Source organism: Cupriavidus basilensis, from assembly GCF_029335485.1.
GTDB classification, from domain to species: domain Bacteria; phylum Pseudomonadota; class Gammaproteobacteria; order Burkholderiales; family Burkholderiaceae; genus Cupriavidus; species Cupriavidus basilensis_E.
Genome location: NZ_JARJLM010000163.1, coordinates 1 through 55,206, shown reverse-complemented (window position 1 = coordinate 55,206; position 55,206 = coordinate 1). Strand labels below are relative to the sequence as shown.

56 protein-coding genes and 3 pseudogenes (1 of these 59 only partly in view) are annotated in these 55,206 nt (G+C 62.4%); 25 read left to right on the top strand and 34 right to left on the bottom strand.

The window, feature by feature from the left end; genetic code table 11:
• The 3 genes from P3W85_RS09895 to P3W85_RS09885 all read right to left on the bottom strand — a co-directional run.
• Positions 1–234, bottom strand: the start of a protein-coding gene (locus P3W85_RS09895) for an SDR family NAD(P)-dependent oxidoreductase (RefSeq protein WP_276264652.1). 543 nt of this gene lie to the left of the window's left edge; 234 of the gene's 777 nt are visible here — the first part of the coding sequence; its start codon is at positions 232–234; its stop codon lies off the left edge, out of view.
• Between the two features lie 105 nt (positions 235–339).
• Complete coding sequence (gene wrbA / locus P3W85_RS09890; RefSeq protein WP_276264651.1) at positions 340–939, bottom strand: NAD(P)H:quinone oxidoreductase; 600 nt, start codon at positions 937–939, stop codon at positions 340–342.
• A 114-nt stretch (positions 940–1,053) separates the two neighbouring features.
• The gene (locus P3W85_RS09885) at positions 1,054–1,962 is read right to left on the bottom strand and encodes a LysR family transcriptional regulator (protein ID WP_276264650.1); all 909 of its coding nucleotides are present in this window, start codon (positions 1,960–1,962) and stop codon (positions 1,054–1,056) included.
• 99 nt (positions 1,963–2,061) lie between these two features.
• Here P3W85_RS09885 and P3W85_RS09880 point away from each other — a divergent pair, with 99 nt between their 5' ends.
• Positions 2,062–2,934, top strand: coding sequence for a pirin family protein (locus P3W85_RS09880; RefSeq protein WP_276264649.1), 873 nt, complete (start codon positions 2,062–2,064; stop codon positions 2,932–2,934).
• Positions 2,935–3,094: 160 nt separating this feature from the next.
• On the opposite strand, the gene P3W85_RS09875 is transcribed toward P3W85_RS09880, so the two are convergent.
• Positions 3,095–4,018, bottom strand: coding sequence for an AraC family transcriptional regulator (locus tag P3W85_RS09875; protein ID WP_276264648.1), 924 nt, complete (start codon positions 4,016–4,018; stop codon positions 3,095–3,097).
• Positions 4,019–4,723: 705 nt separating this feature from the next.
• Here P3W85_RS09875 and P3W85_RS09870 point away from each other — a divergent pair.
• From P3W85_RS09870 to P3W85_RS09830, 9 genes and pseudogenes are all read left to right on the top strand, one after another.
• Positions 4,724–5,533 (top strand): carboxymuconolactone decarboxylase family protein, encoded by an 810-nt coding sequence (locus P3W85_RS09870; protein ID WP_276264647.1) that lies wholly within the window; start codon positions 4,724–4,726, stop codon positions 5,531–5,533.
• Between the two features lie 161 nt (positions 5,534–5,694).
• Complete coding sequence (locus P3W85_RS09865; RefSeq protein ID WP_276264646.1) at positions 5,695–6,003, top strand: putative quinol monooxygenase; 309 nt, start codon at positions 5,695–5,697, stop codon at positions 6,001–6,003.
• 127 nt (positions 6,004–6,130) lie between these two features.
• Positions 6,131–6,376, top strand: coding sequence for an Atu4866 domain-containing protein (locus P3W85_RS09860; RefSeq protein WP_276264645.1), 246 nt, complete (start codon positions 6,131–6,133; stop codon positions 6,374–6,376).
• 16 nt (positions 6,377–6,392) lie between these two features.
• Positions 6,393–7,130 carry an SDR family oxidoreductase gene (locus P3W85_RS09855; protein WP_276264644.1) on the top strand — a complete coding sequence of 246 codons (738 nt, stop codon included), beginning with the start codon at positions 6,393–6,395 and terminating at the stop codon, positions 7,128–7,130.
• Positions 7,131–7,164: 34 nt separating this feature from the next.
• Complete coding sequence (locus P3W85_RS09850; RefSeq protein WP_276264643.1) at positions 7,165–7,926, top strand: SDR family NAD(P)-dependent oxidoreductase; 762 nt, start codon at positions 7,165–7,167, stop codon at positions 7,924–7,926.
• A gap of 83 nt (positions 7,927–8,009) precedes the next feature.
• Positions 8,010–8,858: an SDR family oxidoreductase gene (locus P3W85_RS09845; protein ID WP_276264642.1), complete on the top strand. Its 849-nt coding sequence runs from the start codon at positions 8,010–8,012 to the stop codon at positions 8,856–8,858.
• Between the two features lie 79 nt (positions 8,859–8,937).
• Positions 8,938–9,495, top strand: coding sequence for a flavin reductase family protein (locus P3W85_RS09840; protein WP_276264641.1), 558 nt, complete (start codon positions 8,938–8,940; stop codon positions 9,493–9,495).
• Positions 9,496–9,758: 263 nt separating this feature from the next.
• Positions 9,759–10,065, top strand: a pseudogene (locus P3W85_RS09835) (DUF2958 domain-containing protein).
• Positions 10,066–10,178: 113 nt separating this feature from the next.
• Positions 10,179–10,637, top strand: a pseudogene (locus P3W85_RS09830) (SRPBCC domain-containing protein); the annotation flags it as partial.
• A gap of 124 nt (positions 10,638–10,761) precedes the next feature.
• Here the strand turns inward: P3W85_RS09830 and P3W85_RS09825 are convergent.
• Complete coding sequence (locus tag P3W85_RS09825) at positions 10,762–11,706, bottom strand: LysR family transcriptional regulator (RefSeq protein WP_276264639.1); 945 nt, start codon at positions 11,704–11,706, stop codon at positions 10,762–10,764.
• A gap of 115 nt (positions 11,707–11,821) precedes the next feature.
• Here P3W85_RS09825 and P3W85_RS09820 point away from each other — a divergent pair, with 115 nt between their 5' ends.
• The 4 genes from P3W85_RS09820 to rhmD all read left to right on the top strand — a co-directional run bounded on the left by P3W85_RS09820 (position 11,822) and on the right by rhmD (position 16,104).
• The gene (locus P3W85_RS09820) at positions 11,822–12,685 is read left to right on the top strand and encodes a fumarylacetoacetate hydrolase family protein (protein WP_276264638.1); all 864 of its coding nucleotides are present in this window, start codon (positions 11,822–11,824) and stop codon (positions 12,683–12,685) included.
• Positions 12,682–13,434 (top strand): SDR family NAD(P)-dependent oxidoreductase, encoded by a 753-nt coding sequence (locus P3W85_RS09815; RefSeq protein WP_276264637.1) that lies wholly within the window; start codon positions 12,682–12,684, stop codon positions 13,432–13,434. The genes P3W85_RS09820 and P3W85_RS09815 overlap by 4 nt, the downstream gene beginning before the upstream one ends.
• A 102-nt stretch (positions 13,435–13,536) precedes the next feature.
• Complete coding sequence (locus P3W85_RS09810; RefSeq protein ID WP_276264636.1) at positions 13,537–14,853, top strand: MFS transporter; 1,317 nt, start codon at positions 13,537–13,539, stop codon at positions 14,851–14,853.
• A gap of 63 nt (positions 14,854–14,916) precedes the next feature.
• On the top strand, positions 14,917–16,104 hold the full coding sequence (rhmD, locus tag P3W85_RS09805) for an L-rhamnonate dehydratase (RefSeq protein ID WP_276264635.1): 1,188 nt from the start codon (positions 14,917–14,919) through the stop codon (positions 16,102–16,104).
• Between the two features lie 3 nt (positions 16,105–16,107).
• Here rhmD and P3W85_RS09800 read toward each other — a convergent pair whose 3' ends face one another.
• The 5 genes from P3W85_RS09800 to P3W85_RS09780 all read right to left on the bottom strand — a co-directional run bounded on the left by P3W85_RS09800 (position 16,108) and on the right by P3W85_RS09780 (position 19,436).
• Positions 16,108–16,404 (bottom strand): hypothetical protein, encoded by a 297-nt coding sequence (locus P3W85_RS09800; protein WP_276264634.1) that lies wholly within the window; start codon positions 16,402–16,404, stop codon positions 16,108–16,110.
• Positions 16,405–16,449: 45 nt separating this feature from the next.
• A complete protein-coding gene (locus P3W85_RS09795) occupies positions 16,450–16,881 on the bottom strand; it encodes an HU family DNA-binding protein (protein WP_276264633.1) in 432 nt (143 codons plus the stop codon).
• A gap of 129 nt (positions 16,882–17,010) precedes the next feature.
• Positions 17,011–17,931, bottom strand: coding sequence for a tyrosine-type recombinase/integrase (locus P3W85_RS09790; protein WP_276264632.1), 921 nt, complete (start codon positions 17,929–17,931; stop codon positions 17,011–17,013).
• 91 nt (positions 17,932–18,022) lie between these two features.
• Positions 18,023–18,328: a hypothetical protein gene (locus tag P3W85_RS09785; protein WP_276264631.1), complete on the bottom strand. Its 306-nt coding sequence runs from the start codon at positions 18,326–18,328 to the stop codon at positions 18,023–18,025.
• Between the two features lie 184 nt (positions 18,329–18,512).
• Positions 18,513–19,436 carry a LysR family transcriptional regulator gene (locus tag P3W85_RS09780; protein WP_276264630.1) on the bottom strand — a complete coding sequence of 308 codons (924 nt, stop codon included), beginning with the start codon at positions 19,434–19,436 and terminating at the stop codon, positions 18,513–18,515.
• 138 nt (positions 19,437–19,574) lie between these two features.
• On the opposite strand from P3W85_RS09780, the gene P3W85_RS09775 reads away from it, so the two are divergent.
• The 9 genes from P3W85_RS09775 to P3W85_RS09735 are packed head-to-tail and all read left to right on the top strand — an operon-like array spanning position 19,575 to position 29,734.
• Positions 19,575–20,561, top strand: a complete 987-nt coding sequence (locus P3W85_RS09775; RefSeq protein WP_276264629.1) for a Bug family tripartite tricarboxylate transporter substrate binding protein — start codon at positions 19,575–19,577, stop codon at positions 20,559–20,561.
• Positions 20,562–20,600: 39 nt separating this feature from the next.
• Positions 20,601–22,742, top strand: coding sequence for an acetate--CoA ligase family protein (locus P3W85_RS09770; protein ID WP_276264628.1), 2,142 nt, complete (start codon positions 20,601–20,603; stop codon positions 22,740–22,742).
• Entirely contained in the window at positions 22,739–23,899 is a 1,161-nt protein-coding gene (locus P3W85_RS09765; RefSeq protein ID WP_276264627.1) for an acyl-CoA dehydrogenase family protein, read from the top strand. The genes P3W85_RS09770 and P3W85_RS09765 overlap by 4 nt, the downstream gene beginning before the upstream one ends.
• A 14-nt stretch (positions 23,900–23,913) precedes the next feature.
• Entirely contained in the window at positions 23,914–24,795 is an 882-nt protein-coding gene (locus P3W85_RS09760; protein ID WP_276264626.1) for a MaoC/PaaZ C-terminal domain-containing protein, read from the top strand.
• A 24-nt stretch (positions 24,796–24,819) separates the two neighbouring features.
• The gene (locus tag P3W85_RS09755; RefSeq protein ID WP_276264625.1) at positions 24,820–25,569 is read left to right on the top strand and encodes an SDR family NAD(P)-dependent oxidoreductase; all 750 of its coding nucleotides are present in this window, start codon (positions 24,820–24,822) and stop codon (positions 25,567–25,569) included.
• Complete coding sequence (locus P3W85_RS09750; RefSeq protein WP_276264624.1) at positions 25,562–26,389, top strand: enoyl-CoA hydratase/isomerase family protein; 828 nt, start codon at positions 25,562–25,564, stop codon at positions 26,387–26,389. Before P3W85_RS09755 ends, P3W85_RS09750 begins: the two co-directional genes overlap by 8 nt.
• 4 nt (positions 26,390–26,393) lie before the next feature.
• Complete coding sequence (locus P3W85_RS09745; protein WP_276264623.1) at positions 26,394–27,590, top strand: acetyl-CoA C-acetyltransferase; 1,197 nt, start codon at positions 26,394–26,396, stop codon at positions 27,588–27,590.
• A gap of 4 nt (positions 27,591–27,594) precedes the next feature.
• Entirely contained in the window at positions 27,595–28,848 is a 1,254-nt protein-coding gene (locus P3W85_RS09740; protein WP_276264622.1) for a CoA transferase, read from the top strand.
• A gap of 1 nt (position 28,849) precedes the next feature.
• Positions 28,850–29,734, top strand: coding sequence for an FAS1-like dehydratase domain-containing protein (locus P3W85_RS09735; RefSeq protein ID WP_276264621.1), 885 nt, complete (start codon positions 28,850–28,852; stop codon positions 29,732–29,734).
• A gap of 319 nt (positions 29,735–30,053) precedes the next feature.
• On the opposite strand, the gene P3W85_RS09725 is transcribed toward P3W85_RS09735, so the two are convergent.
• The 17 genes and pseudogenes from P3W85_RS09725 to P3W85_RS09650 form a co-directional block, all read right to left on the bottom strand.
• Positions 30,054–31,070, bottom strand: a complete 1,017-nt coding sequence (locus P3W85_RS09725) for a Bug family tripartite tricarboxylate transporter substrate binding protein (protein ID WP_276264620.1) — start codon at positions 31,068–31,070, stop codon at positions 30,054–30,056.
• A 65-nt stretch (positions 31,071–31,135) separates the two neighbouring features.
• Positions 31,136–32,617, bottom strand: a complete 1,482-nt coding sequence (gene tcuA / locus P3W85_RS09720) for an FAD-dependent tricarballylate dehydrogenase TcuA (RefSeq protein WP_276264619.1) — start codon at positions 32,615–32,617, stop codon at positions 31,136–31,138.
• 24 nt (positions 32,618–32,641) lie between these two features.
• A complete protein-coding gene (locus P3W85_RS09715) occupies positions 32,642–34,123 on the bottom strand; it encodes an aldehyde dehydrogenase (RefSeq protein ID WP_276264618.1) in 1,482 nt (493 codons plus the stop codon).
• 595 nt (positions 34,124–34,718) lie between these two features.
• Entirely contained in the window at positions 34,719–35,624 is a 906-nt protein-coding gene (locus P3W85_RS09710; protein ID WP_276264617.1) for a LysR family transcriptional regulator, read from the bottom strand.
• 270 nt (positions 35,625–35,894) lie between these two features.
• The gene (maiA, locus tag P3W85_RS09705; RefSeq protein ID WP_276264616.1) at positions 35,895–36,533 is read right to left on the bottom strand and encodes a maleylacetoacetate isomerase; all 639 of its coding nucleotides are present in this window, start codon (positions 36,531–36,533) and stop codon (positions 35,895–35,897) included.
• Between the two features lie 4 nt (positions 36,534–36,537).
• Positions 36,538–37,257 (bottom strand): ABC transporter ATP-binding protein, encoded by a 720-nt coding sequence (locus P3W85_RS09700; RefSeq protein ID WP_276264615.1) that lies wholly within the window; start codon positions 37,255–37,257, stop codon positions 36,538–36,540.
• A 10-nt stretch (positions 37,258–37,267) separates the two neighbouring features.
• The gene (locus P3W85_RS45475) at positions 37,268–37,345 is read right to left on the bottom strand and encodes a hypothetical protein (protein ID WP_430869522.1); all 78 of its coding nucleotides are present in this window, start codon (positions 37,343–37,345) and stop codon (positions 37,268–37,270) included.
• 204 nt (positions 37,346–37,549) lie between these two features.
• A pseudogene (locus P3W85_RS45470) lies at positions 37,550–37,948 on the bottom strand (ATP-binding cassette domain-containing protein); the annotation flags it as partial.
• A gap of 65 nt (positions 37,949–38,013) precedes the next feature.
• The gene (locus tag P3W85_RS09690; RefSeq protein WP_276264614.1) at positions 38,014–39,021 is read right to left on the bottom strand and encodes a branched-chain amino acid ABC transporter permease; all 1,008 of its coding nucleotides are present in this window, start codon (positions 39,019–39,021) and stop codon (positions 38,014–38,016) included.
• A gap of 10 nt (positions 39,022–39,031) precedes the next feature.
• Entirely contained in the window at positions 39,032–39,952 is a 921-nt protein-coding gene (locus P3W85_RS09685; protein WP_276264613.1) for a branched-chain amino acid ABC transporter permease, read from the bottom strand.
• Between the two features lie 10 nt (positions 39,953–39,962).
• Positions 39,963–41,123, bottom strand: coding sequence for an ABC transporter substrate-binding protein (locus P3W85_RS09680; RefSeq protein WP_276264612.1), 1,161 nt, complete (start codon positions 41,121–41,123; stop codon positions 39,963–39,965).
• Between the two features lie 78 nt (positions 41,124–41,201).
• Positions 41,202–41,519, bottom strand: a complete 318-nt coding sequence (locus P3W85_RS09675) for a non-heme iron oxygenase ferredoxin subunit (protein WP_276264611.1) — start codon at positions 41,517–41,519, stop codon at positions 41,202–41,204.
• A 7-nt stretch (positions 41,520–41,526) separates the two neighbouring features.
• Positions 41,527–42,009 carry an aromatic-ring-hydroxylating dioxygenase subunit beta gene (locus P3W85_RS09670; protein WP_276264610.1) on the bottom strand — a complete coding sequence of 161 codons (483 nt, stop codon included), beginning with the start codon at positions 42,007–42,009 and terminating at the stop codon, positions 41,527–41,529.
• 3 nt (positions 42,010–42,012) lie between these two features.
• Positions 42,013–43,272, bottom strand: coding sequence for an aromatic ring-hydroxylating dioxygenase subunit alpha (locus P3W85_RS09665; protein WP_276264609.1), 1,260 nt, complete (start codon positions 43,270–43,272; stop codon positions 42,013–42,015).
• Between the two features lie 33 nt (positions 43,273–43,305).
• Positions 43,306–44,001: a fumarylacetoacetate hydrolase family protein gene (locus P3W85_RS09660; RefSeq protein WP_276264608.1), complete on the bottom strand. Its 696-nt coding sequence runs from the start codon at positions 43,999–44,001 to the stop codon at positions 43,306–43,308.
• A gap of 22 nt (positions 44,002–44,023) precedes the next feature.
• Positions 44,024–44,995, bottom strand: coding sequence for a gentisate 1,2-dioxygenase (gtdA, locus tag P3W85_RS09655; RefSeq protein WP_430869521.1), 972 nt, complete (start codon positions 44,993–44,995; stop codon positions 44,024–44,026).
• Positions 44,996–45,082: 87 nt separating this feature from the next.
• Entirely contained in the window at positions 45,083–46,069 is a 987-nt protein-coding gene (locus tag P3W85_RS09650; RefSeq protein WP_276264681.1) for a 2Fe-2S iron-sulfur cluster-binding protein, read from the bottom strand.
• Positions 46,070–46,272: 203 nt separating this feature from the next.
• On the opposite strand from P3W85_RS09650, the gene P3W85_RS09645 reads away from it, so the two are divergent.
• Entirely contained in the window at positions 46,273–47,205 is a 933-nt protein-coding gene (locus P3W85_RS09645) for a LysR family transcriptional regulator (protein ID WP_276264606.1), read from the top strand.
• Positions 47,206–47,429: 224 nt separating this feature from the next.
• On the opposite strand, the gene P3W85_RS09640 is transcribed toward P3W85_RS09645, so the two are convergent.
• The 3 genes from P3W85_RS09640 to P3W85_RS09630 all read right to left on the bottom strand — a co-directional run bounded on the left by P3W85_RS09640 (position 47,430) and on the right by P3W85_RS09630 (position 50,819).
• Positions 47,430–48,521, bottom strand: a complete 1,092-nt coding sequence (locus P3W85_RS09640; protein WP_276264605.1) for a porin — start codon at positions 48,519–48,521, stop codon at positions 47,430–47,432.
• Between the two features lie 167 nt (positions 48,522–48,688).
• Positions 48,689–49,648, bottom strand: a complete 960-nt coding sequence (locus P3W85_RS09635) for a PDR/VanB family oxidoreductase (RefSeq protein ID WP_276264604.1) — start codon at positions 49,646–49,648, stop codon at positions 48,689–48,691.
• A 118-nt stretch (positions 49,649–49,766) separates the two neighbouring features.
• Positions 49,767–50,819: an aromatic ring-hydroxylating dioxygenase subunit alpha gene (locus P3W85_RS09630; protein WP_276264603.1), complete on the bottom strand. Its 1,053-nt coding sequence runs from the start codon at positions 50,817–50,819 to the stop codon at positions 49,767–49,769.
• Positions 50,820–50,986: 167 nt separating this feature from the next.
• Here P3W85_RS09630 and P3W85_RS09625 point away from each other — a divergent pair, with 167 nt between their 5' ends.
• Positions 50,987–51,676: a TetR/AcrR family transcriptional regulator gene (locus tag P3W85_RS09625; RefSeq protein WP_276264602.1), complete on the top strand. Its 690-nt coding sequence runs from the start codon at positions 50,987–50,989 to the stop codon at positions 51,674–51,676.
• Positions 51,677–51,730: 54 nt separating this feature from the next.
• Here P3W85_RS09625 and P3W85_RS09620 read toward each other — a convergent pair whose 3' ends face one another.
• From P3W85_RS09620 to P3W85_RS09605, 4 genes are all read right to left on the bottom strand, one after another.
• Positions 51,731–52,513 (bottom strand): transcriptional regulator, encoded by a 783-nt coding sequence (locus P3W85_RS09620; protein ID WP_276264601.1) that lies wholly within the window; start codon positions 52,511–52,513, stop codon positions 51,731–51,733.
• A gap of 270 nt (positions 52,514–52,783) precedes the next feature.
• A complete protein-coding gene (locus P3W85_RS09615; protein WP_276264600.1) occupies positions 52,784–53,602 on the bottom strand; it encodes a transcriptional regulator in 819 nt (272 codons plus the stop codon).
• A gap of 123 nt (positions 53,603–53,725) precedes the next feature.
• A complete protein-coding gene (locus tag P3W85_RS09610; protein ID WP_276264599.1) occupies positions 53,726–54,841 on the bottom strand; it encodes a fimbrial protein in 1,116 nt (371 codons plus the stop codon).
• 8 nt (positions 54,842–54,849) lie between these two features.
• The coding region (locus P3W85_RS09605) for a FimD/PapC C-terminal domain-containing protein (protein ID WP_276264598.1) at positions 54,850–55,206 on the bottom strand (357 nt) is incomplete at its 5' end.

Here is a 55,206-nt window from a genome sequence, read left to right as displayed (position 1 = left end):
GCGCACGATCAGTGCGGCCATCTCGCTTTCGACCGACACATCGACCCGTGCCGCCTGCGCCCTGCCACCGAGTTCGACAATCAGATCCTTGGTTTCGGCCAAGCCATGCGTGCCGACGTCTGCCAAGTAGACCAAGGCGCCCCGATCGGCAAAGACTCGTGCGGCTTCGCGGCCGATGCCGGAGCCAGCCCCCGTGACCAGCACGACCTTGTCAGTGAAATCCTTGATGCTCATGGTGTTCTCCAGAGAAGGGACGAGTGAGCCCCGCCGACGCCGGAGCCTGCGATGAAAGCCCTTGGTGGATGCGGGCGGCCCGGCCTAGCCGCGGCCGGATAGGCCTTAGCCGAACAGCTTGGCGGCGGTCTTGGCGACCAGTTCGCCCTGGTGGCGTGCGCCGGCCAGATCCATTTCCGAGGGTTGGCGCGAACCGTCACCGCCCGCCACGGTGGTCGCACCGTAAGGTGCGCCGCCCACGATCTCGTCCATGCTCATCTGGCCTTGGTGGCTGTACGGCAGGCCAACGATGGTCATGCCAAAGTGCAGCAGATTGGTGATGATCGAGAACAGCGTGGTTTCCTGGCCGCCGTGCTGGGTGGCCGAAGAACTAAATGCGGGCCCGACCTTGCCATTGAGCGTGCCACGCATCCAGAGGCCACCGGCCTGGTCGAGGAAAGCCGCCATCTGGGACGACATGCGGCCGAAGCGCGTGCCGGTGCCGACGATGATGGCGTCGTAGTGTTCCAGTTCGGCCACTGTCGCGACCGGAGCCGCCTGGTCAAGTTTGAAGTGCGCGTTCTTCGCGATTTCCACCGACACGGTTTCAGGCACGCGCTTGATGTCGACCTGGGCGCCGGTGCTGCGGGCGCCTTCAGCGATGGCCTCGGCCACTTTCTCGATGTGGCCGTATGAGGAGTAGTAGAGAACGAGTACCTTGGTCATGAGAGGCTCCCGGAGTGGACAACTTGGCGAGTTGCACGTACCGAAGATTAGGAGCCATTCACCTATAGCGGAAGCCTGTTTATTTCGATGGAATCCATCCGCCAGAACTATGGATCAGGCAGGCGCGTTGGCGGTGAATTGTTGCAGCCGGTCGATGAACCAGCGCCCTGCCGGTCCGGGCGGCGCGTCCTTGCGGTAGACGGCGTACATGGCGATACCCGGTGTTGCCGGCTGATGGATTTCCAGGCGGATGCGGACCAGTCGCCCTGCCTCCAGGTCTGGCTCCACCATCGCCAGCGGCATATGTCCCCAGCCAAAACCAGCCTTGAGGAAGGCATGCTTCGCACCCAGATCGGCAAGGCGCCAGATCAACGGCGAGAACACGCCGAAGTGGCTGCCTGCAGTCAGCGTGGTGCGGTCGGTCAGCACCAATTGCACATGCCGTTCGAGATCTTCGCTGTGCAGGATGCCTTGGCATTGAGCCAGCGGATGGGCTGGAGCTACGACGGTGACCATAGGCACTTCCGGTAGTTTCTCTGCGTCCAGCCCTTCGGGCACCACTGGCATCGAGCCAATCACACCGATGCGGCAGACACCATCCAGCACCGGTCGGACTACCGCGCCGAGCGCCTCGACATACATGCGCAGTGGCGTCGTCGGAAAGGCCAGGCGAAAGGCGCCGACGGCGTCGGTGAGCGCAGCCATCGGGTACATCACATCGACAGCCACCGACAATTCGGGCTCTAGGCCCTCAGACAAAGTGCGTGCCCGCGCCTTGAGTGCATCCATGCCATTCACCACGGTCTTGGCTTCGCCCAGTAGTGCCTTGCCCTCGTCGGTCAGTACTGGGTAGCGTGCGCTACGGTCGAACAGCGATACGCGAAGCTGCGCCTCGAGATTGGCCAGGGTCTGGCTGACCACGGATTGCGCCCGGCGCAGCTTGCGCCCCGCCGCCGAAAAACTGCCTTCCTCCGCTGCCGCGATGAAGGTCCGCAACTGGTCCAAGGACACGCCATCGAGCATCCATCGCTCCTTAGGATGAAATCCATCGAAACATATAGGCTTCTCAGCTGGATGTCCAGTTTCTAAAGTTCCGTTCAACCCATCAGACGGAACTACCCGATGTCCACCTTCACTCTATCGTTGCAACCTGTTAGGCCAATAGCCGAATCCCAGGGTGCCCAACGCCACGTCGTCCAGCAAGCCTCCGGCCGGCGCCACGGCCCCGTGACCCGGGTATTCAGTCCCGGAGACATTGGCAACCAGGTCAAGCCCTTCGTATTCCTGGACTACTTCGACTTCCAGGCCACAGGCAGCGCGATGTTCCCAATGCATCCGCACTCGGGCATTGCCATGACGACCGTAGTGCTATCCGGCTCCATGCGCTACGAAGATACGACAGGGGCCTCGAGCGTGCTGGAGGCCGGCAATGTCGAATGGATGCGGGCGGGCCACGGCGTCTGGCACGACGCCTCTCCGGCCAGCATGGGGCGCTTTCGCGGCTACCAGTTGTGGGTTGCCTTGCCAGCGGCACTGGAGCATGCGCCAGTGCAGAGCCAGTACCTGCCGCCCAAAGCCGTGCCGCAATCAGGCCCGGCTCGCGTAATCCTCGGCCGCCATACAGGCGCGCACAGCCAGGTGGCCGCACCCGAAGATCTGCTGGTGCTGCATGTCCGGCTGCGTGACGGCGAACGCTGGCAGCTGACAACGGAGCCGGGCCACAACGTTGGCTGGCTCCATGTCTCCCAAGGTGCGTTGCACTTGGCCGGCGCGCGTATCGCGAACGAACTCGCTGTGCTGAACGAGAGTAGTGCCGGGATCGACGTAGTCGCTGAAGGCGCGACGGAGTTCATCGTCGGCACCGCGGTCAAGCATCCCCATCCACTGGTGCTCGGGCACTACTCCGTCCATACCAGCCCCGCCGCACCGCAGCGCGGCGAACAGGAAATTGCTCGGCTCGGCGAGCAACTCCGCGCCCGCGGCCGAGTGTGCTGAAGCGCGCGTCAACACCGGGACCCGAGTTTCCACCCCCTTTTTTTTTTTTGACGTTCGACATTTCTGGAACATGTCGGAGGACTTGGACCAAGGCTCGGTCAAAGGTCCAGGTTTTGCGCTGATACCGTGCAAGCAAGCAAATTCAGTGGGCTACAGCAAGCTACGAGATTTGTGCCGCTGGTGACAGCGCGAATGAGGCTCTCATGTCGCGTACTTCCTCGATAGGACTTCGGCCGAAGAAGCGCTTGAATTCGCGACTGAATTGCGATGGGCTTTCATAGCCGACTCGTGCCGAGGCGGACGCTGCGGTCAAGCCGTCACGAATCATCAATAGCCGTGCCTGGTGCAGCCTGGTCGATTTGATGTATTGAATCGGCGAGGTGTGCGTGACCGTCTTGAAGTGGGCGTGAAAGGCCGGAATGCTCATACCCGCCTCGCCTGCGAGATGCGTGACGTCCAGGCTCTGCGCAAAGTCGACATGGATGCGCCTCAGCGCCTTGGCGACCTTGCCGAATTGCCCTTGATGCGCCAACGCCGCGCGCATGGCGCCGCCTTGCTGCCCCACCAGCACCCGAAAACATATCTCCCGCACGATGGCCGGCCCAAGTATCTGGGCTTCGAGCGGAGATGCCAGGGCTTCGAGCAAGCGCAGCGTTGCATTGGCCAACGGACCTCCCAGCGGGGTCGAAACCATGCCTCGTGGCAAATCACTCGTGTGTTGGTCTGAGCGATCGATCGCCAACATCAAATCGGCCACATCGGTCAGGCTCAGGCGTATGGAAACGGCCAACATGGGTTCAGTCTCGCTGGCCTCGGTCTCGGTGGAAAAGGGCAAGGGAACCGACAACACCAAGTAGTGCTGAGCGTCGTAGACATAGACATCGCTGCCAAGGAAGCCGCGCTTGCGGCCCTGGCAAACGATCACGATGCTGGGTTCATACAGCACCGGCGTGCGTCCCAAGGGACGATCCGAGCGCATGAAACGGACGCTGTCGAGCGTCGATAACGTATAGCCCTCGTTTGGCGCCAGTTGCGCCAGGAGTGCCGACATGCGCTGGGAAATAGGCTCATCGATCATCGTCATAGGTCACCGGTCAGGGCAGATTGCGTCGGTGAGGTTCTCCTCGAAGTTCCGGGATTGCCTGCTCCAGGGTAGCGCAGAACGATAGGAATAGGCAAGGAGCGCATAGATGTGGGTATTCGCGCCGCAGGGAGGCATTCCTACCATGAGTCACCGGTGGACTGTCTCTGCCGACTACCTGCAAAAAGGACATTCCATGAGCTCCGACCAAGACAACGCCGCCCGCATTCGCAGCCTCTACGATGATCGAGGCCGCAGACATGCAAATTCGGGGACTGTCCGGGGATGCCGCCGGGCGACTTCGGGCTGAGCTTCAAGATCTTCAGAAGACCAATGCTGCAGCACCTCCCAGAACTCCGGCGCGTGGCGAAGCTCTCCGAATGGAATGTGTGACCCAACAGCGTTCTGCCTTGAATGCGATGAGGCCGCGTGGAGAGATCGAGGGCGACGTATTTCAGACGCTTCAGCGCGAACTTGATTGGCTCCAGCTCGCGCATTCTTCTCACGGTGAAATGAAACTTGAGGAAGGGTAGAGGCCGCAGTTCCACTGTCCATGTGCGCCCGGATGCATCGGTTCGGGCACTGGGCCTTTCCACATGGAGTCCACCAAATTGGCTAGCAGTAGCTACCGCGCATCACACCGAGAGGATCGGTCAAATGAGGCTTGGAAGCCTACGCCTCGAATCACACATCACCGAAGGACGGAAAATGAATGACGCCTCTGCAAGATACCAGACTGGTTTGGACTATCTCGCGATGATCGAGGGCCAACGCCCCCCTTCGCTGGAAGCCAATCTCAAAGACATCGCGCCTGACTTGGCGAGGCTGGCGATCGAGTTCGCCTACGGCGAGGTCTATCCGCGTCGCCACCTCGACCTGCGGCAACGGCAACTCGCCACTGCGGGTGCGTTGGCTGCGCTGGGACATGCCCGGCCGCAACTGAAGTTCCATCTCGGGGGAGCGCTCAACGTAGGCTGCACGCCTGAGGAACTCGTCGAGCTTGCAATCCACATGACCGTCTATGCCGGATTCCCTGCAGCGATCAATACGGCGATGGTTCTGAAGGAATTGTTCGAAGAGAGAGGCATCGCGCTGGTGTGCGACGCGGGCATGACACCTCGGAACCCGGATCAGACGCGATATGAGCAAGGCTGGGAGGGTCTGAAGGACATCGATGGCAATGCCGGCGAGCGCGTGATTTCTGCGTTGCAGGACATTTCGCCGGATCTTGGCCGGTACATCATCGAGTTTGCTTTTGGCGACGTGTACAGCCGCTCGTCCATGGACCTGCCGTCGAGGGAATTGGTGACCGTGGCGGCGCTCACCGCGCTCGGGACGGCTTTCGCTCAGCTAAAGGTTCATATGCACGGTTTCTTGAACGTGGGCGGAACGAAGGATCAACTGATAGAGATCATCACGCACACGGCTGTCTACGCTGGCTTCCCCGCAGCGATCAATGGGGCTTTGGCTGCGAAGGAGGTGATGGCTGAGCGCGAACAGCATCACGCAGTGCCCTGACCGTCTTCGCGGATGCGGTAGCCGACAGCGGCTCGACATTTCTCTCGAAATAGGAATGGGCAAGAACCACATAGGTGCAGGTATTCGCGTAGAGGGGTGTCGTTCCTATCATGAGTTACCGGTTGACGATCTCTTCCGGCAACTCACGCATAGGACATCTCATGACCATTACCAACGTTGCGTTCATCCGCACCAAGCCCGGACAGGGCACGGCATTGGGCGGCTTGCTGGCCGAGTTGGCGCCGATCTCCCGCGAGGAAGCCGGCTGCATTGACTTCGAGCTGCACAGATCAGTAGACAACCCGGATCTCTGGTTCGTCTACGAAAACTGGACATCCCGCGATGACCTGGACCAGCACTTCAAGACGCCGCATCTCCTGAAATTTGCCGAAGCCGCAGCGCCGCTGCTGGACGGCGAAATGGATCTGCGCCTGTTCTCCAAAGTGGCTGTGGTGGGTGCGAAGGGCTGATGTCATGCGAGCCCACCAGAAAATGATCTTGGTCCTTCTATCGGCTACCGCCAGCTCGATCGGCCATGCCCAGCAAGCTCGCGAGACCCCATCAACCCGCGATAGCAGAGCCCAGGAGGCGCGCGCCATGAACCAGAACAAGTACGTCGGCATGTGGGTGACGGCCGATGGCTACATCCGCCACGCGCTGTTGCAGGGAGGCCGCTATGACGAAGCCCGAGGTTCGCGCAAAAGCGCCTATCAAGGCAGCTACCGCATCGAGGGCGACCACATCGACTACCGCGACGACACCGGCTTTACCGCCGGCGGCGATTTCCGTGATGGCGTCCTGTACCACGCCGGCATGGTGCTGTGCCGCGAAACCACCCGCTGAAAAGGAGTTCACCAAAATGTCTGCAACCAAAAAACCGAAAATCATCCTCGTCACCGGCGCCAGCAGCGGTATCGGCGAAGCCACCACGCGGCTTCTTGCCAGCCAGGGACATCATCTCGTCGTCGGCGCGCGTCGTACGGAGCGGCTGGCGGCTTTGGCCGGGGAGATCCAGGCAAGCGGCGGATCGGTGCGTTATCGCGCGCTTGATGTCACGTCGGCAAAGGACGTCAATGACTTTGCCGAGTTTGCGAGAGATGCCTTCGGTCGGATCGACGTCATCGTCAATAACGCGGGCGTCATGCCGCTCTCGCCCTTGTCCTCACTCAAGGTGGACGAGTGGAATCGCATGATCGACGTGAACATCCGCGGCGTTCTGCACGGCATCGCGGCCGTGTTGCCCAGCATGGAGCAGCAGGGCCATGGCCAGGTGGTCAATGTTTCTTCCATCGGCGGGCTGGCTGTATCGCCCACGGCCGCGGTGTACTGCGCAACCAAATTCGCGGTGCGCGCCATCTCCGACGGTTTGCGCCAGGAGTCCGACAAGATCCGTGTGACCGTGATCTGCCCCGGCGTCGTCGAGTCCGAGTTGGCCGACACGATCTCCGATGAGACGGCCCGCAATGCCATGCGCGAATACCGCCGCATCGCACTGGCACCGGATGCCATCGCCCGCGCGATCGCCTACGCGATCGAGCAGCCGGCCGATGTGGATGTGAGCGAAATCGTCGTTCGCCCCACGGCCAACTCCCACTGATTCGACCGACTACGTATTTTCCGAAGGAATGAACATGACATCCAACGCATCCATCGCAACGCCGTTCCAGGACAAGGTCGCGATCGTCACAGGCGCTGCCAGCGGCATCGGACTCGCGACGACGAATCTCCTTCACGCGCAGGGCGCAAAGGTCATCGCCGTGGGAAGGAATTCAAACGTCGAAACGCTGGCCCGTCCCGGCATCGTTCCGCTCGTCGCTGACGTCGCGAACGAAGAGAGCGCGATACGCGCAGTCGCCTTGGCGAAGGAGAAGTTCGGAAGGCTCGACATTCTCGTGAACAACGCCGGCATCATCATCAACAAGCCGGTGGTGGAGATGACGCTCGACGATTGGAACGGAATCCTGGCAGTCAATGTGACAGGCGCTTTCCTGTTCTCCCGTGAGGCCATGCGCGCCATGATCCCCGCCAAGCAAGGCGCGATCGTCAACGTCGGCTCCTATGCGTGCTATCAAGCGTTCCCGAGCATCGCTGCCTACGCAGCGTCCAAGGGTGCTCTTGCGCAGTTGACCCGCGCGCTGGCGCTCGAAGCGATCGAAGACGGAATCCGGGTCAACGCGGTGGGATCGGGCGACGTCGTTACCAACATCACCAACAAGATCCATGCGGACGGTCCCGGGTTCCTCGCCGAGCACGGCAAGAACGCGCCTATCAAGCGCGCGGCACAACCCGAGGAAATTGCCGAAGTCATCGCCTTCCTGGCGTCTGACAAGGCCAGCTATCTCGTCGGCGCGGTGGTCATGGCCGACGGTGGAATGAGCGTCGCGCTCAAGTAGCGGAACGGCGGCGCAGCCGTCTGCCGGCCACCAGTCAACCAATCAATTTGTCTATTCCCCTTAAGGGAAATCAAGGGAACATCATGAAGGCAACACGCAAGACATGGTTCATCACGGGCGCCTCGAAGGGCATCGGCCAAACCTTGGCCCGTCATCTGCTGGCACGCGGCGACCGCGTGGCGGTGACCTCGCGAACCGTTGAGTCACTCGAATCCACTGTGGGCACCGCTTCCGACAGCCTGCTTCCGCTGCAAGTGGACCTGGCTGACGATCGCAGCGTTCAAAGCGCCGTCGACAGGACGATCTCGACCTTTGGCCGTCTTGACGTCGTCGTCAACAATGCGGGCTATGGCCAGCAAGGCACGATCGAGGCGCTGTCCGACAGCGAACTGCGCAGGAACTTCGAGGTGAACGTCTTTGCTCCCTTGAACGTGCTGCGGCATGCCCTGCCACATCTGCGGCGCCAGCGCTCGGGGCACATCATCAATATCGCATCCATCGTTGGTTTCCAGGGCGGCTATGCGGGCTGGGGCAGCTATGTGTCCAGCAAGTTTGCCCTTGCCGGCCTGACCGAGTCCCTGGCAGCCGAAGTTGCCGAACTGGGCATCACGGCGACCGTTCTCTATCCAGGGCCGGTGCGCACCGACTTCCTGTCCAGCGGCTCGTTGGTGATAGCACAGCGCAAGATCGATGACTACACCGAAGCCCAGGCCTCGTTGGACTTGCACCTTGGAACCTTCGCAGGACATCAGGCCGGCGATCCCGACAAGCTTGCCCTGTTGATCATGCAGGCCGCGGACGTCGCCAAGCCGCCGCTTCATCTGTTTGCTGGCCATGTCGCCAATGAACTGGCGCTGCAGAAGATGCAAGGCGTACGCCTGGACATCGAGGCATGGAAGGGGTCGGCAGAGGCCATCGATTTCACCGTTTGACGGAGCGCATGCTGAATATGTTTGATCCGCCAGTGACGGTGTTTGACAACGGGCGCCGTCACACCTTGGAGAATCTACTATGTTCAAAGAAATGCCAGCGTCAAAAGCCTATCGTTTGCTGGAATCCGGCCCCATCGTGATGGTGTCTACGCGGGCGACGAATGGAAGCGATAACCTCATGACCATGGGTTTTCACATGATGGTGCAGCACGAGCCTGCCTTGGTAGGTGCAATCATTGGCCCTTGGGATCACAGCCATGAGGCGCTGCGCCGGACTGGCGAGTGCGTGTTGGCCATTCCGACCGTTGATCTCGCTAGGATCGTCGTTGATGTCGGCAACTGTTCTGGCTCGGAGACTGACAAGTTCAAGCGTTTCGGCCTGACGGCCCTTCCGGCAACTGATGTCCGCGCACCGCTGGTGGGGGAGTGTCTGGCTAACCTCGAATGCCGAGTTGCAGACACCTCCTTGCTTGATCGCTACCGCCTGTTCATCCTGGAGGTCAAAAGGATATGGGTGGATCAGGATCGTAAGGAGCGGCGGCTGATTCATCACGCGGGTGACGGCAAGTTCATTGTGGATGGGGAAACGATCGATTTGGGTGATCGGATGGTGCGCTGGCAGTATCTGATGGATTAGATGGCGTTGATCCCTTGGCGCTTGCGGCTCGGCTTGTTGATCCGAGCCTGCGTGCTGCGCTTGCCGAGAGGCGAGGGTGTGTGGTGGACAGGGTACGGGCGGCTTGCTCTTCCCTTCATCGTGCCACGGCGTTCTCGCCGTCAAGGGCGGTGCGTGCCTTTCACGCTGGCGGCCTATGACCGTCTGCGACCCTTGACTGCTTGCGCTGTGCCGTGACCCGGAGGAGACGGGCAATTCCGCCCGGCGGCCTTCAGGAGTTCACCATGAGCTACGCATTCATCACCGATGAGCAGCGTCTGGTGCTGCTGGCCAATGGCCGCGAATCGTTGCAGAACCCGGACTTCGATCCGCGCACGTGGTCAAGCTGTTCACGCCGGATGCCGGACCCGGCTGCTGACCGAGATTGACCCGGACGAGCATGACCATGCTTTCGGCTTGTGCGACCTGGGCCTGGGGATGCCTGAGCTGGGCTGGATCAGCCTGCAGGAACTGGCGGCCGTGCGCGGACGGCTGGGGTTGCCGATCGAACGCGACTTGCACTCTCGTGCCGGGAAGCGTCTGAGCGCCTAAGCGCGCGATGCTCGGCTGGCGGGGCGGATCGTCATCTGATCGGTTTTTGGGGCGCTTCAATGCGCCCCTTTGTTCTCTTGGTGCTCACCGCTGCTGACTGTGAGAGCAAAGCCATGACCCCTTCGACGGTGCGCCGCGACGCGGCGTCAAGACTCATCAAGGCGTCGCCCGCGGCGATCTACCAGGCTTTCGTGGTGCGCGAGGCTATGGCGAAATGGTCGGCGCCTGAAGGTGCGACTATGGCGATCCAGGTCTTCGAGCCGCGCATCGGCGGGCGGATCCAGATGACATTCACCTTCGCTTCGGCCCCTGGCAAGTCAACGGCCAACGCGGAAGTGGTGGTCGGGAGCTTCGTCGCGCTGGTGCCGCAGCAGCGCATCGTCCAGATGTTCGAGTGTACCTCGACCGATCCGACTTTCGCCGGGATGATGACGATGCCCTGGGTGCTGGAGGTGGCAGCGGGCGGTACGGTCGTCACGGTCGTTGCCGAAAACGTTCCGTCCGGCATTTCTCAGACAGACCATGGGATCGGCATGAATTCGTCCCTTGCCCATCTCGCCGCCTACGTCCAGCGAGTCGTCGCCGTGGCTATTGGATCTGCCAGCATCCGTGGATGTATGGGGACTCTCCCCACCCTTCTACCCCCAGTAACTATTCCTGGTCGCGCGCCGCTTGCTTGATGAGCGTCGCGACCGCTTATGGCCCCGCGGCCGCCTTCGACTTTGCTCTGCCTTGAAGATGCGAGATAAATCTCTGCGCCACTTCCGAGAGCGGCTCATCTTTGCGCGTCAGCACGCCGAATGCCTTCAAGTCCAGCCCGATGACGATCGGCAGCGTTGCCAGCAAACTTGCCCTGACGTGATCCCGCACGACCGATTCCGGCAACATCGCGACGGCGTCACCGGACTGCAAGAGTTGCAAGGTTGCAAAAATCGAAGAGCACTCGATCACGTCTTCCGGAGTGGACACGTGCGCCTGCGCGAACTGCTCTTCCAACATCAAGCGCGCCGGGCTGGTCAGTGTCTGTAGCACCCATGGCCAGCGCACCAACTCTTCCCAATTCAGTTGCTCAAACTGCGCGAGCGGATGTCCATTGCGAACGACGATGCGTAGCGGTTCGTCGGACAGCGCCGAGAAGTCGAACTTGTTGTGGTCTAGCGGCCCGGTGAATCGGCCCACGGCGAGTTCGATCTCGTGCCTCTCCAGCAGAACGTCAATCTGGTCACTGGTATCGCCAAGGATTCGCACGTTCAGGCGTGGCCGTTCGCGCTTGATATCCGCCACCGCCGCGGCGACGAGATCCGGGGCCGCCCCCATGATCGCGCCGAGAACGAGATGGCCATGGCCGCCACGCCGCTTGGTTTCGAGATCCTCCAGAAAGCGAGCCAGGCTAGCCTGCGTTTGCCGCGCGTATGCCACCACCTCCTGCCCCAGCGGCGTCGCCCGCATGCCGCGCGCGTGACGCTCAAAAATGGGGAAACCAAAGGCTTGCTCGATATCCGCCAGCATCTTCGTGGCGGAAGGCTGGGTCACATTGATGAGCGCCGCAGCCTGATTCAACGTGGGTGTGTCGCTCAATGCACTCAAGAGAGCCCAGTGCTTGAGTTTGAGACGGTTCACCAAGCGGGGCGTCAACGGCATTTCCAGTCTCCTTCATATTCCAAAATGGAATTGCTTCTTCGTATCTTTCGATTGGAATGATATAGCGGCTCCACATACAGTTCAACGCATTCCACACCGACAGACAGGAGACACAATGAAGCTGATCCGCTATGGCGCGGCAGGCCAGGAACGGCCAGGGATGGTCGATGAACGGGGCCGCATCCGCGATCTTTCCGCCCACATTCCCGATGTCACGGGCGCCACCATTTCCCCTGAATCGGTGGCACGCCTGGCGGCCATAGATCCGGCGACCCTGCCGCTAGTGGAGGGCTTGCCCCGCGTTGGCCCTTGCGTTGGCGCGGTGGGCAAGATGGTTTGCGTCGGCCTGAACTATTCCGACCATGCGGCGGAATCCAATATGGCGATACCGACCGAGCCGGTGCTGTTCATGAAAGCCACCAGCGCAATCGTGGGCCCCAATGACGACGTCGAAATCCCGCCCCGCGCTGAGAAGGTCGACTGGGAAGTGGAACTCGGAGTGGTGATCGGAAAGACCGCGCGATATGTGTCGAAGGCGGATGCGCTGGACCACGTGGCCGGCTATTGCATCGTCAACGATGTTTCGGAGCGCGCCTACCAACTCGAACGCGGCGGCCAGTGGGACAAGGGCAAGAGCTGCGACACATTTGGCCCGATGGGCCCCTGGCTGGTGACCAGGGACGAAGTCCCCGACGCGCAGGCGCTTGCACTCTGGCTAGAGGTAGACGGCAAGTGCTACCAGAATGGAAACACGAGCACGATGATCTTCGACGTGCCGACGCTGGTCTCCTATATCAGCCATTTCATGAGCCTGCAGCCGGGCGATGTGATCTCCACCGGCACACCTCCGGGCGTGGGCCTCGGCCAGAAGCCCGTTCCAGTCTATCTCGGCGCGGGCCAGGTCATGCGGCTCGGCATCACTGGGCTCGGCGAGCAGCGCCAGCGCACTGTGCCTGCCAATGTGGAGGGCGCACAATGAACCAGCTCGACATGAAAGGCCGCGTGGCCATCGTCACTGGCGGCGCTCAGGGCATCGGATACGCCGTCGCGGAACGCATGCTGAGGTCGGGCGCCGAGGTGGCACTGTGGGATATCAACGAAGTCCAGCTCACCACGGCTCGTAACGCCCTGGCCCAATTCGGCAAGGTCAACACTGAAGTGGTTGAACTGACTGACGAAGCATCTGTCGATGCCGCCACGAAGGCGACTCTAGGCAAGCTCGGCCGCATCGATGCCCTGGTCAACAGCGCTGGGATCACGGGCGGCAACGGCTCGACATGGGAACTGGAACCAGATGTGTGGCGCCGCGTGATCGAGGTGAACCTGATCGGCAGCTACCTGACGTGCCGCGCCGTCGCGCCTCAGATGATCAAACAGGCCTACGGACGCATTGTCAACATCGCATCTGTGGCCGGCAAGGAGGGCAACCCCAACGCCTCACACTACAGCGCTTCCAAGGCTGGCCTGATCGGGCTGACCAAATCACTCGGCAAGGAATTGGCTAAGAGCGGCGTACTGGTTAACGCGGTTACGCCTGCCGCTGCCAAGACGCCGATCTTCAATTCGATGAAAGCCGAACACATCGAGTTCATGCTGTCCAAGATCCCCATGGGGCGCTTCCTTGAAGTTGACGAGGCCGCCTCGATGATCACCTGGCTGACAACCGAAGATTGCGCGTTCAGCACCGGGGCCGTGTTCGACCTCTCTGGCGGGCGCGCCACCTACTGAGCCTGGACGCAGGCCTGCGTCAGTCAGGCCGGGATTCCATGTACCAAACAATAAAAGGCGCGCGCGGGCCTGCAAGGCCGCCGCGCCCAGGAGACGCACATCATGACTGCCCATCGTCCGGCCCTTGAGTCGGTAACCGCCAAGGCGATCGTACGCCTGGTGCCATTTCTACTGCTGATGTACGTGCTTGCCTTTCTGGACCGCGCCAACGTCGGCTTCGCAAAGAAGGCTTTCCAGCTCGACACCGGCATCTCCGATGCAATGTTCGCACTCGGTGCCGGTGTGTTCTTTCTCGGCTACGCGTTACTCGAAGTGCCGAGCAATCTGATCATGCACCGCGTTGGCGCCCGCATCTGGATGTCGCGGATCATGGTGACGTGGGGACTGGTCTCCGCTGCCCTGATGTTTGTCCACAGCGAAACCGGCTTTTATGCGCTGCGCTTCCTGCTAGGGGTTGCGGAGGCGGGATTCTTTCCCGGCGTCATCTACTATTTGACGAAGTGGTTCCCGGCGCGTGCACGCACTCGCGTGATGGGGATGTTCTACTTTGGCGCGCCCCTCGCATTCATCTTCGGCAGCCCCCTCTCTGGCATGCTGCTCGAGCTCGATGGTCTGCTGGGCTTCAAGGGCTGGCAATGGCTTTTCATGGTCGAAGGGCTGCTCGCGACGATTGTGGGCGTGTGGGCGTACTGGTATCTCGACAACACCCCACGTGATGCGAAATGGCTGTCCCCCGCCGAGCGCGATGTCCTCGCTTCGGCCATCGATAGCGAAGAGCAAATCAAATCCTCGCATGGACCGAGCACGGTATTGCGCGCGTTGGGCAACGGCCGGGTGCTGTTCCTATCGCTCATCTACTTCCTGATTCAGGTCAGTGTGTATGGCGTGGTGTTCTACCTGCCGACGCAAGTGGCAGCGCTGCTGGGTAAGAAGGTCGGCTTCGAAGTCGGCCTGGTAACGGCGATCCCCTGGGTCTGTGCGCTCGCGGCGGCCTACTTCCTTCCGCGAATGGCCGAGCGGCACGGACACCATGAGCGCATCGCGCTTGCCACGCTGGCCGTGGCGGCCGCCGGCATCGCGCTCTCCGTCAATGCGGCATCTCCGACAGTCGCGCTGATTGCCCTGTGCTTCGCGGCCGCTGGCTTCATCGGGGTGCAGCCGCTGTTCTGGACCTTCCCGACAAACTACCTGGGTGGGGCCGCGGCTGCTGGCGGCATCGCTCTGATCAATTCGCTCGGCGCACTCGGCGGATTTGTCGCGCCGAATGTCAAGACATGGGCGGAGCAGGCCTTCGCATCGCCGAGTGCCGGGCTCAATCTTCTCGCTATCACCACCGCGATCGGCGCACTGCTGTTCCTGAAACTCCGCAGCCCGAGTGCTGCCACTTCCGTGGCAAATCCCGGAACACACTCGGCTTGAACCCAAGCCGCTCGCCCCGACCACCTCCGACCAAACAACCGAGCATTTTGCAGGAGTTCCCAAATGTCCATGCCTACCATCAAGCACGTTCGCGCTTTCACCCTGCGCGGCGCTGGCGCCGACTATCACGACCAAGGTGACGGTCACTGGATCGACAATCACATTGCCACGCCAATGTCCAAGTACCCCGAGTACCGGCAGAGCCGCCGGAGCTTCGGCCTCAACGTGCTTGGCACGCTGGTGGTGGAGCTCGAAGCGAGCGATGGCACCGTGGGCTTTGCTGTCACGACAGGCGGCGACCTCGGCTGCTGGATTGTCGAGAACCACCTCGCCCGCTTCATCGAGGGCCAGAAGGTGACGGACATCGAGAAAATCTGGGACCAGATGTTCAACGCAACACTTTACTACGGACGCAAGGGCATCGTCCTCAACGCCATCTCGGGTGTGGACTTGGCGCTGTGGGACCTGTTGGCCAAGGTCCGCAAGGAGCCTGTTCACGCGCTGCTTGGCGGTCCGGTGCGTGATGAACTTCAGTTCTATATGACTGGCGCGCGGCCCGACTTCGCCAAACAGCAAGGCTTCATCGGCGGCAAGATGCCGTTGCACCACGGCCCTGCGGAAGGCAAGGAGGGCCTGAGGAAGAATCTGGAATTGCTCGCTGACATGCGTAAAAAATGCGGTCCGGATTTCTGGCTGATGTACGACTGCTGGATGAGCCTGGATGTCGACTATGCTACCCGTCTCGCTCAGTCCGCCTACAACGAGTTCGGGATGAAGTGGATCGAGGAGGCCTTGCCGCCCGACGATTACTGGGGCTACGCCGAGCTACGCCGCAATGTACCGCGCGGCATGCTCGTGAGCACCGGGGAACATGAGGCTACGCGCTGGGGCTTTCGCATGTTGCTGGAAATGGAATGCTGCGACATCCTGCAACCGGATGTCGGCTGGTGCGGCGGCATTACTGAGCTGGTAAAGATCGCGGCATTGGCCGATGCGCATGGAAAGCTGGTTGTCCCTCACGGCTCGTCGGTCTACAGCTATCACTTCGTCATCACGCGGCACAACAGTCCGTTTGCTGAATTCCTGAACATGTCGCCTGGCGCGGACGAGATCGTACCGATGTTCCATCCGCAATTGCTTGACGAACCAGTGCCGGTGAACGGGCGCATAAAGGTCTCTGCACTGGATGCGCCCGGCTTCGGCGTGCGCCTCAACCCTGAGCTGCATTTGCATCGGCCCTTCGGGCGATGAGACTCATCCGAACTCGCTACCGTCGGCTCTGAAGGTGCGATGTGCATACTCGATGCGGTAGCTCATGCCAGTTCTTCCGAATAGGTCAGGCTGCAGGGCGGTTCCGTCCAGCGCGCGCGTCTGGACGTGGAACTGCGCGGGCTGGGCACTTACTTCGGGGTCGTAGTAGTTCCTTGCTGTGAACTGCGCGAACACGCGCCAGGCCGGAGGTGAGGCGAGATCGAACTCGATTCGCCACAGATTCCCGACGGCATCAGCGGGACACTGGAAAACCAGGCTATCTATGTCGACGATGTCCAACTCCTCGAGGAGATAGCCTGCCTTCGTCCGGGAGGTCTGATGCGCCTACAGGGCCGCGTCCTTCAGTTTCTTCAGCGGGCGGACCTTTACCTTCACAGTCGCCGGCTTGGCTGCAAACCACTGGTCGACACCGGTGAATGGGTTCTTGCCGAAACGCTTCTTGGTTGCTGGCACTTGGGTGGCCACCACCTTGAACAGGCCGGGAAGGGTGAACTCGCCTGCGCCCTTCTTGTGCACGGCGCTCAGGACTGTGTTTTCCAGATGAGCCAACACGGTCTTCACGGTCTTGACGTCCAGCTCGGTCTTTGCGACCAAGTGGGCGAGCAGGCTGGACTTGTTGAACTTCTCCGCCAGTGGTTTGGCGACGGGTGCAACTGCTGCTGCGGTCTTCTTGGCCGGTGCCGCCTTCTTGGCCGGTGCTACTTTTTTGGCCACTGGCGTGGCGTTCTTCGCGACAGGTTTAGTTTTGGTTGCCATATGGACGGGTACTCGTTGTCGATTAAGTGAGGCGCCAGCGTGCCGGCGGCATTGGCGCTGAGTGGAGGATAGCAAAATCCAGGCAAACTGTGATCCACCGTCGTGTTTTCAACACTGCTGCAGGTTCGATCATGCGCCGACGCTTATTCGAGTGGCGGCAATTCGGTCGCAGGTCCTTGAGCTGACCAAGCCCATCAACTTGCTGACGTCCTCGCTCGAGCGGCCAGCGAGCAGCTGGCGCCGGCAGAATGTATTGCGCAGGATTCGGGGGCTCATGTCGTCCGCCTCGAAAGCGATGGTTTCCAGCGCGGCGCGCACGATCTTGCCCAGGCTCATCTCCGTAATCGGCGTGCCGCCGGCCTTGAGCGAGAACAAGAGATCGCTGGCGATCGGCAGGGTGGCGCGACGTACGAGCCAGGCCGAAAGGATGGGAACGGCGAACGCGTCCAGATGCACGGTGCGGGCATCAGGCGCGCCGTGCGCGGGAACATGCAGATAGGGCGGCGCGGCCGCGGGCTGCAGGTCGGCCACCTCGGCAGATCGGCCCTCTGCAACCGTGACGCCGGTGCCGAGAAAAAAGGCGACGATGGCCCGGCTGCGGATCGCTGCCAGATCGTCGCCGGCGTGCGGCTGAACATGGGCCTGCAGCTGGCCATCGGCGTCTTCCGGGAGGAAGATCGGCAGGGGATCGTCTTGTGGCCACTGGCCGTCGCGTACCAATTTCTCGGCAGGATTACCCTCGCGCACGCCGATGGCCACCAGGTGGCGGCACAGCCTGTCGAGCAGCTTCAGGTATCGCATGCGGGTCGCAGCGGTGTAGCATTCGGCCTCCGGCGCTTGCCAGAAGGCATCGATGTGGTCGGAGCCGAAGGTGGCCAGGGTGACTCCGGCCGCCAGCAGGTGCCGTCGGAAGCGTTCGAACATCGCCTCGTGCTGGACGATGGACCGTGCGGAGAACGGGCGCCGGTCCACGCCGGCGGCCTCGCGAGCTTGCCAGTCTGCATAGGCAAGAGTGGGATTGGTTAGCCAGAGGCGGTCAAATCTGTCCATGCCAGTATTTATATACTGAAAACCAGGCTGCCCGACACCTTACCGCCTCTGCGAGGCGGCATTGGCTCCCAGGAAGGAGGGGGGGGGAAACTCATCGCATGCGGTGCGTCGACACCCTGTGCCGTGCGTAGCGCGGATAGCGGGCGTCCCGCATGTCCGTTATCGCCTGTGGACGGCACTGGTGTTCGGGCGGGCACTCGAGCAGATGCGTATCTGCGCAGAAATGCAGGATCTCTCGCAGCAACTCGTCGCGCCGCGCGGGCGGGTAATTCAGGTGTCGGGCCTTTGTCCATTGGCGGTAGCCCGCATGCGCGAGTGCCAAGAGGGAACCGGGTGTGCCGTCCAGCGTGGTGGCGAGGGCGTTGGCCTGAAGCTGCAAGGACTTCGTGTTTGTCACCTCGGGGGTCTCCTCAGTCGGCTGTTTGACTGACATCTCCAAGTATCGCCCGCGATGAGACCGCTGCAAGCCGATGCCACCTCCAGTCTCCGTTCGTGGGCTGCCGCGTAGCGACTGGCTCCCGCATCCTCTGGCATGGGCCGGAGGCGTTTGATTCGCGCGGTTCGGTGAAATAGCGTCACCGCTATGCCACTCCAGTTTTGCGCCTTGGTTCCACGTTGGCCCGCATGGCAGATATCTCAAGAAACCGCTGCATGACCGGGCTGTCATTGCGGCTGTGGTGCGCAAGGGCGATGCCTATGCGGGCATCCGCCGGTAGATCGGCGATAGGACGAAACACTGCGCCTGAGGAGCGCTGGTAGGGCGTATTGGCGGCGGGCACCATGGCCACGCCCAGTCCGCTGGCCACGAGTCCCAATGCGGTCTGCACCTGTACGGCTTCCTGGGTGATGCGTGGCGCAACGCCCGCGCGTTGCAGCACCAAATTTACCGCCGAGTGTAAGCCACCCACGGGGGAAGGCGCGTAGCCAATGAAGGGCTGCCCTTCCAGCGCAGCCAGAGGGATGGAGGCCTTCTTGGCGAGGGCATGGCTGCGGGGCAGGGCGAGGCACAGGCAGTCTTCCTCGACCAACTGGAAGCGCAAGTCGGGCGGTCGGCTGGCAGGAACGCGAACAAAGCCAAGATCCAGCGTTCCTGCTTCCACCAATGTGAGCAATTCGAGGTTGGTGCCTTCCCGCAATTCCAGTTTCACGTCTGGATACCGTCGGCTGAAGGTCTGAACGAGACCAGGCAGCAGACGCAATGTCACCGAACCACTGAAGCCGATTCGCAGTGTGCCCAGCTCGCCGGCCGCAGCCAAGCGCGCGGCCTCCTTGATTCCTCCGGCTGAGTTAAGGCAACGCCGGGTGGCTTCGAGTGCGGCTTCCCCAGCTGGCGTGAGCCGCACGCCGCGGGAGCCGCGCAGAAAGAGTGGCGTTTCGATCTCCTCTTCCAACTTGCGGATCGCTACCGATAGCGCCGGCTGAGCCATGAACAGGCGCTGCGCGGCAGCGCTGAAGCTGAGTTCTTCGGCCAGCACAACGAATTGACGCAGTTGTCTAAGCTCCATTCTATATACCCCATATATGGGAGAGTGCATCAAAAGTATTGGATTGAATATACCAATCTTCTTACGATTGGGGTTCAAAAACGGTCGGCGTCACAGGGCGGAGGTTCAGTGGGCAGCCATTCCAATAGGAGACAAAGCATGAATATCAACCTACGCCGCGCGTTGGCAACAACCTGCTTGGGCCTGCTGGCGGTCGCAGCAATCCCGAACGCCGCCCAGGCACAGGCTGCCTACCCATCCAAGACCGTCAAGATCGTCGTACCCTATCCGCCGGGCGGCACCAACGACAGTGTGGCGCGCGTGCTCGCGCAGCGCCTGAGCGACCGGCTGGGCCAGCCCTTCATCGTAGAGAACAAAGCCGGTGCTTCGGGCAATCTGGGCGCAGAGTTCGTGGCGCGCGCACCAGCCGACGGCTATACGCTGCTCCTCGTGACCATGGGGCACACGATCCACCCGTCGCTGTACAAGCACCTGCGCTACGACATCCGAACCGATCTTGTGCCCATCACGTCGCTGACCAGTGGACCGGCGCTGCTGATGGTGAACCCGAAGCTGGGCATCAACAATCTCAAGGACCTGATCGCACGCGCCAAGGCCAAGCCGGGCGAGCTGAACTTCGCCTCGGCCGGCAACGGCTCGTCCACGCACCTGGGCACGGAGTACCTGAGCGAGCGCGCAGGCATCAAGATGACGCACATTCCGTTCAATGGTAGTGCGCCGGCCATGATGGACGTGATCGCCGGCAATTCGCAGGTAGTGATGGACATGATGTTCTCTGCCTCCCCACAGGTGAAGGGCGGCAAGCTTAAGGCCATTGCGCAGACCGGCACCAAGCGCTCGCCCGCGATGCCCGACGTACCCACGGTGGCTGAATCCGGCCTGCCGGGCTTCGAATTGGCGGTATGGAACGGACTGATGGCCCCGGCCGCCACACCCAAGGATGTGATCGCCAAGCTCAACGCCGAGATCAAGCGAGAGCTCGAGAGCGCCGACTTCAAGGAGCGTCTGTCCGTGCAGGGCTACGAGCCCGCATGGTCCACTCCCGAGCAGTTCGGCCAGCGCATCGTCTCCGACATCGACCGCTGGGCCAGGGTGGTCAAGAGCTCCGGCGCCAAAGCCGAGTAAACCACCACGCAATCCAACCCCACGAAGAAGGTCTTGTTCATGCCTGCGAACGACGCGCTCAGCCGCCTGCTGCATCCCCGTTCCGTCGCCGTGATCGGTGCGTCCGACGACGCGCTACGTATCGGCGGGCGGCCCATCTCCTACATGCTGGCCCAGGGCTACCAGGGCCGGCTGCTGCCGGTGAACCCCAATCGGCAGCAGATCCAGGGCCGGCCCGCCTTCGCCAGCGTAGCAGCGCTGCCCGAGACGCCAGATGTCGCCATCGTCGCCGTGGCCGCGCGGCTCGCCCCGCAGGTGGTGGCCGATCTGGGCGCGCGCGGCACGCCGGCGGCCATCGTCTTCTCCGCCGGTTTTGCCGAGATGGGTGAGGAGGGCGCGCGGCTGGAGCAGCAGATGGTGGCGGCGGCGCGCGCCAGTGGCATCCGCCTGCTCGGACCGAACTCGCTGGGCGTACTGAATCCGCGCATCGGCTTCTACGGCAGCTTCACCTCGGTGGTGGAAATGGGGTTCCCGCAGCCTGGGCGCGTGGGCATCGCCAGCCAGTCCGGTGCCTACGGCAGCCACATCCTCGGTATCGCGCGCGAGTTCGGCATCGGCGTGTCTTCCTGCGTGATGAGCGGCAATGAAAGCGACATCACGCTGGGCGACCTGGTGCAGGCATTCGTCGACGATGGCGACACCGACGTGATCACCGTCTACTCCGAAGGCATCCGCGACGGCGCGGGCCTGCAGGCCGCGCTGGAGGCCGCGCGCCGGGCACGCAAGCCGGTGGTGATGATGAAGGTCGGCACGAGTGCCGTGGGCTGTGCGGCGGCGCAGTCGCATACGGCGTCGATCGCCGGCAACGACGCCGTCACGGACGCCGTGCTTGCCGACCACGGCGTGGTGCGCGCGCGGTCCACCGAGCACATGCTCGACGTGGCGCGCTTGGCCACGCGGCGCATCTACCCGGTGAACAACTCGCTGGGCGTGATCACCGTGAGCGGCGGCGCGGGTGTGATCGTCTCCGACGCCGCGGAAGCCGCCGGCTTGCCCATGCCCGAGATGCCTGCCGCCGCCCAGGATCACTTGAAGGAATTGATCCCCTTCGCCGCGCCGCGCAATCCGGTGGACTGCACGGCGCAGTTCATGAACGATCTCAGCATCGCAGGTCGCTTTGCCGAGGCCGTGGTGGAGGAGGGCGGCTACCAGTCAATTCTCGGTTTCTTCACCTACACCGTGGGTGCGGCGTCCATTGCCGATGGCCTGCGCGCGCAGCTGAAAGCGGTGCGCGACAAACACCCCGACCGGCTGTTCGTTTTGTCCATTCTGGCCTCGAAGGAACGGGTGCAGCAATACGAAGCCGACGGCTTCACCGTATTCGAAGATCCGGCACGCGCCGTGGTCGCGATTGAGGCCATGGGTCGCTTTGGCCAGGCCTTCGCGCGCCGGCCGGGCCAGCCCGTGCCCGTGGTGCAGCAGGTCGCGCTACCGGCTGAAACCCCCAGCGAGGCTGAGGCCAAGCGCGTGCTCGCCGAAGCCGGGATCGCGGTCGCGCCGGAGCGTTCGTGCGCCACGGCCGATGCGGCGGTGGCCGCGGCGCGGGAACTGGGCTATCCCGTCGTGATGAAGATCCTCTCGCCGGACATCCTGCACAAGTCCGAGATCGGCGGCGTGCTGCTGAACTTGGGTGATGGGGATGCGGTGCGCGCGGGCTTCGCCACGCTGATCGAACGCGGCCAAAATGCCGCACCTGGCGCACGCATCGAAGGCGTACTGGTGGCCAAGCAGCTCTCCGGCGGTGTGGAGTGCATCCTGGGCATCCAGCGGGACCCAGTGTTCGGGCCGATGGCCATGTTCGGCCTGGGTGGCATCTTCGTCGAGGTGATGAAGGACGTGGTGCTGCAGCAATGCCCGTTCGGCGAGGACGTGGCCGAACGGATGATTCGCTCCATCAAGGGCGCGCCGCTGCTGCTGGGCGCGCGCGGCAAGCCGCCGGTGGACGTGAAGGCTCTCGCAGCGATGCTCTCGCGTCTGTCGGTGTTTGCGCACCAGGCCGGCGAGCGCCTGCAATCCATCGACCTGAATCCGGTGTTCGCCCTGCCTGCAGGTCAAGGGGCTTACGCGGCTGACGCGGTGATAGAACTGCTGCCGGCCGCCGCTGCACCCCTTCTCGAGCAGTCTGAAGAGGATGCAGCATGATCCGCGACACCGATACGCTGCAAGCGCTGCTCGGCAGCATCCGCCGCTTCGTGCGCGAGGTGCTGGTGCCTGCCGAAAAGCAGGTCGACGAGACCGACGAGATCCCGACGCACATCGTGCAGGGCATGAAGGACCTGGGCTTGTGCGGCATGACCATCCCCGAGGACTACGGCGGCCTGGGCCTGACGACCGAAGAAGAGGTGCTGGCCGCCATCGAGCTGTGCCAGACCTCACCGGCCTTCCGCTCGCTGATCGGCACTACCATCGGCATTGGTTCGCAGGGGATCCTGATGGACGGCACCGAGGCGCAGAAGCAGGAGTTCCTGCCACGCCTGGCCACCGGCGAGATTCTGGCCAGCTTTGCACTGACCGAGCCCGAAGCCGGCTCCGACGCCGCCTCGCTGCGCACCACCGCCCGCCGGGATGGCGACCACTACGTCATTGACGGAACCAAGCGCTACATTACAAACGCGCCCTATGCCGGCATCTTCACCGTGATGGCGCGCACCGACGCTGCTATCCCGGGGGCGGGTGGCATCACCGCCTTCATCGTTGACGCGGGCACGCCGGGCATTGCCTTCGGCAAGCGCGACCGCAAGATGGGTCAGAAAGGTTCGCACACCTGCGACGTGATCTTCGACAAGGTGCGTGTGCCGGCCAACCGTATCATCGGCGGCGCGGCCAACACGGGCAAGGGCTTCCGCACCGCGATGAAGGTGCTGGACAAAGGGCGCATCCACATCGCTGCGGTCTGCGTGGGCGCGGCCGAACGCATGCTCGCCGATGCACTGCGCTACGCGATGGAGCGCCGGCAGTTCGGCCAGCCGATCGCCGAGTTCCAACTGGTGCAGGCAATGCTCGCCGACAGCCAGACCGAGCTCTACGCCGCGCGCAGCATGTTGCTGGACACGGCGCGCCTGCGCGACGAAGGTCAAAACGTGGCCACCGAGGCTGCCTGCTGCAAGCTGTTTGCTTCCGAGATGTGTGGCCGCGTGGCCGACCGCGCGTTGCAGATCTTTGGCGGCGCAGGTTATGTGGCCGACAGCGGTATCGAGCGCTTCTACCGCGATGTGCGGCTGTTCCGCATCTTCGAGGGCACGAGCCAGATCCAGCAGGTCGTCATCGCGCGCAATATGGTGCGCGCGGCGCAAGGCTGACGGAGTAACGCCACATGTCTATCGACCCCCAGCACTTGCTGGACCGTCCCTTCTCCCCGGTCGAACAGGCCTACGCGGCGCACGACAGCATGTGTTATGCGCTGGGCTGCGGCCTCGGCGCTGACCCGCTGGACACGGGCCAGCTGCGCTACGTGTACGAGCGCGCGCCCGGCGGCCTGCAGGCGCTGCCCACGATGGCCAATGTGCTGGGCTACACCGGCTTCTGGGCCGACCAGCCCGACACCGGCATCACCTGGCGCATGCTCGTGCATGCGGAACAGACCATCGTCCTGTACCGGCCAGTGCCCGCCGAGGGCCGCATCGTCGGTGTCAACCGCGTGGTGGGCCTGCACGACAAGGGCGCTGAGAAGGGCGCGCTCATGCTGCAGGAGCGGCGCGTGATGGATGCCGCGAGTGGCGACCTGATCGCCACCGTCACCCAGACCAGCATGCTGCGCGCCGATGGCGGCTTCGGTGCCGTCCATGGCGCATCGCATGGCCAGCCCCTGGCCGCGCCGCATGCCGTGCCCGACCGCGCGCCCGATGCGGTGTGCGATCTGCCCACGTTGCCGCACGCCGCATTGCTCTACCGCCTCAATGGCGACCTGAACCCGCTGCATGCCGATCCGGCCGTGGCGCAGGCAGCGGGTTTCCCGCGCCCCATCCTACACGGCCTGGCCACCATGGGTGTGGCCATGCACGCGGTGCTGAAGGCGCTGCTGGCCTATGACGCCAGCGCCGTGCGCGGCATGCGGGTGCGCTTCACCGCGCCGGTGCTGCCGGGCGAAACCTTGCGTACCGCGTTGTGGCGCGATGGCGGCGTGGTGTCGCTGCGCACCACGGCGCTGGAGCGCGGTGTCGTCGTGCTCGATGCGGGCCGCGTCGAGCTCGCCTGATTCGAATCAACGAAGGAGATTTCCATGGATTTGCAGATCAATGGCAAAGTTGCCATCGTCACCGGCTCGGCCCGTGGCCTGGGCGCGGCCACCGCGCGGCGGCTGGCGGAGGAGGGTGCGAGGGTCGTCATCACCGACATCCTGTCCGAACAGGCCGAAGCCACCGCTGCCGCGCTGCGCGCCGATGGCCTGCAGGCACATTGCATCATCGCGGACATCACCAAAGATGCGGAGGTGCAGCGGCTGGTGGATGAAACGGTGGCTCATTTCGGCGGCATCCATATCCTGGTCAACAACGCCGGCTTCCCGCGCGACAAGTACCTCGTGAAGATGAGCGAGGACGACTGGGACCTGGTGATGGAGGTCATGCTCAAGGGCGCCTTCCTCGCCACCAAGGCCGTGATGCCGAAGTTCATCGAGCAGGGATGGGGCCGGGTCATCAACATCAGTTCGCGCGCGCATTTTGGTAACCCCACCCAGGCCAACTACTCGGCCGCCAAGGCCGGCCTGATCGGCATGGCCAAGGCACTGGCGATCGAGGAAGGGCGCTACGGCGTCACGGTGAACTGCGTGGCGCCCGGCTTCATGGAAACCGAGATGGTGCAAGCGCTGGCGACCTACGACACCATCAAGGAGCGCGCCGTGGCCATGCAGCCGATCAAGCGCGTGGGCAAGCCGACTGACATTGCTGACGCGGTGGCATTCTTGGCCTCGGAGCGCGCGGGTTTCATTACGGGTGAAGTACTCCACGTGACGGGCGGCCGCTATGGGTGAGACCGCATCCGGCCCGGTGCGTTGCAACGTGTTGGCCGGCGAGTACAGCGGCGTGGCCGTGCTCACGCTGGACAACCCGCCGCTCAACGTCGTGTTCCGCGGCCTGACCGAGGCGCTGGGCCGCGCGCTCGATGCGCTAGCGGCCAATGCCTCGGTGCGTGCGGTGGTGGTCACCGGCGCCGGCGAGCGCGCGTTCTGCGCGGGCTCGGACATCGCCGAGTTCCAGCCGCTGATGCAGCCTGGTCGCATCGGCCCCGAGAAGCTGGAACTGCAGCACCGGGTGTTCGCCCGACTTGACGACTTCCCCAAGCCCACGGTCGCGGCGATCAACGGGCTGGCCTTTGGCGGCGGGCTGGAGATTGCGGTGTGCTGCGACCTGATCGTGGCCGACGAGCGTGCCCGCTTCGCGCTGCCGGAAATCAAGCTCGGCGTGTTCCCTGGCAGCGGCGGCCCGGTGCGGGTGACGCGCCGCGTGGGCGAGGGCCATGCCAAGGAAATGATGTTCCTTGGCGAGCCCATCGACGCCGTCACCGCGCTGGCCTGGGGCTTGGTCAACCGTGTGGTGTCCCAGGGCACGGCGCTCGATGCCGCGCTGGCCCTCGCCGCCACGCTTGCACAGCGCCCGCCGCTGGCGCTGGCGCTGTGCAAGCGGGCCATTGACCTGGCTTTCGACGCCACGGAAGACGTGGCCATTGCCGCCGCATTGCCGCTGTCCGAATGTGTCTTTACCTCGGCCGAATCGAAAGAGGGCGTGCGCGCCTTCCTGGCCAAGGAAACGCCGAGCTTTCCCAACGCATTACATACAGATTCAAAGGACTGACGCCATGAAACGCGCTGCCATCGTCTCCCCACTTCGTACCCCCATCGGCGCTTTCGGCGGCAGCCTGCGCGCCGTGCCCGTCGAGGAACTGGGCGCCATCGTCGCCCGTGCCGTTGTGGCGCAGACCGGGCTCGACGCGGCGCTGATCGAGGACGTGGTCTTCGCCCATTCGTACGCGAATGGCGAGGTGCCCTGCACAGGCCGCTGGGTCGCGCTGCAGGCGGGCCTTCCCATCGAGGTGGCCGGCATGCAACTGGACCGCCGCTGCGGCAGCGGCTTGCAGGCCATCGCCACCGCCGCGATGATGGTGCAGACCGGCGCGGCCGACGTGGTCATGGCCGGTGGCGTGGAGAGCATGAGCAATGTCGAGTATTACACCACCGACATGCGCTGGGGCAAGCGCGCCGGCACGGTGAAGTTCCATGACCGCCTGGAGCGCGGCCGCGAGCGCTCGCAGCCGGAGGCACGCTTTGGTCGCATCAGCGGCATGATCGAGACAGCCGAGAACCTGGCACGCGACTATGGCATCAGTCGCGAGGAGGCCGACGCGTTTGCGCTGCGCAGCCACCAGCGCGCGGCGGCGGCGTGGGCGTCGGGCAAATTTTCCGAGGAGGTCGTGCCGGTCCACGTGCCGCAGCGCAAAGGTGACCCGGTGGTCGTGGACCGCGACGAAGGCATCCGCGGCGACCTGACAATCGAGCAACTGGCCAAGCTCGGGCCCCTGACGAAGGATGGCATCGTCACGGCCGGAAACGCCTGCCAGCAGAACGACGCGGCGGCCGCCTGCCTGATCGTGGCCGAGGACAAGCTGGAAGCCTTGGGTCTCACGCCCATTGGCTACCTGCATAGCTGGGCGGCTGCCGGATGCGAGCCGTCGCACATGGGTATCGGCCCAGTGCCGGCGGTCAAGAAGCTGTTTGCCCGCAATGGCCTGGGCTTCGACGACATGGGTCTGGTGGAACTCAACGAGGCTTTCGCCTGCCAGGCGCTTGCCTGCGCCAAGGGCTGGGGCTGGAATGATCCGGAACGTTTCAATGTGAACGGTTCGGGCATCTCTCTGGGCCATCCGGTGGGTGCCACCGGCGTGCGCATCATGACCTCGCTGCTGCGCGAGATGCAGCGGCGTGGCGCCCGCTACGGGCTGGAGACCATGTGCATCGGCGGCGGCCAGGGCTTGGCGGCGGTGTTCGAGCGGGCCTGATGCCATGACTTACCCTTTCCTGGACAGGCTGCGCGTCATCGAAAGCTCGGCCTTCATCGCCGCGCCGCTGGCAGGTTTGACCCTGGCGCAACACGGTGCCGACGTAATCCGCGTGGACATGATCGGCGGCGGCATTGACTACGGGCGCATGCCGCGCATGCCCCATCCCGAGGGCAAGGGCCGCAGCCTCTACTGGACGGCGCTCAACAAGGGCAAGCGCTCTATCGCCATCGACCTGCGCCGGCCCGAAGGCCGCGAGCTGATTCAGGCGCTGGCCACCGCGCCAGGGCCGGAGGCTGGCGTGCTGCTCACCAACATCGGCACACCCTGGCTGGCGCACGCGGTGCTGGCCGCGCGCCGCGCCGATCTCATCAGTTGCACGATCCAGGGTAACGGCGACGGCAGCACCGCGGTCGACTACACCGTCAATTGCGCTACCGGCTACCCGCTGGTAACCGGCGGCGGTTCTGCGGCGCATCCCGTGAACCACGTGTTACCAGCCTGGGACATCGCCTGCGCCTACCAGGCCGCGTTCAGCATCCTCGCGGCGCTGGATCGGCGCCGCCGCAGCGGCCAGGGTGCGGAGCTCAAGCTCGCGCTCTCCGATATGGCCTTCACGACTTTGTCCCACTTGGGGGTGCTGGCCGAGGCCGAACTGCTGCGGCAGGAGCGACCGTCCATCGGCAACCATCTCTACGGCGCCTTCGGCCGCGACTTCGGCACCGCCGACGGGCAGCGCCTCATGGTGGTGGCGATCTCGGCCGGGCAATGGAACTGCCTGGTCAGCGCCTGCGGCATCGCCGAGGGCGTGAAGGCGCTGGAATTGCGCGTCGGCCTCGATCTGTCGGACGAGGCCCAGCGCTTCGAAGCGCGCGACGCGATCGCGGAACTGGTCGAGCCCTGGTTCGCTGCCCGCACGCGCGTGCAGGCCGTGCATGAACTCAATGCGCACAAGGCGACCTGGGGCGGCTACAACACTGTGGGTGAACTGCTGGCAGGCGACCCGCGCGTGAATGCCGCGACCAACCCGGTCTTCGAGCGCATCGACACCCCGGGCATCGGCCTGCACATCGCCGCCGGCGCCGCCGTGCGCGCACCGGAGATGGAACGCGAACCCACCGTCCCGGCCGCGCTGCTGGGCACGCACACCGACGAGGTGCTGCACGAGGTGCTGGGCTTGGATGGCGGCGCCATCGGACGCCTGCATGACGCGGGCGTGGTAGCTGGACCCGAGCGTGACCCGACGGTAGGAGGCTGAGATGGATACAAGCCTGGACGACTGGACCGGCTGGGTCGGCCGCGAGGAAACGCTGCGCGCGCGCATCGATGCCGCGCCGGTGGCCGCGCTGGCGGCCACGCTCGACCTGGAGGGGGCGCCGACCGAGGGCCAACCGCTGCCGCCGGGCTGGCACTGGCTGTTCTTTAACCCGGTGGCGCGCCAGAGCGCGCTGGGAGATGACGGCCATCCGCGCCGCGCCGCCAATAGCTTCCTGCCTCCCATTAACTTGCCGCGCCGCATGTGGGCGGGCAGCCGCATCCGCTACCTGGCGTCGCTGCAGGTGGGCGCCGAGGCCGAGCGCTCCAGCCGCATCCTGCGCATTACGCCGAAGGAGGGCAAGAGCGGCCCTATGTGCTTCGTGACCGTGGCGCACAGCGTTGCCAGCGGTGGGCGCACGTGTATCGAAGAGGAGCAAGATATCGTGTACCGCGCGGCCACGCCGCTCGCGCCCGCAAGCGGGGGGAGCACCATTCCTGAGCGCGCAGTTACGCCTGCACCCCTGCTGGCGCCTTGGAAACGTACGGTGAACCCCGATGCCGTGCTGCTGTTCCGCTACTCGGCCCTGACTTTCAACGGGCACCGCATTCACTATGACCTCCCTTATGCACAGGTAGAGGAAGGTTACCGCGGTCTCGTCGTGCACGGACCACTTGCCGCCACGCTGCTGCAGGGCTTCGCGGCATCGCTGCGGCCGGGTCTGTCCCTGGCGGCTTTCGAGTTCCGGGGCATGCAGCCATTGTTTGCAGGCCAGCCGTTCACCCTATGCGCCGACGAGGCCGGGAAGGGTGCGCTGGCGCTGCACGCGGTGGCACCGGATGGCCGCGTGGCAGTGGAAGCCTTTGCTCGTTTCGCACCACAGAGTTGAAGCCATGTCGACACGACCCCACAGTTGCCCCTTCGTTCCCGGTGATCGGCCCGAGCGTTTCGACAATGCAGCCGCCAGTGGTGCGGGCTGCGTCATCCTGGGTCTCGAGGATGTTGTGGCACCGACCGGAAAGGCTAACGCGCTATAGCGCTATCCAGAGGTGGCCTTTGCATGACCTGTTTCGGCGAATCAGCGTTACGGCAACAGCGGAGTTGAACCGGGCGCGAGCTGTGCTGCTTTGTTCATAGTGGAGCGATGCCAAGAGCCCCCGCCCCTTGCCAGTGGGAACTGGAGATGGCGACGCGGGAATCCTTGGTTCCTAATCCTCGATACGAATCCGGGCAGCTTTGACGGCTGCCCCCCAGCGCTGGTTTTCCGCCTGGACGAATTCACCGAACTTCTTCGGGTCGATTGTGATGGGCGTGTAGCCCATGTCTGCCATGCGTGAGCGAAACTCGGCCTGACTGGTGACACGTACAACTTGCGCCTGAATGGTATCGACGATGGCTTGCGGCGTATTGGGCGGCGCTAGGACGCCGAACCACGTATCGGCATCCACGGTGTAGCCAATCTCGGTCAGAGTCGGAATGTCCTTGATCGACGGGAACCGCTCGGGAGAGCCCAGCGCGTAGAGGCGCAACTTGGTCCTGTTGGCGACGGCAAGGGGTGTCGGGATGAACGCGTAGTCGATCTGCCCACCCATTACCGCAGTCATGACCGGCGCGGCGCCGCCGAATGGCACTTCCAGCATATTATCGATATGGGCGTTTGTCTTCAGGAGCTCCATCCCCATTTGGGCCATGCTGCCGGGTCCCCAGTGGCCGTACGAGAGCAGATTTGTTTTGGCCTTCGCGACGATATCCTGCACGGTCTTCGTATCGGCGTCCGGACGCCCGGCGAGTACAAAACCCATCTTCGCCACGGGCGCCACTGGGCGGAATCCGTTGGGTTGAAACTGCACCACCTTCTTGTGGATGTAGGGGGCCACCGAGATGAAATCGGCAGCCGCAAAGAGCAGGGTGAGGCCGTCGGGCGGTGAACCATAGACGACGTTCGCGCCGATCACGCCATTGGCCCCGGGACGGTTCTCGACCACGATCGGTTGCCCGAGGCCGTTGCCGATGCCGGCCACCACCAGCCTTGCCAGCACGTCCGTGCCACCTCCCGGTGCATACGGCACGACCAGTCGGAGGGGTCTGGACGGTGTCCAACCCGGCTGTGCATGGACAGACTGCGCGCCTCCAACCGCGGCTGCGATGGCGAAAGCAGTGGCAGCTACGCGTAGACCTATCCGGACGCCTGTGACGAGGCGCCTCGCTTTTGCTTCGAAAATCATGATCGTCTCCTGGTTTTTGTCTATCGCGCCTTATGCGATGCGCTTTGGTTGCGCTCCTTGCAGCGTCAAGAGTGATCTGGGCTACCGCGTACCAGCGCAGCAGCATGCTCGCCGGCCAGCTTGCCGAAGACTGCCCCACGCATGACCGAAGTCGCGCCGGTGTACACCTGGTAGTACAGTCCTGAGGCTTCGCCCGCAGCGTAGAGCCCGGGAATCGTCTTGCCGTCGGTGTCCACCACCTGGGCGTTGCGGTTGACCTTGATGCCGCCGAACGTAAAGCAGATGCCGGGCATGATCGGGTAAGCGTAGTACGGGCCTGTATCGATTGGGCGAGACCAGTTGGACTTGCATGGCTGAATGCCCACCGTGCAGAGGTGGTCTTCCTGAAGCGGACTGAACTCGCCGGGCTGGCAGGCCGCATTGAAGGCACGCACTGTCTGCTCAAGCCCTTCCTGGGAGATGCCGCATTTCTTCGCCAATTCCGCTAGCGTTGCCGCCTGCAGTGGCGGCTGATCGGTACGTATGCCTTTCTTCCAATTCGGTACATCATGGATGCGTTCGTCAAAGATGACGTACGCGATGCCATCTGGCTGATCCTTGAACGCGCGGGAGATATGGTCGTAGTGAACATCGACCGGCCCCGGGGCTTCATCGGTGAATCGTTGTCCGAGCTTATTGACGAGGATGCCGTAGGGAAAATTCATCACCAGGGCTTCCACCTGGGCAGAGCGCGGATCTAGCGGTTCAGCGTGAAAGGAGCTGAAGTCACCCGCGGGCGCTGCGCCCAGGTCCAGTGCCATGCGAATACCCTCCCCCTTGTTGTAGTACCCGCCTCGCGCCACTGGGCGTACATAGCGCGCTGCCTGGCCCAGATACTGGGTCAGCATTTCCTGGTTGCCTTCGAAGCCGCCCGAGGCAACCACTACGTTGCGGCCCCGCAATTCGAAGGCGTTGCCATCGCTGTCCACAAGGCTCAGCCTGAGATCCCCCTCGGCGTCGCGGCGTGCTAGGCGGGTAGCGGTAGTCTCGTAGAAGAACTTCACCCCGAGATCCGACGCGTGCGCGTGCAAGGACTCGATCATGGCTAGTCCGCCGCCTACGGGCATCAGCCTAGGTGCTGCGGCGGTAACGAAATAGGTGGGCAGGGCATCGAAGCGAATACCAAAGGTCTTGAGCCACTGCACTGTCGGCCCTGCCTGGCTCGACAGCGTAGAGAGCAGCTCTGGGTCCGGCATGCCATGCGCCTTGACATAAGACGGCCAGTTCTCGTAGGGCGCCGCCATGCTGCGGATGACATTGGGATCGAGATTGTCGCCCGCGTTTGCGCTGAGCATGTCGTCGAAGTCGTCGCTGACCTCCGAGTCACTCTTCATTCGGAGGTAGGCTTCTGTCCACCGGGTATTGCCGCCGAATTCCTCGCGGGTGGCACGTTCGAGTACGGCGACGCTCACCCCCTGGCTTGCCGCGGCTACTGCGGCCGATAGGCCGGAGATGCCGCAACCGATCACAACTACGTCGAAGCGGGTGGCACTGTGTGCAGTGCTCATGACGTGTCTCCTCATTGTCGAGTATCAGTACTTGCGGATGAACGGGTCAGGCATTTCCAGGTCGGTGGAGATCCATACGCTCTTGGTCTCCATGAACTCCTTCACCGCTTCCATCCCGCCTTCGCGGCCCAGACCGCTGTCCTTGTAACCGCCGAACGGCGTAGTGAAGCTGGTGGAACGGTAGTTGTTGATCCAGACCGTGCCTGCCTGCAACCGATCCGACATGTACATGGTCCGGTGCAGGCTCTTGGTCCATACCCCTGCAGCCAGGCCAAACCGGATGTCATTGGCGATGCGCAAAGCATCGTCTTCGTCCTTGAACTTCAGCACAGACAGCACTGGGCCGAACACCTCTTCCTGCGCGATACGCATGTCGTTGGTGACATTGGTAAAGATCGTGGGCTCCACGAACTGACCGGCACCAAAATCGGGACCGCTCCGGACATTGCCACCGAACGCGCAGGTTGCACCGTCTTCCTTGGCGATACGGATATAGTCCACCACCTTCTCGAATTGCGGGCGTGTTGCCACCGGTCCCATTTGCACGTCGGCGCGCGACGGATCCCCCAGTTTGGCTTTGCTGGTGATGGAGATCAGGCGATCGACGAATTCATCATGAATGCTCTCCTGCAACAGTAGCCGTGAGCCCGCCATGCAAGTCTGGCCGCCGGCGGAGAAGATGCCGGTGATGACACCATTGGCCGCGTTCGCCAGGTCGGCATCGTCGAAGACGATGTTCGGCGACTTGCCGCCCAGTTCCAGCGTGACCTTCTTGAAGTGCGCAGCCGCAGCCAGATTGACGCGACGGCCACCTTCGTCCCCACCTGTGAACGCAATCATCGGCACCAGCGGATGCTCGACCAGCGGCTCGCCAACGTCCTTGCCGAATCCCGTCACCACATTGAAGACGCCCGGAGGGAAGCCGGCCTTGACAAACAGTTTGGCCAGCTCAAGTAGCGACACCGACGTATGTTCGGAGGGCTTTGCCACGATGGTGTTGCCCGCACACAAGGCTGGAGCCACCTTCCATGCGGTCAGCAGCAGGGAGGAGTTCCACGGCGTAATCGTGCCAACGACGCCTACCGGTTCCATCCGGGTGTAGTTGAACACCTTCGGCTTGTCCATCGGCACCACGGCGCCTTGGATCTTGTCGGCCATACCCGCGTAGTAGTAGAAGTACTTGGCGACATAGCCAACCTGGCCCCGCACTTCGCTGCGCAGTTTGCCGTTGTCGCGGGCTTCCACCTCCGTTAGCAGGTCGATGTTGTCTTCGATCAGGCCCGCCAGCTTGTAGAGCAGCATGCCACGGTTGGTGGGGGAGAGCTTCGACCAGGGCCCCTTCATGGCGACGGCCGCTGCCTGCGCGGCACGGTCGACATCTTCGCGCGTGCCTCGCGGAATTTCTGCCCACGGCTCGCCAGTGAACGGGTCGAGGGATGCGAACCACTGGCCCTGGCTCGAGTCGACCCATTCGTTGTTGATAAAGAGCTGGTATCGCGTTTGCATGGATGTTGTCCCCTGAGATTGGTAGCAAGGTCAGCGTGCATTTCGCTTCCTGAACGTCATTCTGGTGACAGCGCTTTCCAGCGGCAAACGAGAAGAACTCCAGTGTTGATGAGGTTTTTTCATGATCTTTGCGCGACAGCGCGCAGATGGTGAGCATAGGCCACGTGCTGCAGATCTCGGCTGCTCAGTGCTGCAACGCAGATGCACTCCGAATCGACGCCACATAGATGGCTGCAAGCTCGCGCAAGTACTGCATCTGCGTGGGCTTGGGCGGTGGCGACAGGGCTGCGTTTGTCCCGAATATGATGGGAAGGACTTCATCCTGAACGGCGGTTGGGCTGTCTATCGGCTGATAGCCGCGCAGGCTGCGACGCGACCAGCGCGCCTTCGGCTTCCGCCACACAGCCGAGCAACGGAAGCTTGCCCGCGTCGTCGTAACAGGTGCCCACGGATTGACCGTTTCAGGAAGCGTGTCTTGCGCAAACGGTTCGTTCAGGCCGAGGATGGGATCCCGAGGCTCCATCGAACGCGTGCGCCCGGGGTACAAGAATTCTGGCTATCAAGGTAGCGCATAATGCCCTTTATGGGCGCTGGCCTACTTGACTCCTACCACGAATTCGGCCTCGATGCTCACCACCCAGTTTCGGAAGACCTGTACCAGTTCGGAATCCTTCTTGCGTTCGGGATAGACGAGGCAATAGCGCTTTTCATGCTTGAGGGGCAGGTCAAAAGGGACGACCAGGTCATTGCGTTCGACCTCGTCCTGCACATAGACCTTGGGCACAAGCCCGGCGCCCAAGCCGGCCCGCGCCGCTTCGATCACCATGCCGTATAGCTCGAAGTGCATGCCGGGCACAGGGGTAAAGTCCGAGACGCCGGTTATTTCGAACCAGTGCTTCCAGGCCTCCGGCCGAGTGGACTTATGGAGCAGCGGGAAGCGCGTCAGGTCTGCCGGAGCATTCAGCCGCAGGGTGTCGAAGTAGCGCGGGCTGACGATCGGCACGAGCTCTTCGTCGAACAGATCCACCTTGACCACGTTGGTCCAGGAGGGATGATCGAAATTCAGTGCCGCATCGAAGTTCGTCTCGTCAAAGCTGAACGGCAGCGGGCGCTCCGAAAGATTGAGGATGATGTCAGGATGACGTGCGCGGAAGTCTCGCAGTCTGGGCAGTAGCCAGCGATTGGCGAAGGTGGGAATGACGGCGAGTTCCAGTACACCGCCCACGCCTTTATGCGTCATCAGGGCGGCGGTATGCGCCTCGATATCGGAGAGATTGCGGGCGATGTTTTTGAGGTAAAGCCGTCCAGCGTCGTTCAGGATGACCTGTTTGCGCACGCGTGTGAACAGCTTTACGCCGAGGTACGTCTCCAACGTCGCGATTTGTCGGCTGACCGCACTCTCCGTCAGGCAAACCTCATTCGCGGCACGCGCAAAGCTGCCTTGCCTGGCTGCCGCTTCAAACACGGCAAGGGCGATCGTGCTGGGAATCTTCCGTCTCATGGTCCACATTCGCATTGCATGCGCAAATTGCATCAGTGGCTAATTATTACGCAATTGCCAGCCAGGCGTGCCGGAACCGCTACCTGGGAGTTACCCGCAATGCAGCGAGCGCACTATACCCATGCGCCGCATGCGCTTGCCGCCGCCCGCAAATCGCTCACTGAGTGCGGGCGCCGAGGCGGCGGCAGCCTCCACACTGTACCGGGAGATCAAGCCGACGCGCTGCCAAGAACCTCCTTGCGGGTTGGTCTAGCATGTGCTGCGCTGGACTCAGCAGGCATCCGGTTGAACCATTGGCGCAGCACGCTGGAACGCCTCGACCTTTGCGCACGCGGCGTCGATCGCGAGAAGTCTGGGCCAGCGCTCCAAGTCGACCTTGAACCGGCGAGCGCTCTCGATCTGCGGGACAAGGTAGACGTCGGCCAGCGTGGGGCGGTCTCCGAAGGAGAAGTGGCCGGCGGGGCTGCCGGACGCAACCAGAGCCTCGAACGCGTCGAAGCCGGCGCCGATCCACATGTCGCACCAGTGGTTCACCGCCGCTTCGTCGGCGCTGAAGCGCTGGCGCAGCGCCTCCAGGATTCTTCGGTTGTTGATCGGATGGATATCGCATCCCACGATCGCCGCCAGCGCACGCACATGTGCCCGCTCTAGCGTATCGGAAGGGAGCAGCGGCGGTTCCGGGTAGCGTTCCTCCAGCCATTCGATGATGGCGGGCGATTGGATCAAGGTGGTGTCTTCGATGTCCAGCGCCGGAACCAGTTGCTGTGGGTTAATGGCCCTGTAGGCCTCTCCCAGGTGCTCGTCGCGCCGGAGATCGACGGCGAAATGCTCATAGGCGAGCCCCTTGAGGTTGAGCGCAATGCGCAGGCGATGCGAGCTGCCGCTGCGGAAGAAACTGTAGAGCTTCATGTCGTTAGACTCCAAGATACTGGTGGACGATGTCAGGTTGTGCCTTCAGGGCCTCGGAGTCGCCTTCCCACACGATCCGTCCTTTTTCGAGGACGTAGTGGCGATCCGCCAGGCGTAGCAATCGACTCACGTTCTTGTCGATCACGATCTGGGCCAATCCGTCGCGTTTTAGATCGGCTAGCGTGCGCCAGATCTCCTCGCGGATGACCGGCGCAAGACCCTCGGTAGCCTCGTCGAGGACAAGCAGCCGCGGATTGGTCATCAGCGCCCGCCCGATGGCGAGCATCTGCTGTTCTCCGCCCGAGAGCTGCCAGCCCAAGTTGCTGCGTCGCTCCTTTAGTCTCGGGAAGAAGCTGTAGACACGCTCCAGAGTCCAGGGACTTGCCTTGTTGTCCGCGCGGGCATCCCGAGCCGTAGCGAGCAGGTTCTCCTCGACGGTAAGCTCCGTAAAGATCTGCCTGCCTTCCGGCACCAGCGCGAGACCCTGGCGAGCGATACGGTGCGACGGCAAGGCTGTCGTGCGAAGGCCACCGACTTCGATCTCGCCGGCCTTGGCGGCCAGCATGCCGAACAGGCACTTGACGGTGGTGGAACGCCCCATTCCATTTCGCCCGAGCAGCGTGATCACTTGACCAGGCAGAACGTCGAACGAAACGTCGAAGAGCACCTGCGCTCGGCCGTAGCTGGCTTGCAGTTCACGTACTGAAAGATACGGTTGGCTCATGAGTTCTCCTTCAGACGACTTCTTCGCCGAGATACACTGCGCGCACCTCCGGATGCTCCCGGATCTCGTCTGGCGTGCCGGTGAACATCACGCTGCCATAGACGAGAACGCTGATCCGGTCGGCCAGGGAGAAAACGGCATCCATGTCGTGCTCTACAAGAAGGATCGTGTAGCGGCGCTTCAGGTCGCGCAGTAATGCCGTGACAGCTGCGGACTCCTGCACGCTCATGCCGGCCATCGGCTCGTCCAGAAGCAGGAACTTGGGCTGCGCGGCGAGCGTCATGGCTAGCTCCAACTGCCGACGCTGTCCGTAGGCCAACTCGCCGGCCAGGACATCGGCTTGCGTTGTGAGGCCCGCCGCCGCTACAGCCTCCTCTGCCGCTTGGCGTGCCTTGGCATCCGCGAGCAACGGCGTCCAAAAGCGCCAGGCATGCCGTTTGGCCGCCACCCCAGCCAGCACGGCGTTTTCCAGAACGGAAAATTCCTCGAAGATCGACGTGATCTGGTACGAGCGCAGCAGTCCGGCCCGAGCCCGCCGATGGACAGGCAGGGCGGTCACCTCTCGCCCATCGAATCGAATGCACCCCTCGTTGGGTTGCAACTCGCCGCTCAGCTGGTTGATCAAGGTCGTCTTGCCGGCCCCGTTGGGCCCGATCACCGCGTGTAGTTCACCGGGTCGGATGTCCAGTGACACATGGTCCGTCACCAAGAGTGCCCCGTAGCGCTTGACGAGTCCTTCCGTCTGCAGTCCGGTCATCATGCACCTCCTTCGCGAACGACGGCCGGACTCGCCGGCAATGGCTCCTCCTTCGGGCGCAACGCGCGTTCGAGGCTGTCGAGCAGCCCAACGATGCCGCGCCGCCCAACTAACGCGATCATCACGATCAGTGGTCCGAAGATCGCCATCCAGTGTTCGGTAATGCCCTTGAGGATCTCCTCAAGGCCAAGAAACACCAGCGCACCGATTAGAGGACCGAACACCGAACCCATGCCGCCGAGCACGACCATCACGATCAGCTCGCCCGACACTGTCCAGGCAAGGGAACTTGGCGAGGCGAAGGCGTTCAGGTTGGCGAGCAGCAGTCCCGACACCCCGCAGATGGCACCGGAGATCACGAACGCCACCAGTTGCAACCGCTGGGCTTGCAATCCGATGGCGTTGACGCGGCGGGTGTTCTGGCGAGCACCCCGCAGCGCCATGCCAAAGGCGGCCACGCGCAACCGTGCCATCCACCACGTGACGAGCACAAGCACTGCCAGTGCCGTGCCGTACAACACGAGCGGCGATCCCAGGTTCAGCCCGCCAAAGCGGCTCGTCGCCGAGATGGGAAGCCCATCGTCTCCTCCGTACTGCTTGAGGCTGACAAACAGGAAGTAACTCATCTGCGCGAAGGCGAGCGTGATCATGATGAACGCCATGCCCGTGGTCCGCAGGCTGATCGCGCCCACCGCCAGCGCCACCAGGGCGCAGCCACCAATACAGAGAACCAGGTGGACCCAACCGTTGTCGATGCCATGGAAGGCTGGCAGCGCGACGGCGTAGCTGCCAAGGCCGAGAAACAGCGCGTGGCCAAAGCTCACGAGCCCGCCATAGCCAAGTGCCAGATTGAGCGCGGATGCGGCAATGGCGTAGATGACGATGCGCGCGAAGAATGAGATCCAGAACGGCTGTTCGAGGGCGCTCGCGACGAATGGAACCGCGACGAGGCCGACGAGCAGCAACAGCGGAATTGCGCTCGTGGGACGTATGAGTTTCGAGATCATTTCCTTCTCCTCAGCCGCGACGGGCCGGAAACAGCCCCTGCGGACGTAGCGCGAGGACCAGTGCCATTAGCAGGTAGACACTCATCGAGGCGAGCGCGGGGCCGGCCGCGTCGGCAATCGAGCGCTCGGCGACCTGGCGCAGCAGGAGAGGCAGGAATACCCGTCCGAGCGTATCCACGATGCCGACGATGAGTGCCGCGTACAGAGCACCGTTGATAGATCCGATGCCGCCGATGACGATCACCACCAGCGTAGTGATGAGTACCGGCTCGCCCATGCCGGATTGGACGGAGAGCACCGGGCCTGCCATCGCACCCGCAATCCCTGCCAGCATCGCGCCTACGCCAAAGAGCATGGCGTTGAGCAGTCCGATGTTGATGCCCAGCGCAGCCACCAGCTGTGGGTTCTGCGCACCGGCGCGGATCAACATGCCAACGCGCGTCTTGTGGATCAGCAGGTACGATCCCAGGGCTACCAGCAGGCCAGCGACGATGATGGCGAAACGGTATGAGGGATAGGTGAAGCCGACGATGTCGACCGTTCCGCTCAGGACCTCTGGCACCGGCACGAACAGCGGCTGCGGGCCCCAGACCAGTCGCACGGTTTCGTTGAAGAACATCACTAGACCAAAGGTCGCGAGCACGTGATCCAGGTGGTCGCGCCGGTATAGGCGGGAGACGATCGTCACCTCAAGCACCAGTCCGAGGAACAGGGCCGATCCCGTCGCCGCCAGGATCGCCAGCGCGAATGAGCCGGTGGCTCCGTAGACGACGGCTGCCGCGTAGGCGCCAAGCATGTACAGCGAGCCGTGAGCCAAGTTCACGAAGCTCATGATTCCGAACACCAGCGTCAGCCCAGCCGCCAGCAGAAACAGAAGCACGCCATATTGGAGGCCATTGAGCAGTTGCGCCAGCAGCAGCGTTGCACTCATCGTTCTCTCCTCAAGGCAACGTACACTGCGGGGCGTACGGATCGGTGTGCGCAGCCAGCGGCGTGCCGATCAACTTGGTCGCGAGCTTGCCGGCATCCCGCGTTGTCTCGAACGCGTAGTAGTTCTGGATCGGCATGTTGTTTTTGCCGAATCGGAAGGGTCCGCGCACCGACTTGAACTCACTGCCGCCGGCTTTCACTGCGGTCGCGAGCTTCTTGGTGTCTCCTCCCGCTTTGCGCAAAGCGACGTCCAGCAGGTTGGCTGCATCGAAGCCGATCGCCGCGTAGAGACTGGGAATGCGTTTGTACTTCGCCTCGAAGGCGGCGACGAACCTGCGGTTCTCCGGTGTGTCCAGCGCTGCGTCGTACATCGCGCCGCTGATTGTCCCGGCGGCTGCATCCCGCAGCGACGGGAGCGTCGTGCCGTCGACGGTATAAACGGAATACAGCGGCAGTTTACCGACTAGCCCGGCCTGGCTCATCTGCTTGACAAAGTTGATGCCCATGCCCCCCGGATAGAACGCGAAGACCGCATCAGGCTTCGCGGCCTGCAGCTGCGCGATCTCGGCCGAGTAATCGGGTTGATTGACCTGCGTGTAGACTTCGTCGACGACCTGGCCCTTGTAGAAGCGCTTGAATCCAGCCAGCACGTCTTTGCCGGCCTGGTAGTTCGGCGCCATCAGGTAGATCCGCTTGATACCGCGGTCCTGCGCGAATTTGCCCATCGCCTCGGCCGCACCGTCGTTCTGCCACGCAAGCGAGAAGACGTTGGCCTTGCATTGCGCCCCAGCTAGCGGCGAAGGGCCGGCATTGGTGGCAATGGCCACCACGCCCGACTCGGCCAGACGTGGCAGGCTGCCCATCAGGACGTTGGAGAACGACAGACCGACGATTGCGTCGACCTTGTCTCTATCGATGAGCTTGCGGACAATCTGCTGGCCGACCTCGGGCTTGAGCTGATCGTCCTCCTTGATCACTTTCACGGAATCGCCGCCAAGCTTGCCTCCGAGTTGCTCAATGGCCAGCATGAAACCGTCGAGCTGATCCTGGCCCACCAGGGCTTGGGGACCCGAGAGCGGTGCCACCAGACCGATGGTCGTGGCCTGTGCAGCGGCGAAGCTGCAGGCGATGGTGGCGGTGAGCGCGACGGCTCGAAATGCTTTGAACGTCATTCTTGTCTCCTTTTATATATGTACCGGCGGAACCCATGGCGCCCGTCGAGAACGACGCCGGGTTTAAGCGGCTGAGCGTCAGTCGAAGCGTAGGAACACGCGCCGCCCCTCGATCTTTACGGGGTAGCTGCGCAGCGCATCCGTGACCGGATCGCACAAGGGCCTGCCGTCGCGCACGTCAAACTTGCCCTGGTGAAGGGGGCATTCGACCTCATGACCGTCGAGGAATCCGTCGCACAGGCGGGCATTGCCATGCGTGCAAAGATTGTCAGTCGCGTAAACCGCTGTGCCAACCGTGTAGATTGCGATGTCGCGGCCCGCGACTTCGACGCCGAGAACGTCATCAGAGGGCAAATCGTCGGCCGACAAGGCGTCGATCCATTGGGGGGCGCTCATGGTCACCTCAGATTGGGTAGATGATCGAGTTAGGGATCATTTCGCTGTCGTAAATGCACTCACGCGATGCGAACTTCAGCCCGGTAGATGTTCGCTCGACCGTATCGAGGTAGCGGCCGACATTGAACACCGTGGATGTATCCGACAGCTTGGTGCGGAAGACGGCGTAGTTCGCCTCGCAAGTAAAGCGCCCGTTCTCGACGCTGCGGATCACCGGGTTACCGACCACGTGTCGCTGATAGTACGGATCGTGAAACAGTGTCTCCTTGATGCCGTAGACACGGTCTTTCAGCATGCCCTTGCTGGTGAACGACAGGGTTGCGAGAGGGAGGCCGCGTTCGTGGTTTTCGCGTGGCTGCAGGCGATAGACGCACTGGTCGGTGAAGAACTCTGGCCAAAGATCCCAGTTCCCCGAGTCCACAGCGCTCGCATAATCCGAGTAGAGTTGCGTCAGGGCAAGCCAGTCTTCGAAGTTGACGTTCGTACTCATCGCTCAGGCCTCCATCACGTTGCGCCAGTAGTGGTACATACCGCGGATCAGCGTCTCGGTCACCATGTGCTCGGTGTTCTCTACCTCGCGGCCTCCCAGTTCAGCGACAGTGCGGTAAAAAGGCTTGCTCTCAAAGCCCTGCTGGGAGAATTCGATTACCTCGCCGTCGTCAGCTGAAACGAAGCCAGCCGGGCCGAACAAGTTGGCCTGTCGCAGGCGGCGCTGCGTCATCTCCTCGGTGTCGTCGTCGAAGCCGAAGTGGGTCCAGACGAAGTCAAAGCTGCCGTGGCCGTTGGGCTGGATGTGGCGGGTCGAGACACTGTTGACCTGCTGCTGCAGGATGACGCTAGGGAAGATGGTTGTCATCACCGCGGTTGGGCCGCCCCACCAGGGCTCGGGCACAATATCCAGGAAGCTGGCATCGTTGAGTTGCATGCTCTCCTTGAAGCTCGACACCTGAGTGACGTGCTCCGCCTTGCCTGCCTGGCCGCGAGTCGAGATCATGGCCGCGTGGCGATGGCGGTCGTCCATCCTCAACTGCGACTTATTGTCGGCGCGCCAGAGTCCGAAGGTGACGAACCAGGTGTGCAGTAGACCCGGATGATATGGGTCCTTGATGTTCTCCTGCATCAGCTTCCAGTTGCCCGGGATGCGCTGGCGGTTGTAGCCGAGGATCTTCAGCTTGCGACCATTGAAGAGACGGTCGAAGTAGCCCAAGATCGTTGGCCCAAGATAGTCCTCGATTGGCTCGACCTCGTGGTCGAAGGAGGCAAAGACGACGCCACCGCGGGTGGCGACTTTCAGTTTGGTCAGGCCATGGTCTGCGGTGTTGAAGTCCGCAGGCATACCGCCATGGACCTGGCCGTCCTGCTTGACGCCGCGACGGAAGGGCACACCCTGCAAGTCGCCCTTGAGCGTGTAGCTCCACTGGTGGTATGGGCAGACAAAGTCCTTGCGGTTGCCGTGGCGCTCGCGGCAGAAGCGCATGCCCCGGTGGGCGCAGACGTTCTCGACGACGCTGATCGTGCCGTCGGCATCTCTCACCATGATTACCGAGCGTTCCCCGACCACAGTTCGCTTGTAGTCGCCGGGATTCGGCACTTCTGCCTCGAGTCCGACGTAGCACCAGTGATCTTTGTAGAAGAACCGCTCCAGTTCCCGCTTGTAGAGTTCCTCGCTGGTATAGGTGAGAAAGGGAATGCGGTGGGTTCCGTCCCCTTCCCAGCGGGGCTCGCGCGGGAAGACCGTCGACGTCTCGCTCATGTTGTCTCCTTTGTTTTGACGTGGTGTGTTCAATTACGCCTCGACCTTGACCGCGATCTCGCCTAGGCCGGCAATGGCGCCGTGCATCGTATCGCCGGCCACGACTGCGTTAACACCTTCGGGTGTGCCCGTCATGAGGATGTCCCCGGGTTCGAGCGTCTCGTACGCCGAGAGATGGGAGATGCACTCGGCCACGGTCCAGATCAGCTTGGAAACATCCGACGATTGACGCAACTGGCCATTGACGGCGAGTGTGATGGCCGCCGAGCTCGGGTGCCCGATTTCCTCCACGCGGTGCAGCGCGCCGATGGGTGCCGACCGCGCAAAAGACTTGCCGAACTCCCAAGGGCGACCCTTGTCACGGGCTTCGAGCTGGAGGTCGCGCCGGGTCATGTCCAAGCCGACGGCGTAGCCGTAGATGTGATCGAGCGCGTCGGCGATTGCGATGGCGCGTCCGCCCTTGCCGATTGCCACGACGAGCTCGATTTCATGGTGGTAGTTCTTTGTCATGGGCGGGTACGGCACGCAGGTCGGATGCGCGGCGTCCACGACAGCCGCGGCGGGCTTCATGAAGAAGAAGGGGGGATCTCGGTCCGGATCCTTGCCCATCTCGCGAGCGTGAGCAGCATAGTTGCGGCCGACGCAGAAGACGCGGTTGACCGGAAAGCGCTCGTCACAACCTGCAACGGTCAGCGAATACAGCGGTGGGGGCACGACGGCGAGTTTCATCGGATTCTTCCAGAATGGGATATCACAGGCGCTGCTCGCGCCAGAGGCCGAGCGCTTGCTGCATTGGGCGGTCGGAGAAGCTGAAGAGCAGGGCGGTGCGGTCGGCGCGCATCTGCAGCGTGTGCCACGAGGGCACGACGAAAACGTCGTTCTCCTGGATGCGCCAGGTCTGTTCGCCAACCTTCACTTCAGCGCTGCCCTCGAGGCAGACGTGGACAGTGCCGTCGGAGCAGCGGTACGGCCGCGTCTCGAAGCCTGCCGGGATCCATTGCGCAAAGGAACCGATGGTTGGCATCGGCGAAGCGCCCGTGGCGGGGTTCACGTAGCGCAGCTTGAAGCCGTGGTACGCATCGGGCATGCCGTGCGCGATGCCCTGTAGCGCCGCGCGCGTGCGCTCGAAGGGGTAGACGAAGACGCGGGTTGGTTCGGCCGGCTTAGGCTGGTAGTCCAATGGCATCATATTGGCTCCGTAGCGGGCCAAGGCGTCGCCCTCCGGTCGCTGCGGCTGCTGGCACGACTGCTCGCTTTTCTCGGCGAACCCGGCATCCAGGAAGCGGACGATCGGGATGTCCAGCCCGTCAAGCCAGACAACCGGCTGCTCGCCAAGATTTCCGTGGTCGTGCCAAGTCCAGGCCGGAGTGATGATGAAGTCGCCGCGGCGCATGGTGGTGCGCTCGCCATCTACCGCGGTGTATGCGCCTTCTCCATCCAGCACAAGGCGCAGCGCGGACTGCGTATGACGGTGCGATGGAGCCACTTCACCGGGCAAGATCAGCTGCAGGCCGGCGTACAGCGACTGCGTGATACTGGATTGCCCGCGCAGTGCGGGGTTTTCCAGGATGAGGACCCGACGCTCAGCTTCCTCGGCAGTGATCAGCCGCCCGGCCTCCAGCACCTGTTCGCGCAGTTCGGCATACCGCCACAGGGCCGCGTGCGCCGGGGAGCGGGGCTGAGATGGCACCAGCGCGCCGAGTACCTCCCACAGCGGTGTCATGTTTTGCGACCCGATGCGATCGTAGTAGGCGGCGCGTTCGCGCGTGGCCTCCGGCGAGAGCTTGGCTGCGTGCAAGAGGTGTCTCCTTCAGGTGCCCTGCGTGTAGAACGCGTCGGCGTAAATGTGGGTAGGTGCAATGCCTTTGCGCTTGGCCAGCACCGACGCGGCCTCGACCATGGGCGGTGAACCGCAAAGGTAAGCTCGCCAGCCCTGCAGGCTGTCGATGTCCTGCTCGATGGCCTCCGTGACCAGGCCACAGCGTTGATGGCGAGGGTCTCCGCCCGAGGTGACGACGACATGCAGCTTCAGGGCGGAATGGCGGTTCGCCAACTCGCGCAGCCAGTCGAGCCCGTACACGTCGCGTTGCGACCGGACGCCGAGGTATAGATGGATGGGGTTGACCATCCCGTCCGTGATCGCGCCACGGAGGATGGACAGGATGGGGGCCAGACCCGTACCGCCGGCCACGCACAGCATTGGACCTTCGTGCTTGCGCCGCAGGTAGGCTGAGCCCAGCGGCCCGCTGACTCGGATCGCATCGCCGACTTTCAACTCATTGGCGACATAGCCGGAAACTCTGCCACCGGGTACGATGCGCACGTGGAACTCCAAATTGCCATCCGTCGACAGGCCAGCCATCGAATACGGACGGATCTGGTCGGGCGCGAACTGCAACTGAACGTATTGCCCGGGAGAGAACTCGATTGGCTTGGCAGGCTTGAGGACCAGGCGCTTGATGTCGTGCGTCAGCGTCTCGATCGACTGCACGCTCGCTTTGACGATGCGAGCCGGATGGACGACGACCTCGTCGGGCTCCGGGATCTCGATCGTGCACGGCTCGGTCACGAAGGTCTGGCAGGCCAACACGTATTCGTCGCTGGCTTCGAGGGGGCGCTGCTGCTGGCGCCCCCCGTCAAGAACTTCTCCTTCCATCACTTTGCACCGGCAGGTGCCGCAGCGCCCCGCCATGCAGCTGTAGGACATCGGCACTTGGGCGGCACGGAGCGCCTCAAGCAGGTTGGCGCCGGGCTCGACGTGGATAACGCGTTGAAGGGGCTGTATTAGCAGTTCCATGGCTGGAATGATGGACGCCATCGAGCAATCAGCCAATGGGATTTGGGAAATGTGCTATATCACTATCAGTGATGAATCACCTCCCCTTGTAACGAGACTACGGTGGAAGAAGAATGTCGATACCGGCTTGGTACGGTGTGTTTTGTCCCAACCGGCGCGCGCTTCTTTCGACCGCTATCACTCATCCGAGATGGATCTGACTTATGGAACTCCAGGATCTGGACCTTAATCTCCTTGTCGTCTTCAACCAACTGCTGGTCGAGCGTCGCGTCTCGAGGGTCGCCGACAACCTGGGAATCTCGCAGCCAGCCGTTAGCAACTCGCTGGCCAAGCTGCGCAAGCTTTTTGGCGACGAGCTGTTCCTTCGCACGGCAAAGGGGATGGAGCCGACCCCCTACGCAGACCAACTCGCCGAGTCCGTGAGCTATGCGTTGGCGATGATCCACAGCGGCATCAACCAGCGCAGCAGCTTCGATCCTGCTAGCGCCAGGCAAGCTGTGACGATAGGGATGACCGACATCGGGGAGATTTACTTCCTGCCCGCGCTCATTGAGCGGATGGGGCGCGAGGCGCCGGCGATGACGCTGAGCACCGTGAGGAATACGGCGATCAATCTCAAGGATGAACTGGAGGCCGGCAAGGTGGATCTGGCCATTGGCCTGCTGCCGCAACTTAAGGCGGGCTTTTTTCAGCGACGGCTCTTCACACAGAGCTACGTCTGTGTGATGCGCCGCGGGCACCGACTCGACAAGAGGCGGATCTCGCTACCCGAGTTCACCGGCGCGGAGCACCTCGTGGTTGTCTCCGCAGGTACGGGGCATGGCAAGGTTGACGAGTTGCTTCAGCGCAGTGGCGTCGAGCGAACCATCCGGCTGACAGTGCCGCACTACGTCGGCGTCGGGCATATCCTGCACAATTCCGACCTCATCGCTACCATTCCCGAGCGACTGGCCGACCGACTGATCGAGCCCTTCGATTTGGTGACAGTCCCCCACCCCGCGAAGCTGCCGGATGTTGCGATCAACGTCTTCTGGCACGCAAAGTACCACCGTTCACCGGCGAACCAGTGGCTGCGTGGTGTCGTGTTCGATCTCTTCGGCGACAAGGCAGGGAGCACGCGCAAGGTAGCAGGCTAAGGCTGGGGCCAGTCGTATCGCGCTCGGGGGATTTCAAGCGTGCGGCAACACTGTAATATGAACTGCCGCCGCGGGAGTCCGACTGCGGTGGCAACCCACGGAATTGCCTGACGCCAGAGGCGCGGCAAGAATCGGTTGCGCAAAAGGAGTTGTTCGGCAGTACGCCCGGCGAAGCCGGTAAGGACGCGGCACGCACGGGAGGCGAGCACCGGGCGCGGGGACAATCAGAAGATGTGTTTGATGCCGATCATTGTGCCAAATTGGTTGCCACCTGCCTTGGTATTGCTGCCAGCCGCGCCGGTGCTGACCGACAGCGCGAGTTGGCCGCCGTTGTCAATGTAACCAGCCGTCGCGTAGACGGACGTCCGTTTTGAGAGCGAGTAGGTGGCCCGTACCGCGCCAAGCCAAACCTTGTTGGCGCTGTTGTTGTATTTCTGATAGTAGAGTTGTCCAGCAAGGCTAAAGGCTGGGGTAACGTCGTACGAAACGCCACCATAATACATTTGGCTGTGCGCCGTGGAACTGGCCTCGTTGTTCCGGCTGATCACGCCGAGACCCAGCTTCGCTTTGGACAGCAGCATGTATCCGCCGAGCGACAGTCGGTCGTCCTTCAAGCTGCTCTTGACCAGGGCGCCGAAAGCGCCAGGTCCGCCGCGTAGCGAGTCATAGGCGGCGGCCACACCCCACCAGTTTGTCTCATATTGGAGTAGGGCTGACCACTCCCGGCAGGCCCGACTGTCCGCAGGATTCTCCCCTGCACAGTTGGTACCAGACGGGCTTGGGCCGGCATTGACGGTGTCACGGCCGAAGCTGTATGTTCCGCCAATAGTGAAACCTCCAAACTTGCCCTTGTAGGCAATGGCATTGTCCGCGCGGGCGTTGGGCAGGTAGCTATCCAGGGAGCTCGACCCATATACGTTCGGACCCAGGATATCGGAGTCCAACGTGGCCCAGAACAGCATTGTGTACTGGCGACCAAAGCTGATTTGGCCCCACTTGTTGCTCAGGCCGACAAAAGCCTGGCGACCGAACAAACGTCCGCCTTGGTTGGACGTGCCGGAGTCAGGCGCGAAGCCCGATTCGAGCACGAAGACACTTTTCAGCCCGCCGCCAAGGTCTTCGGTGCCACGCAAGCCCCAGCGCGAAGGGACCGTGCCAGTCAGTGTCGGCATACGTACCAAGCCGTCCTTGGCCGCTCCGACGTTGTTCACATACTCGACACCTGTGTCGACCACACCATAGAGGGTGACAGACTGCGCGGCGGCGAGCAAAGGGGTTGCGGATAGGATACCAACAGCCAATCGTCCAGGTTTCATATCTTGATGTCTCCTCTCGCTTCTATATTTTTTGCTTACCTAATCGAACCTGCAATTTCATATCGGAAATGTGGATTTGGCTCCTCCAGATATCTAATGAAGTAAGGGAATAGAGAGTGCTAACGGACGGCCTCGGAAACGCTGAGCTCGGCTAACGCGGGACTCGCCTACAGATCAAGCACAAGTTCTGGTGTCAGGGATCGCGAGCAGCAGGGCGTGAACATATTGGCGGCCATGCGCTCGTCTTTGGTCAGATACTGATCTCGGTGGTCGGGTACGCCGGCGCAGATTCGCGTGAGGCACGTGCCGCAGATGCCTTGTTCACACGAGACTGGAATCGAAATTCCGGCGCATTCAAGTGCTTGCACGACTGACGTATCTCCTGCAATCGGGATCCGCTGCCCGCTGCTACGAATCACAACCGTGAACTCGGTTTCCCCTGTGCTTGGCGCTGCAGTGAATCTCTCGAAATGCACCTGTCCAGCCGGCCAGCCGACTCTGCCGCACTCATCAATGACATGATTGATGAACCCGGCAGGTCCGCAAACGTAGACATGCGTATCGCGTGGCGCGCGCCGGAGAAGCTCGGCCACTGTAGGTTTTTCCTGGCTCGGTGCTGAATCGAACCAATGGGAGACGTTTCCCGCTAGCGATGACGTTCGGATTTGCTCGAGAAACGCAGTGCGTTGAGGGCTACGCGTATAGTAGTGCAGGTGATAATTTGCGCGGCGCGCCTCCAAGTGCCATGCCATCGCAATCAGCGGAGTTATTCCAATGCCGCCCGCGAGCAGTAGGTGACGCTGCGCATGGTCGGCGAGGGAAAACAGATTCCGCGGGAGGCTGATCGTCAGCACGTCGCCTTCAGTAACCTCCTCGTGAAGCGATTGGGAGCCACCACGCGTTGCAGGGTCCTTGAGCACCCCGATCAAATAGTGGTCACGCACATGAGGGGGATTGCAGAGAGAATACTGTCGAATCATTCCGTTCGGCAGATGGACATCAATATGCGCGCCGGCCTGGAAGGCCGGTACTGCAGAGCCATCGAGCGGCTGCAAGGTAAATATGCAAATGTCGTCGGCGTCGAACTGCTTCCGAACGACGCGTACAGTAGTGTTGTCAGTGTCCATGACAGCGAGAGTCAGCGTGCCGGAGATGTCCGGCTTCCTACCACAGAGAAGGGAGCTAAAGCATTGGCAGCCGACCTTGGCGGCCGACTGGCAAAATGCTAGTAGCGAAAATGACTGATCAATCGACGCTTGCGGGCTGTGCCGTTTGCCGCTCCGCTGCGATGAGTCGCTCGATCGCGCGGCGCATGCGTACAGGACCTGCATCGATTGTGAGAAGCACCGGTTTCATTGCCCAGAAGTCCGTTTCGCCCAGCGCCGCCTGTTGAGCGTCAAGAATGGGCTTGTCTTGTTCCTCGAACGCGAAGCGCCGCATCTCGGCAAATTTGGCTGCTTCCGCATCGGTCAAGCGGGTGCCGGCTGGTAATGCTGCCGCAAAGTGATAATGCGTCGTATATCGCGTTTCCGGCGTGAGAATGTGGACGCCGTAATACCACCCGTGGTCCTCGCGCGTGGCGCCGACAGCGTGGACGCCAGAGTCCAGCAAGAAGCAGCTGGGTGGCATCCACCGCATCTCCGTCCACATGTCGACCAGACCCTGGTCGCGCCGGTAGAGCATATCGAATACCCCGGGCACGCTGATGCCCGGCATCCACCGGCGGCAAACAATGTGCCCCTCGTCCTCGGTCAAGACCTGATCCGCGCCGACCTGTTCTGGACTGCCCAGGAGACCGTCGTGCAGGTAAGTAATGTGGCTGAGATCGAGTAGATTCTCGGCCATCAATTCATAGTTGGCCTTGATATGGATATACCCGCCCGTGCTCACAAGGTAGCCTGAGGAAGGATCCAACACACTGTAGTCTGGAAGAAGAGCAAGATCCGCGGGGGCATCTCCCATCCAGATCCAGAGCATTCCATGGCGCTCCTCCACCGGGTACGCGCGCACTTTGGCGGCTGCGGGAATTTTGCCGTCGCCATGAGGGTTCTTTACACAGGCTCCTGAACAATCGAAGCGCAAGCCGTGATATCCGCACTCGATCTGGTCGCCGCGAATCGTCCCGAGGTGAAGGGGAACAAAGCGGTGTGGGCAGCGGTCTTGCAGAGCCACCGGTGATCCGTCCTGCTTCCTATAGAAGACTACGGCCTCATCAAGCAATGTGCGATGAAACATCTCGCCAGCACGAACTTGATGCGTCAAACACGCCACATACCAAGCATTCTTGAGATAGGTCATTTGGGGTCTCCGCTGTTGTTGTGTCCGTTCAACGAGTTCATTCTATACACAAACAAACAGAGTGAGCGGTTTGTAAATGTAGGGGATTACCCGCCCGTGTTCTGGTATAATTCAACGTAAATAGCTGATTTTTATGGATTTTATGAGAGATTCCCGCGTCGAGCACCATGCCGGAACCTAAGTCTCCGATACGTCGAAGGACGTCCTCCACTGGAGGGGCAGCCGCAGGATCCGGCGTTCCAGTCCGCCGGTCGCAGGAGACACGCAGCCGGGAGGCACGTGAGCGACTTCTCGCTGCGACTATCGACGTGCTCATGCGGCGTGGCTACGGTGGCTTGACGACCAAGGAGGTTGCAACCCAGTCAGGGCTCTCCAATGGCGCGCTGATGCACCACTTCGCGACCAAAGCGGAACTCGTGGTGGCAGCCACAGAGTGGATTTACGATGTGGCGACTGAGCGCGGTCAGCGGGTGGCCGAGTCGCCCGAAGCACGCGCGAATCCCATCGAGGGATTCATTGCGGACTGCGTGAGCGTATATCTGGATTGGCCGTTCACAGTAGCGTTGGAGGTACTGATGGTAGCGCGCACCGATCCCGAGTTGATGGAACGGATCATGCCAGTAATGATGCGCTATCGGCAGACGACAAACGCCCGCTGGCTGCAGGTGCTCCAGGCATCGGGCTTGGCCGCGAAGGACGCAGAGCGAGTTCTGAATCTCACGCTAAATCAAGTGCGCGGCATGGCCGTGCACCAGTTGTGGCAGACAGACGAAACCTATGCGCGAGTAAATCTTGACGATTGGAGGCGGCTCATTTCCGAGCACGTGGCGAGGAAAATTCGGGAGAGTGCGCGCTAACAACGTGTCGCCAGGCTTCCGCCAGGTCGCTCGTCGTGCGATTACCCGAGTCAATCAGCCTCTGTCCTTCGGGATATGAAAGTCAGACGGATTGAGGTAAGTGGCAAGCAACCTGCCAAATGCATTCAGCAGTGCATCTGAGTTCATGCCCGATGTGCCTGCCAGAGCGGGACAGATGATCCAGCCGGTCCCACGCCGTTTGAACATGCGCAGGTGTTTCGCCTGATCGGCTGGCTGCAACAGCAGTTCTTCGGCGACCACATCGCCGAGCGCGAAGGCTCGAATAAAGTCTTCCGTATGCCGATGGCCCAAGCACACCACGAGCTTTGGCTGCCAACGCGTGCAGATCTCGGACAGAAAGCGGAAACGCCCGCCATGGCGGCAAAGGTCCAGATAGCGCTGCTTGGGTACCAACTCCCTTTGTCCGCGGAACACCTTGGACCAAGGCGTTAGGCCATCGAGATGCAATGGCAATGGAAACAGGCTCAGCTTGAACTCGGCGCCCCAGGGCCCATACAGCTGCTGTTCGTAATACTGCTGGCAGTCCGTGGCATACAGGGGGAGGCCCAACACTTCGGCGCGAGCCGCCGCCATGATGCGGGCAATATGCTGGTGGCCCATCCATTTTCCGAGGCTCTCGCGATACGTTGTGCGAAACGCTGCATCCCATGCCGGAGGGGCCGTGCGCGGCCTCAGCGGCGCGGTCAGATGTTCGAACCACGGATGTGGGCTTCCGTCGCAGAACCACACCGACGCCCCCGGATTTCCCCCTTCCATCCCGACATACGAAGCAAAATAGCCGTCCAACTCCGACCTAGTAAACACGGCATTTTCCATACTGCTCCCCTTACAGCGCAATGCGCCCCGTTAACTCAGCGCCTCAACGTGCTGACCGGCCACCTAACCCGCCGCCCGTGCCGCTGGAATCGTCTCGCCGGATACCAAACGAGACATGGGCGCGGATGAAGTGTTTCGCTTCAAAGAGTTTCAGGCCTTCTCGAATTGTCTGCCGGTCAGTCCGACTCCAAGTCATGGATCCAGGTGGCCCGGCATTCCTTCTTTGGGCTCGCCTTGATTCGGGGTCCGGGTCAAGGCGGTGGAGGCTCACTATGGTGCGGAATGGGAAAGGGCGGTCAGCCGTGCGCCCGGATGGGGAGGGAAATCCGATGCGTCCAGCCGCCGCGCCAAGTAGGCTCCCAGCGCGTCAAGAAGCACATTGGAACTCAACCCTTTGGGGCCGCCGAGTGAAGGGCTAAGCACCAGCGCAGTTCGTTCATGTTCAAAGACATATAGCGATTGAGGTACATCTGCAGGCTGCAGAATTTCCTCAATTCCATCGATACCTTCGAAGCCGAATGCACGCAGATAATCGTACCTGTGCCGTTGGCCCAAGCACAGGATGATGCGCGGTTGATGCAGATGGCGCAGCTTGGAGATGAAGCGGAATCGGCCGCCATTGCGGCACAAGTGCAAGTAGGCCGATTTGGAGAGCAGGACGGAATCTTCTTCGAACGCCTCGTTCCATGGCCGGCTGGGACGTGGATTTTCTGGAAATGGAAAGAGATTCAACTTGAACTCCCAGCCATGCGGCGCATAGAGATAGTGGTAGAAATACTCCGTCGCGTCGATTGGGCTATGCTCTGGCGCCAGGGTCGATGCGTAGGCCGCTGCGATGACGCGCGCAATTCGGTAGTGCGTTTGCCATTGCTGGAAGAAGTGAGCATTGGCTCGACGAAAGGCGGCGTTCCAGGAGCCGGGCTGCTTCTCCGGGCGCAGTGCTTTCAGCGATGGCATGCAGCTGAACAACGGAGCCACATCGCACACCCAGAGGGCCGCATCGGGATTGCCGCCATCCATTCCAAAGAACGACGTAAAAGCGAGGTCGAGTTCCGCACGGCCCGGTGCGGAGATCCGAGTCTGTGTCATCCCTAAACCTCCAATGGGCGCGCTGCCTGTCCGCCCGCTTTCTGTCGATGTGCTGACCACTGTTTCCCGAACGATAGAGCACCCGCAACCCAGGCAAAGCGCGGCCAAGACGGTACGCAGATGCTACTGATAGGTCATGGTGAATGTCATCACGCTGTTGGCCCTGCCAGGTCCCACCGTAGATCCCGTCTGGATGTAGCGGGCCCTGAAGGGGATGGTGTAGCTGCCGCCGGTGGTGCTGTTGTATCCGTTGAAGGTCTGGGCACGGCCCAGTTGAAAGGCGGCGCCGGAGCCGTCTAGCAACTGCACGCCCACGCCGGTTGCGGTGGAGGTGCCATCCAGCGCCACAACGGAGTTCACCGAGCTGATGATCGGTGTGACGGCGTCGACCTGGTACTGGATGGCTTTCATTCCCGCCGGGCAATTGTTCAACGCAAGATCGAAGTTGACTGAAGACGTAACCGTATTGGGGCCGCTGAATTCGGAGCTTCGGTGCGAGCGTAGATCGACCGGGATACTCGGCGTGGTGCACGCCGGCACGATGAATATCGAATTCCCAGTGAATGCTGTTACCGGTAGTTGATACGTCACGCTGCTGACCGGGCCGTTCGGCGTGCCGGACGGGAATTCGGCCATGCCGGCCTGGGCAATGACACCGAGGACCACCATGCCCGGTGTAATGGGCCCGGTCTTCACGAAGGCGAATGCCATACCCACACCGCTGTTTAAGAGGGGGCCCGGCGGAGGCGAGTACCGGGCGCTTGCCATGCCCAGCCAACTGGTGGTGTCGAGTCCCCGTGTCTGGGACCAGCCCGCCCGTTCCATATAACCGACGCTCTGCATGATCAAGCCAACGCCGTCAAGGTTGGTATTGAATACCTGGTAGCTGAGACCGTTCTCCCAGTACGTCGTGCCGGAGAAGGTCAGCGTCGATTGCAATGCCGGGCCAAAGGCGATGTCGGCCGTGTCGTTGCAATTCCAGACATTCTGGTAGGTTTGCTGGAGGCGCGTGAAGGGCGTGATCCGGGTGCCTGTCGGCGCACCACGCGGAATGGTATAGGTCCCGGTCGGCAGGGAAAAGTTGAGATCGCTGTAGTTTACGCTGCACTCTACGCGGGCGAAGGCGGAGGAGCAGACGGTTGCCAGCCACAGCAGGATGGCGGTCTTCAGACAGATGACGGATTGCCGGATACGCCGGCCGTCAGTGCGCTGCTCTCGGGAAAGCGAAGGTACCATCATTGCGTGCGTCATTTGCAGACCAATGCCGTTGCGGAATAGGGGGGAGTGCTGCCGGGGGCCGTCTCGGGCAGGTTGTAGGCCACCGCGCACTGTTCGGAGGGGCTACCGCCCCACTTGACGGTCAGCTCGCCAGCGTCCTTGTGCAATCTGCGCGCGATGATGCGGCTGGCCTGCGCCACCGTGCCAACGCTTTGCCCGCTGACATCGAAAACCTCTGCGCCGAAGGGCAAGGGCTTGCCGTCGCTGGTCCTGGCCTGGAGGATCGCCGTGCGCCCCGTGTTCTCGGTTTCGAACCGCAGCCTCACGACGGCACCTGCCGTAGGTGCGACGTGCTGCTCGGTCGATTTGAGTTCCACATTCAGTGG

Coding starts and splice junctions, on each gene's coding strand:
- P3W85_RS09740 (WP_276264622.1), top strand. CDS start 27,595: ATGACTTACCCTTTCCTGGACAGGCTGCGCGTCATCGAAAGCTCGGCC.
- P3W85_RS09735 (WP_276264621.1), top strand. CDS start 28,850: ATGGATACAAGCCTGGACGACTGGACCGGCTGGGTCGGCCGCGAGGAA.
- P3W85_RS09755 (WP_276264625.1), top strand. CDS start 24,820: ATGGATTTGCAGATCAATGGCAAAGTTGCCATCGTCACCGGCTCGGCC.
- P3W85_RS09645 (WP_276264606.1), top strand. CDS start 46,273: ATGGAACTCCAGGATCTGGACCTTAATCTCCTTGTCGTCTTCAACCAA.
- P3W85_RS09620 (WP_276264601.1), bottom strand. CDS start 52,513: ATGGAAAATGCCGTGTTTACTAGGTCGGAGTTGGACGGCTATTTTGCT.
- P3W85_RS09810 (WP_276264636.1), top strand. CDS start 13,537: ATGACTGCCCATCGTCCGGCCCTTGAGTCGGTAACCGCCAAGGCGATC.
- P3W85_RS09790 (WP_276264632.1), bottom strand. CDS start 17,931: ATGGACAGATTTGACCGCCTCTGGCTAACCAATCCCACTCTTGCCTAT.
- P3W85_RS09610 (WP_276264599.1), bottom strand. CDS start 54,841: ATGATGGTACCTTCGCTTTCCCGAGAGCAGCGCACTGACGGCCGGCGT.
- P3W85_RS09700 (WP_276264615.1), bottom strand. CDS start 37,257: ATGAGCCAACCGTATCTTTCAGTACGTGAACTGCAAGCCAGCTACGGC.
- P3W85_RS45475 (WP_430869522.1), bottom strand. CDS start 37,345: ATGTTCACCGGCACGCCAGACGAGATCCGGGAGCATCCGGAGGTGCGC.
- maiA (WP_276264616.1), bottom strand. CDS start 36,533: ATGAAGCTCTACAGTTTCTTCCGCAGCGGCAGCTCGCATCGCCTGCGC.
- P3W85_RS09725 (WP_276264620.1), bottom strand. CDS start 31,070: ATGATTTTCGAAGCAAAAGCGAGGCGCCTCGTCACAGGCGTCCGGATA.
- P3W85_RS09870 (WP_276264647.1), top strand. CDS start 4,724: ATGAATGACGCCTCTGCAAGATACCAGACTGGTTTGGACTATCTCGCG.
- gtdA (WP_430869521.1), bottom strand. CDS start 44,995: ATGACACCGCTGTGGGAGGTACTCGGCGCGCTGGTGCCATCTCAGCCC.
- P3W85_RS09845 (WP_276264642.1), top strand. CDS start 8,010: ATGAAGGCAACACGCAAGACATGGTTCATCACGGGCGCCTCGAAGGGC.
- P3W85_RS09710 (WP_276264617.1), bottom strand. CDS start 35,624: ATGAGACGGAAGATTCCCAGCACGATCGCCCTTGCCGTGTTTGAAGCG.
- P3W85_RS09775 (WP_276264629.1), top strand. CDS start 19,575: ATGAATATCAACCTACGCCGCGCGTTGGCAACAACCTGCTTGGGCCTG.
- P3W85_RS09750 (WP_276264624.1), top strand. CDS start 25,562: ATGGGTGAGACCGCATCCGGCCCGGTGCGTTGCAACGTGTTGGCCGGC.
- P3W85_RS09660 (WP_276264608.1), bottom strand. CDS start 44,001: ATGAAACTCGCCGTCGTGCCCCCACCGCTGTATTCGCTGACCGTTGCA.
- P3W85_RS09675 (WP_276264611.1), bottom strand. CDS start 41,519: ATGAGCGCCCCCCAATGGATCGACGCCTTGTCGGCCGACGATTTGCCC.
- P3W85_RS09820 (WP_276264638.1), top strand. CDS start 11,822: ATGAAGCTGATCCGCTATGGCGCGGCAGGCCAGGAACGGCCAGGGATG.
- P3W85_RS09690 (WP_276264614.1), bottom strand. CDS start 39,021: ATGATCTCGAAACTCATACGTCCCACGAGCGCAATTCCGCTGTTGCTG.
- P3W85_RS09880 (WP_276264649.1), top strand. CDS start 2,062: ATGTCCACCTTCACTCTATCGTTGCAACCTGTTAGGCCAATAGCCGAA.
- P3W85_RS09640 (WP_276264605.1), bottom strand. CDS start 48,521: ATGAAACCTGGACGATTGGCTGTTGGTATCCTATCCGCAACCCCTTTG.
- P3W85_RS09840 (WP_276264641.1), top strand. CDS start 8,938: ATGTTCAAAGAAATGCCAGCGTCAAAAGCCTATCGTTTGCTGGAATCC.
- P3W85_RS09770 (WP_276264628.1), top strand. CDS start 20,601: ATGCCTGCGAACGACGCGCTCAGCCGCCTGCTGCATCCCCGTTCCGTC.
- tcuA (WP_276264619.1), bottom strand. CDS start 32,617: ATGAGCACTGCACACAGTGCCACCCGCTTCGACGTAGTTGTGATCGGT.
- P3W85_RS09615 (WP_276264600.1), bottom strand. CDS start 53,602: ATGACACAGACTCGGATCTCCGCACCGGGCCGTGCGGAACTCGACCTC.
- P3W85_RS09680 (WP_276264612.1), bottom strand. CDS start 41,123: ATGACGTTCAAAGCATTTCGAGCCGTCGCGCTCACCGCCACCATCGCC.
- P3W85_RS09685 (WP_276264613.1), bottom strand. CDS start 39,952: ATGAGTGCAACGCTGCTGCTGGCGCAACTGCTCAATGGCCTCCAATAT.
- P3W85_RS09815 (WP_276264637.1), top strand. CDS start 12,682: ATGAACCAGCTCGACATGAAAGGCCGCGTGGCCATCGTCACTGGCGGC.
- P3W85_RS09875 (WP_276264648.1), bottom strand. CDS start 4,018: ATGACGATGATCGATGAGCCTATTTCCCAGCGCATGTCGGCACTCCTG.
- P3W85_RS09885 (WP_276264650.1), bottom strand. CDS start 1,962: ATGCTCGATGGCGTGTCCTTGGACCAGTTGCGGACCTTCATCGCGGCA.
- P3W85_RS09850 (WP_276264643.1), top strand. CDS start 7,165: ATGACATCCAACGCATCCATCGCAACGCCGTTCCAGGACAAGGTCGCG.
- P3W85_RS09860 (WP_276264645.1), top strand. CDS start 6,131: ATGAACCAGAACAAGTACGTCGGCATGTGGGTGACGGCCGATGGCTAC.
- P3W85_RS09715 (WP_276264618.1), bottom strand. CDS start 34,123: ATGCAAACGCGATACCAGCTCTTTATCAACAACGAATGGGTCGACTCG.
- P3W85_RS09765 (WP_276264627.1), top strand. CDS start 22,739: ATGATCCGCGACACCGATACGCTGCAAGCGCTGCTCGGCAGCATCCGC.
- P3W85_RS09825 (WP_276264639.1), bottom strand. CDS start 11,706: ATGCCGTTGACGCCCCGCTTGGTGAACCGTCTCAAACTCAAGCACTGG.
- P3W85_RS09630 (WP_276264603.1), bottom strand. CDS start 50,819: ATGACCTATCTCAAGAATGCTTGGTATGTGGCGTGTTTGACGCATCAA.
- rhmD (WP_276264635.1), top strand. CDS start 14,917: ATGTCCATGCCTACCATCAAGCACGTTCGCGCTTTCACCCTGCGCGGC.
- P3W85_RS09670 (WP_276264610.1), bottom strand. CDS start 42,009: ATGAGTACGAACGTCAACTTCGAAGACTGGCTTGCCCTGACGCAACTC.
- P3W85_RS09795 (WP_276264633.1), bottom strand. CDS start 16,881: ATGGCAACCAAAACTAAACCTGTCGCGAAGAACGCCACGCCAGTGGCC.
- P3W85_RS09760 (WP_276264626.1), top strand. CDS start 23,914: ATGTCTATCGACCCCCAGCACTTGCTGGACCGTCCCTTCTCCCCGGTC.
- P3W85_RS09635 (WP_276264604.1), bottom strand. CDS start 49,648: ATGGACACTGACAACACTACTGTACGCGTCGTTCGGAAGCAGTTCGAC.
- P3W85_RS09745 (WP_276264623.1), top strand. CDS start 26,394: ATGAAACGCGCTGCCATCGTCTCCCCACTTCGTACCCCCATCGGCGCT.
- P3W85_RS09855 (WP_276264644.1), top strand. CDS start 6,393: ATGTCTGCAACCAAAAAACCGAAAATCATCCTCGTCACCGGCGCCAGC.
- P3W85_RS09650 (WP_276264681.1), bottom strand. CDS start 46,069: ATGGAACTGCTAATACAGCCCCTTCAACGCGTTATCCACGTCGAGCCC.
- P3W85_RS09665 (WP_276264609.1), bottom strand. CDS start 43,272: ATGAGCGAGACGTCGACGGTCTTCCCGCGCGAGCCCCGCTGGGAAGGG.
- P3W85_RS09625 (WP_276264602.1), top strand. CDS start 50,987: ATGCCGGAACCTAAGTCTCCGATACGTCGAAGGACGTCCTCCACTGGA.
- P3W85_RS09865 (WP_276264646.1), top strand. CDS start 5,695: ATGACCATTACCAACGTTGCGTTCATCCGCACCAAGCCCGGACAGGGC.
- P3W85_RS09780 (WP_276264630.1), bottom strand. CDS start 19,436: ATGGAGCTTAGACAACTGCGTCAATTCGTTGTGCTGGCCGAAGAACTC.
- wrbA (WP_276264651.1), bottom strand. CDS start 939: ATGACCAAGGTACTCGTTCTCTACTACTCCTCATACGGCCACATCGAG.